General features: G+C 71.7%; 65 protein-coding genes (2 of these 65 cut by a window edge). 45 read left to right on the forward strand and 20 right to left on the reverse strand.

Features of this window, described 5'->3' with window-relative positions; translation table 11 throughout:
* The 12 genes from ACFVXH_RS28835 to ACFVXH_RS28890 form a co-directional block, all read left to right on the forward strand.
* Positions 1–1,556, forward strand: the 3' portion of a protein-coding gene (locus ACFVXH_RS28835) for an NACHT domain-containing NTPase (protein ID WP_074003046.1). Its footprint begins 1,141 nt before the window's first position; the window shows 1,556 of its 2,697 coding nt (coding positions 1,142–2,697); the start codon falls outside the window, past its left edge; its stop codon occupies positions 1,554–1,556.
* A 479-nt stretch (positions 1,557–2,035) separates the two neighbouring features.
* Entirely contained in the window at positions 2,036–3,244 is a 1,209-nt protein-coding gene (locus ACFVXH_RS28840) for an MFS transporter (RefSeq protein ID WP_380740957.1), read from the forward strand.
* A 28-nt stretch (positions 3,245–3,272) separates the two neighbouring features.
* A complete protein-coding gene (locus ACFVXH_RS28845; RefSeq protein ID WP_380740956.1) occupies positions 3,273–3,986 on the forward strand; it encodes an HAD family hydrolase in 714 nt (237 codons plus the stop codon).
* A gap of 138 nt (positions 3,987–4,124) precedes the next feature.
* On the forward strand, positions 4,125–4,715 hold the full coding sequence (locus tag ACFVXH_RS28850) for a DUF4913 domain-containing protein (RefSeq protein WP_387828597.1): 591 nt from the start codon (positions 4,125–4,127) through the stop codon (positions 4,713–4,715).
* Positions 4,712–5,464 carry a glycosyl hydrolase gene (locus ACFVXH_RS28855; RefSeq protein WP_387828600.1) on the forward strand — a complete coding sequence of 251 codons (753 nt, stop codon included), beginning with the start codon at positions 4,712–4,714 and terminating at the stop codon, positions 5,462–5,464. Before ACFVXH_RS28850 ends, ACFVXH_RS28855 begins: the two co-directional genes overlap by 4 nt.
* On the forward strand, positions 5,461–5,952 hold the full coding sequence (locus tag ACFVXH_RS28860; protein WP_387828603.1) for a hypothetical protein: 492 nt from the start codon (positions 5,461–5,463) through the stop codon (positions 5,950–5,952). Before ACFVXH_RS28855 ends, ACFVXH_RS28860 begins: the two co-directional genes overlap by 4 nt.
* A complete protein-coding gene (locus ACFVXH_RS28865; protein ID WP_387828606.1) occupies positions 5,952–6,602 on the forward strand; it encodes a hypothetical protein in 651 nt (216 codons plus the stop codon). Before ACFVXH_RS28860 ends, ACFVXH_RS28865 begins: the two co-directional genes overlap by 1 nt.
* Entirely contained in the window at positions 6,599–7,219 is a 621-nt protein-coding gene (locus ACFVXH_RS28870; RefSeq protein ID WP_380740951.1) for a hypothetical protein, read from the forward strand. The genes ACFVXH_RS28865 and ACFVXH_RS28870 overlap by 4 nt, the downstream gene beginning before the upstream one ends.
* Before the next feature lie 18 nt (positions 7,220–7,237).
* Complete coding sequence (locus ACFVXH_RS28875) at positions 7,238–8,050, forward strand: winged helix-turn-helix transcriptional regulator (protein WP_380740950.1); 813 nt, start codon at positions 7,238–7,240, stop codon at positions 8,048–8,050.
* 120 nt (positions 8,051–8,170) lie between these two features.
* On the forward strand, positions 8,171–8,968 hold the full coding sequence (locus tag ACFVXH_RS28880; RefSeq protein WP_380740949.1) for a DUF317 domain-containing protein: 798 nt from the start codon (positions 8,171–8,173) through the stop codon (positions 8,966–8,968).
* A gap of 14 nt (positions 8,969–8,982) precedes the next feature.
* The gene (locus tag ACFVXH_RS28885; RefSeq protein WP_387828610.1) at positions 8,983–9,831 is read left to right on the forward strand and encodes a DUF317 domain-containing protein; all 849 of its coding nucleotides are present in this window, start codon (positions 8,983–8,985) and stop codon (positions 9,829–9,831) included.
* A gap of 24 nt (positions 9,832–9,855) precedes the next feature.
* Positions 9,856–10,341 carry a hypothetical protein gene (locus tag ACFVXH_RS28890; RefSeq protein ID WP_387828613.1) on the forward strand — a complete coding sequence of 162 codons (486 nt, stop codon included), beginning with the start codon at positions 9,856–9,858 and terminating at the stop codon, positions 10,339–10,341.
* A gap of 7 nt (positions 10,342–10,348) precedes the next feature.
* Here the strand turns inward: ACFVXH_RS28890 and ACFVXH_RS28895 are convergent, their stop codons facing one another.
* Positions 10,349–10,612 carry a hypothetical protein gene (locus tag ACFVXH_RS28895; protein WP_387828616.1) on the reverse strand — a complete coding sequence of 88 codons (264 nt, stop codon included), beginning with the start codon at positions 10,610–10,612 and terminating at the stop codon, positions 10,349–10,351.
* A 156-nt stretch (positions 10,613–10,768) separates the two neighbouring features.
* Here ACFVXH_RS28895 and ACFVXH_RS28900 point away from each other — a divergent pair, with 156 nt between their 5' ends.
* The 9 genes from ACFVXH_RS28900 to ACFVXH_RS28940 all read left to right on the forward strand — a co-directional run bounded on the left by ACFVXH_RS28900 (position 10,769) and on the right by ACFVXH_RS28940 (position 15,380).
* Positions 10,769–11,164, forward strand: coding sequence for a DUF317 domain-containing protein (locus ACFVXH_RS28900; RefSeq protein ID WP_198959374.1), 396 nt, complete (start codon positions 10,769–10,771; stop codon positions 11,162–11,164).
* Positions 11,165–11,190: 26 nt separating this feature from the next.
* Positions 11,191–11,535, forward strand: coding sequence for a hypothetical protein (locus ACFVXH_RS28905; protein WP_074003058.1), 345 nt, complete (start codon positions 11,191–11,193; stop codon positions 11,533–11,535).
* Between the two features lie 139 nt (positions 11,536–11,674).
* The gene (locus tag ACFVXH_RS28910; RefSeq protein WP_380786804.1) at positions 11,675–11,938 is read left to right on the forward strand and encodes a MarR family transcriptional regulator; all 264 of its coding nucleotides are present in this window, start codon (positions 11,675–11,677) and stop codon (positions 11,936–11,938) included.
* 55 nt (positions 11,939–11,993) lie between these two features.
* Positions 11,994–12,341: a hypothetical protein gene (locus ACFVXH_RS28915; RefSeq protein ID WP_074003060.1), complete on the forward strand. Its 348-nt coding sequence runs from the start codon at positions 11,994–11,996 to the stop codon at positions 12,339–12,341.
* A 56-nt stretch (positions 12,342–12,397) separates the two neighbouring features.
* Positions 12,398–12,610, forward strand: a complete 213-nt coding sequence (locus ACFVXH_RS28920; RefSeq protein WP_074003061.1) for a hypothetical protein — start codon at positions 12,398–12,400, stop codon at positions 12,608–12,610.
* Positions 12,549–13,028, forward strand: coding sequence for a hypothetical protein (locus tag ACFVXH_RS28925; RefSeq protein WP_241852922.1), 480 nt, complete (start codon positions 12,549–12,551; stop codon positions 13,026–13,028). Before ACFVXH_RS28920 ends, ACFVXH_RS28925 begins: the two co-directional genes overlap by 62 nt.
* 350 nt (positions 13,029–13,378) lie before the next feature.
* Positions 13,379–13,564, forward strand: coding sequence for a hypothetical protein (locus tag ACFVXH_RS28930; RefSeq protein WP_387828621.1), 186 nt, complete (start codon positions 13,379–13,381; stop codon positions 13,562–13,564).
* 37 nt (positions 13,565–13,601) lie between these two features.
* On the forward strand, positions 13,602–13,955 hold the full coding sequence (locus ACFVXH_RS28935; RefSeq protein ID WP_143204563.1) for a hypothetical protein: 354 nt from the start codon (positions 13,602–13,604) through the stop codon (positions 13,953–13,955).
* 252 nt (positions 13,956–14,207) lie between these two features.
* Positions 14,208–15,380: a hypothetical protein gene (locus tag ACFVXH_RS28940; RefSeq protein WP_387828624.1), complete on the forward strand. Its 1,173-nt coding sequence runs from the start codon at positions 14,208–14,210 to the stop codon at positions 15,378–15,380.
* 449 nt (positions 15,381–15,829) lie between these two features.
* Here the strand turns inward: ACFVXH_RS28940 and ACFVXH_RS28945 are convergent, their stop codons facing one another.
* Complete coding sequence (locus ACFVXH_RS28945; protein WP_387828627.1) at positions 15,830–16,711, reverse strand: helix-turn-helix transcriptional regulator; 882 nt, start codon at positions 16,709–16,711, stop codon at positions 15,830–15,832.
* A 107-nt stretch (positions 16,712–16,818) separates the two neighbouring features.
* On the opposite strand from ACFVXH_RS28945, the gene ACFVXH_RS28950 reads away from it, so the two are divergent.
* From ACFVXH_RS28950 to ACFVXH_RS28960, 3 genes are all read left to right on the forward strand, one after another.
* The gene (locus tag ACFVXH_RS28950; protein WP_387828630.1) at positions 16,819–18,246 is read left to right on the forward strand and encodes an MFS transporter; all 1,428 of its coding nucleotides are present in this window, start codon (positions 16,819–16,821) and stop codon (positions 18,244–18,246) included.
* Positions 18,247–18,308: 62 nt separating this feature from the next.
* On the forward strand, positions 18,309–19,343 hold the full coding sequence (locus ACFVXH_RS28955) for an alcohol dehydrogenase catalytic domain-containing protein (protein WP_387828632.1): 1,035 nt from the start codon (positions 18,309–18,311) through the stop codon (positions 19,341–19,343).
* Between the two features lie 68 nt (positions 19,344–19,411).
* On the forward strand, positions 19,412–20,263 hold the full coding sequence (locus ACFVXH_RS28960) for an aldo/keto reductase (RefSeq protein WP_387828634.1): 852 nt from the start codon (positions 19,412–19,414) through the stop codon (positions 20,261–20,263).
* A gap of 75 nt (positions 20,264–20,338) precedes the next feature.
* On the opposite strand, the gene ACFVXH_RS28965 is transcribed toward ACFVXH_RS28960, so the two are convergent.
* The 5 genes from ACFVXH_RS28965 to ACFVXH_RS28985 form a co-directional block, all read right to left on the reverse strand.
* Entirely contained in the window at positions 20,339–20,752 is a 414-nt protein-coding gene (locus tag ACFVXH_RS28965) for a cupin domain-containing protein (protein ID WP_074003068.1), read from the reverse strand.
* A gap of 40 nt (positions 20,753–20,792) precedes the next feature.
* A complete protein-coding gene (locus ACFVXH_RS28970) occupies positions 20,793–21,560 on the reverse strand; it encodes a glucose 1-dehydrogenase (protein ID WP_074003069.1) in 768 nt (255 codons plus the stop codon).
* Positions 21,561–21,588: 28 nt separating this feature from the next.
* Complete coding sequence (locus ACFVXH_RS28975; RefSeq protein ID WP_079272243.1) at positions 21,589–22,854, reverse strand: MFS transporter; 1,266 nt, start codon at positions 22,852–22,854, stop codon at positions 21,589–21,591.
* Positions 22,855–22,883: 29 nt separating this feature from the next.
* The gene (locus ACFVXH_RS28980; RefSeq protein ID WP_158077717.1) at positions 22,884–23,021 is read right to left on the reverse strand and encodes a hypothetical protein; all 138 of its coding nucleotides are present in this window, start codon (positions 23,019–23,021) and stop codon (positions 22,884–22,886) included.
* A 92-nt stretch (positions 23,022–23,113) separates the two neighbouring features.
* Positions 23,114–24,130 (reverse strand): zinc-dependent alcohol dehydrogenase family protein, encoded by a 1,017-nt coding sequence (locus ACFVXH_RS28985; RefSeq protein WP_387828637.1) that lies wholly within the window; start codon positions 24,128–24,130, stop codon positions 23,114–23,116.
* A gap of 209 nt (positions 24,131–24,339) precedes the next feature.
* On the opposite strand from ACFVXH_RS28985, the gene ACFVXH_RS28990 reads away from it, so the two are divergent.
* On the forward strand, positions 24,340–25,230 hold the full coding sequence (locus ACFVXH_RS28990; RefSeq protein WP_387828639.1) for a helix-turn-helix transcriptional regulator: 891 nt from the start codon (positions 24,340–24,342) through the stop codon (positions 25,228–25,230).
* Positions 25,231–25,385: 155 nt separating this feature from the next.
* On the opposite strand, the gene ACFVXH_RS28995 is transcribed toward ACFVXH_RS28990, so the two are convergent.
* The 10 genes from ACFVXH_RS28995 to ACFVXH_RS29040 form a co-directional block, all read right to left on the reverse strand.
* Positions 25,386–25,865: a hypothetical protein gene (locus ACFVXH_RS28995; protein ID WP_387828641.1), complete on the reverse strand. Its 480-nt coding sequence runs from the start codon at positions 25,863–25,865 to the stop codon at positions 25,386–25,388.
* A gap of 152 nt (positions 25,866–26,017) precedes the next feature.
* The gene (locus ACFVXH_RS29000; RefSeq protein ID WP_387828643.1) at positions 26,018–26,413 is read right to left on the reverse strand and encodes a hypothetical protein; all 396 of its coding nucleotides are present in this window, start codon (positions 26,411–26,413) and stop codon (positions 26,018–26,020) included.
* 85 nt (positions 26,414–26,498) lie between these two features.
* Positions 26,499–28,244, reverse strand: a complete 1,746-nt coding sequence (locus tag ACFVXH_RS29005) for a relaxase/mobilization nuclease domain-containing protein (RefSeq protein WP_387828645.1) — start codon at positions 28,242–28,244, stop codon at positions 26,499–26,501.
* Entirely contained in the window at positions 28,241–28,666 is a 426-nt protein-coding gene (locus ACFVXH_RS29010; protein WP_387828647.1) for a MobC family plasmid mobilization relaxosome protein, read from the reverse strand. Before ACFVXH_RS29010 ends, ACFVXH_RS29005 begins: the two co-directional genes overlap by 4 nt.
* A 179-nt stretch (positions 28,667–28,845) precedes the next feature.
* Positions 28,846–29,070, reverse strand: coding sequence for a hypothetical protein (locus ACFVXH_RS29015; RefSeq protein ID WP_387828649.1), 225 nt, complete (start codon positions 29,068–29,070; stop codon positions 28,846–28,848).
* 84 nt (positions 29,071–29,154) lie between these two features.
* On the reverse strand, positions 29,155–30,138 hold the full coding sequence (locus ACFVXH_RS29020; protein ID WP_387828651.1) for a DUF2637 domain-containing protein: 984 nt from the start codon (positions 30,136–30,138) through the stop codon (positions 29,155–29,157).
* A complete protein-coding gene (locus ACFVXH_RS29025) occupies positions 30,135–30,707 on the reverse strand; it encodes a WhiB family transcriptional regulator (protein WP_387828653.1) in 573 nt (190 codons plus the stop codon). The genes ACFVXH_RS29020 and ACFVXH_RS29025 overlap by 4 nt, the downstream gene beginning before the upstream one ends.
* Before the next feature lie 112 nt (positions 30,708–30,819).
* Positions 30,820–31,527, reverse strand: coding sequence for an ATP-binding protein (locus ACFVXH_RS29030; protein ID WP_387828655.1), 708 nt, complete (start codon positions 31,525–31,527; stop codon positions 30,820–30,822).
* Complete coding sequence (locus ACFVXH_RS29035) at positions 31,527–32,576, reverse strand: hypothetical protein (protein ID WP_387828657.1); 1,050 nt, start codon at positions 32,574–32,576, stop codon at positions 31,527–31,529. Before ACFVXH_RS29035 ends, ACFVXH_RS29030 begins: the two co-directional genes overlap by 1 nt.
* 1 nt (position 32,577) lies before the next feature.
* Positions 32,578–32,901 carry a transcriptional regulator gene (locus ACFVXH_RS29040; RefSeq protein WP_387828659.1) on the reverse strand — a complete coding sequence of 108 codons (324 nt, stop codon included), beginning with the start codon at positions 32,899–32,901 and terminating at the stop codon, positions 32,578–32,580.
* Positions 32,902–33,800: 899 nt separating this feature from the next.
* On the opposite strand from ACFVXH_RS29040, the gene ACFVXH_RS29045 reads away from it, so the two are divergent.
* The 3 genes from ACFVXH_RS29045 to ACFVXH_RS29055 all read left to right on the forward strand — a co-directional run bounded on the left by ACFVXH_RS29045 (position 33,801) and on the right by ACFVXH_RS29055 (position 37,667).
* On the forward strand, positions 33,801–34,748 hold the full coding sequence (locus ACFVXH_RS29045; protein WP_387828661.1) for a zinc-binding alcohol dehydrogenase family protein: 948 nt from the start codon (positions 33,801–33,803) through the stop codon (positions 34,746–34,748).
* Positions 34,749–34,845: 97 nt separating this feature from the next.
* Positions 34,846–35,700, forward strand: coding sequence for an IclR family transcriptional regulator C-terminal domain-containing protein (locus tag ACFVXH_RS29050; RefSeq protein WP_387828663.1), 855 nt, complete (start codon positions 34,846–34,848; stop codon positions 35,698–35,700).
* A gap of 176 nt (positions 35,701–35,876) precedes the next feature.
* Positions 35,877–37,667 carry a prolyl oligopeptidase family serine peptidase gene (locus ACFVXH_RS29055; RefSeq protein ID WP_387828665.1) on the forward strand — a complete coding sequence of 597 codons (1,791 nt, stop codon included), beginning with the start codon at positions 35,877–35,879 and terminating at the stop codon, positions 37,665–37,667.
* On the opposite strand, the gene ACFVXH_RS29060 is transcribed toward ACFVXH_RS29055, so the two are convergent.
* Entirely contained in the window at positions 37,645–38,955 is a 1,311-nt protein-coding gene (locus ACFVXH_RS29060) for a helix-turn-helix transcriptional regulator (protein ID WP_387828667.1), read from the reverse strand. The two genes, ACFVXH_RS29055 and ACFVXH_RS29060, sit on opposite strands and share 23 nt — an antisense overlap.
* Positions 38,956–39,243: 288 nt before the next feature.
* Between ACFVXH_RS29060 and ACFVXH_RS29065 the strand changes: the two genes are divergently transcribed.
* From ACFVXH_RS29065 to folE, 14 genes are all read left to right on the forward strand, one after another.
* Positions 39,244–39,621, forward strand: coding sequence for a hypothetical protein (locus ACFVXH_RS29065; protein ID WP_074003085.1), 378 nt, complete (start codon positions 39,244–39,246; stop codon positions 39,619–39,621).
* 247 nt (positions 39,622–39,868) lie between these two features.
* Complete coding sequence (gene queC, locus ACFVXH_RS29070) at positions 39,869–40,585, forward strand: 7-cyano-7-deazaguanine synthase QueC (RefSeq protein WP_387828669.1); 717 nt, start codon at positions 39,869–39,871, stop codon at positions 40,583–40,585.
* On the forward strand, positions 40,582–40,983 hold the full coding sequence (locus ACFVXH_RS29075; protein ID WP_387828671.1) for a 6-pyruvoyl tetrahydropterin synthase family protein: 402 nt from the start codon (positions 40,582–40,584) through the stop codon (positions 40,981–40,983). The genes queC and ACFVXH_RS29075 overlap by 4 nt, the downstream gene beginning before the upstream one ends.
* Before the next feature lie 2 nt (positions 40,984–40,985).
* A complete protein-coding gene (locus ACFVXH_RS29080) occupies positions 40,986–41,693 on the forward strand; it encodes a 7-carboxy-7-deazaguanine synthase QueE (protein ID WP_387828673.1) in 708 nt (235 codons plus the stop codon).
* Between the two features lie 160 nt (positions 41,694–41,853).
* Positions 41,854–42,636, forward strand: coding sequence for an RNA-directed DNA polymerase (locus tag ACFVXH_RS29085; RefSeq protein ID WP_387828675.1), 783 nt, complete (start codon positions 41,854–41,856; stop codon positions 42,634–42,636).
* 10 nt (positions 42,637–42,646) lie between these two features.
* A complete protein-coding gene (locus ACFVXH_RS29090; RefSeq protein WP_387828677.1) occupies positions 42,647–43,210 on the forward strand; it encodes a formylglycine-generating enzyme family protein in 564 nt (187 codons plus the stop codon).
* Entirely contained in the window at positions 43,207–43,650 is a 444-nt protein-coding gene (locus ACFVXH_RS29095) for a hypothetical protein (protein ID WP_387828679.1), read from the forward strand. Before ACFVXH_RS29090 ends, ACFVXH_RS29095 begins: the two co-directional genes overlap by 4 nt.
* Entirely contained in the window at positions 43,650–44,687 is a 1,038-nt protein-coding gene (locus ACFVXH_RS29100) for a glycosyltransferase family 2 protein (RefSeq protein ID WP_387828681.1), read from the forward strand. Before ACFVXH_RS29095 ends, ACFVXH_RS29100 begins: the two co-directional genes overlap by 1 nt.
* On the forward strand, positions 44,684–45,631 hold the full coding sequence (locus tag ACFVXH_RS29105; protein WP_387828683.1) for a radical SAM protein: 948 nt from the start codon (positions 44,684–44,686) through the stop codon (positions 45,629–45,631). Before ACFVXH_RS29100 ends, ACFVXH_RS29105 begins: the two co-directional genes overlap by 4 nt.
* The gene (locus ACFVXH_RS29110; RefSeq protein WP_387828685.1) at positions 45,628–46,185 is read left to right on the forward strand and encodes a phosphoribosyltransferase; all 558 of its coding nucleotides are present in this window, start codon (positions 45,628–45,630) and stop codon (positions 46,183–46,185) included. The genes ACFVXH_RS29105 and ACFVXH_RS29110 overlap by 4 nt, the downstream gene beginning before the upstream one ends.
* Positions 46,167–47,315, forward strand: a complete 1,149-nt coding sequence (locus ACFVXH_RS29115; RefSeq protein ID WP_387828687.1) for a glycosyltransferase family 4 protein — start codon at positions 46,167–46,169, stop codon at positions 47,313–47,315. Before ACFVXH_RS29110 ends, ACFVXH_RS29115 begins: the two co-directional genes overlap by 19 nt.
* Complete coding sequence (locus ACFVXH_RS29120; RefSeq protein WP_387828688.1) at positions 47,315–48,178, forward strand: 5'-3' exonuclease H3TH domain-containing protein; 864 nt, start codon at positions 47,315–47,317, stop codon at positions 48,176–48,178. Before ACFVXH_RS29115 ends, ACFVXH_RS29120 begins: the two co-directional genes overlap by 1 nt.
* The gene (locus tag ACFVXH_RS29125) at positions 48,175–48,792 is read left to right on the forward strand and encodes a PIG-L deacetylase family protein (protein ID WP_387828690.1); all 618 of its coding nucleotides are present in this window, start codon (positions 48,175–48,177) and stop codon (positions 48,790–48,792) included. Before ACFVXH_RS29120 ends, ACFVXH_RS29125 begins: the two co-directional genes overlap by 4 nt.
* Positions 48,793–48,843: 51 nt before the next feature.
* Positions 48,844–49,440 (forward strand): GTP cyclohydrolase I, encoded by a 597-nt coding sequence (folE, locus tag ACFVXH_RS29130; RefSeq protein WP_074003092.1) that lies wholly within the window; start codon positions 48,844–48,846, stop codon positions 49,438–49,440.
* A 241-nt stretch (positions 49,441–49,681) separates the two neighbouring features.
* Here the strand turns inward: folE and ACFVXH_RS29135 are convergent, their stop codons facing one another.
* Positions 49,682–51,067: a rhodanese-like domain-containing protein gene (locus ACFVXH_RS29135; RefSeq protein ID WP_387828692.1), complete on the reverse strand. Its 1,386-nt coding sequence runs from the start codon at positions 51,065–51,067 to the stop codon at positions 49,682–49,684.
* Positions 51,068–51,305: 238 nt separating this feature from the next.
* Between ACFVXH_RS29135 and ACFVXH_RS29140 the strand changes: the two genes are divergently transcribed.
* A complete protein-coding gene (locus tag ACFVXH_RS29140) occupies positions 51,306–51,497 on the forward strand; it encodes an AlpA family transcriptional regulator (protein ID WP_074003094.1) in 192 nt (63 codons plus the stop codon).
* 50 nt (positions 51,498–51,547) lie between these two features.
* Here ACFVXH_RS29140 and ACFVXH_RS29145 read toward each other — a convergent pair whose 3' ends face one another.
* Positions 51,548–52,702, reverse strand: a complete 1,155-nt coding sequence (locus tag ACFVXH_RS29145) for a tyrosine-type recombinase/integrase (protein WP_387828694.1) — start codon at positions 52,700–52,702, stop codon at positions 51,548–51,550.
* 516 nt (positions 52,703–53,218) lie between these two features.
* On the opposite strand from ACFVXH_RS29145, the gene ACFVXH_RS29150 reads away from it, so the two are divergent.
* Positions 53,219–53,623 carry a rhodanese-like domain-containing protein gene (locus ACFVXH_RS29150; RefSeq protein WP_387828696.1) on the forward strand — a complete coding sequence of 135 codons (405 nt, stop codon included), beginning with the start codon at positions 53,219–53,221 and terminating at the stop codon, positions 53,621–53,623.
* Positions 53,620–53,903, forward strand: the 5' end (the start) of a protein-coding gene (locus tag ACFVXH_RS29155; RefSeq protein ID WP_387828698.1) for a sulfite exporter TauE/SafE family protein. Its footprint extends 466 nt past the window's final position; only the first 284 of its 750 coding nucleotides appear in the window; the start codon lies at positions 53,620–53,622; the stop codon falls past the right edge of the window. The genes ACFVXH_RS29150 and ACFVXH_RS29155 overlap by 4 nt, the downstream gene beginning before the upstream one ends.

The following is a 53,903-nucleotide window of genomic DNA, read 5'->3' on the forward strand; positions in this document are numbered from 1 at the left end:
GCCGTCTCACCCTGGACGCCGGAGGATCCATCGCGGCCAGCGAGGCTGGCAACAGGGAGGATCTGCAGAGCCTTGTTCGGACCCGTTTGGTCGTCCACCGAAACCGCACGCTCTCCTTCGCTCTCCCAGTACTGGGACAGTATTTCGGTGGCCAGTACATCCTGGACAACGGTCTACCGGAACTCTCGGGATTCACGCCACAGCGCCGGGACCGGTGGAGAGACGCTCTTACGTTCGCCGTCTCCAACGGATCGTGGGACCGGGTGACGGCCCTACTCCGCGACCTCACGGCAGTCGACCCCGGTCTGGCCTCGTGGATCATCGACAAGGCCGTTCCAAAGAACCCCCTCGCGTCGACGGCGGCCCTTCCCGAGGATCTCGAATGCGCCCGGCGCCTGTCCACGACGCTTGACAACTGGCTCAGCGGACTCGGTCACGCAGCATCTCTGCTCAGCTGTTCAGACGAAGCCGGACGTGGCCTGCCTATCGGGGTCGGATCAGACGCCGGTAGTTCCAATATCGGCGTCATGTTCGCCGCTCCCGTAGTACCTGCAGACCGGCAGCGCTTCTTCGCAGTCACCGCACGGCCAGACCTAGAACGTGGCGAGATAGCGGGCTACAGAATCCTCTCGCTCCGACCAGCGACCGTCCCTTCTGATGTCCCCGCCTGGCCGTGGCAATTGTCTCTGTCCTGGGTGAAGGCGAGCATGGCGCAAGTGCTCACGCACCGAGCCTTTCCCTTGCCCGAGAACGTGACTGCTGTCCAGGAACGAACTTGGAACATCGCCAGGCTACTGACCGGGAAGGTCGGCTTCGGGTCACGCCTCCCCATCCCGCTCACCGATGTCATCTCGGCGGTCGACGAGATCTTCCGGGAGACGCCGAACATCGCCCTGGTCCGATTTCGAGGTGGCGCTGTCGTACTGCGGTCGGAGCTGGCGAGGCTCCGCGACCAGTGCGTCGGCCAGCGTCTCCTGATCACTCGTGACGGAATGATCCATTGTCCATACCCCGTGCCGGACGTCCCAGGGCCTGACAGGACCTCATGTGATGTCTCTGCTGCCTACAGCCCTGATGTACTGATCGACATGGTCAGACAGGTCTACTCCGGCGCGCTGTCCATCTACGAGAGCATCGTCACGGAGTACCTGTCGCCTATTCGACGGACCCTGCAACTCGGCGGCGCGCTGCCGGTGCGGTTCGCCTGCAAGATCAGCTGGCCTCCTATCGGGACCGACCGGGTAGATATGGGGCCCCTTCTCTTGCGTACCGTCCTCCCGCTGACACCTGGTTCCACGTCCCAGGTCGATGTAACGGAGGTGGAAGACGTCAGCGCCGAGACCGACTATTGGCCCGACTGGTTCGGATCCATCGATAGCCACGCCGAGTTTCGCCGCCTTCGCCCCGAAGCGGCTGCCTGGTCCGGGCGAAGCACCGTCCACGAGGTCCTGTGGATATTTGGGGAGAGCCCGGCTACGACTCTTGCCTACAACTGGCTCTCAGCAGACCTCAGAGCGATCGGGCTCTCCGATTCGGTCAACATGTCTTTCGGCTAAATCTCTTGTTGCAAAAGGCCCAGGCTGGATAGGTAGGGGTGTGGCCCGACCTGCTGGCCATACGTTTCGGATTCGATTGCACAAGTAGGCGGCGTCCTGCACCGCGTGGTGCAGGACGCCGTCTTTCTCTTGGCAGTCATGGAGGACCTTTCAGGTCTTCATGCCGATGAACATGGGATCAATACGGACTCGGGTTGGGTAGCCGCCGTTGCGGAAGTCGGCCGACCCAACTCGCCGCTCTGGACAACGGAGTTGGGTTCCAGCAGGCCGTCCACTCCCCAGAGCAACGGGCTCCGCCTTCTCCCAGAGCGCCGTGTCCGACTACGAGGCTTCTATCTCATTCTTGCGGCCGTACCAAATCCCGGAATCCGCGGACTCTTCTCTCCGCAGCCGCACCGAACCGAGGGCTGTCATGCCTGCGCATGCCCCGGTCCGGCGCGCCCGCGCGCCGCCGGCCGTACGACCGAAGGACCTTCTCCTTGAGCACCACCACCGCCTGCGGCCCTGCCCAGGACAGCGGCTACCGCGCTGTCCTGGGCTCGCCGCACGTCACCCGACTGCTCAGCGGCACCCTGATCGGCCGCCTGCCCACCGGCATGGCACCGATCGCGATCCTGCTGCTGGTGCGCGCCGAGCACGGCCCGCTCGCCCTGGCCGGAGCCCTCGGCGCCCTGTACGGCCTCGCCTCCACGCTCGGGCAGCCGCTGCTCGGACGCCTGGTCGACCGCCACGGCCAGACCCAGGTCCTCGTCGCCGCCACGGCCACGGCGAGCACGGCGTTCCTGCTGCTGCCGTGCACCGGCCCGACGCGCCACCCGGTACTCGCCGCGCTCACCATGGTGGCGGCGGGGCTGGCGACGCCGCCGCTGGAGGCAGGCCTCCGGGCACTGTGGCCGGTGCTGCTGCCCGACGCCGGGCACCAGCGCACCGCGCTCTCGCTGGACAGCAGCACCCAGGGCCTGGTGTTCGTCGCGGGTCCGCTGCTGGCCACCGGCTTCGCGGCCGGTGCCGGAGCGACCACCGCGCTGGTGGCGACCGCGGCGCTCGGCCTGCTCGGCACCGGCCTGGTCGTCACCGCCCGCCCCTCCCACGCCTGGACGCCGGCCGAGTTCACCGAGGCGGTTCACTGGACGGGTCCGCTGCGCGTGCCGGGTCTTCGGGTGCTGTTCGCCGCGCTGATCGGCACCGGTGTCGCGCTCGGCGCGGTCAATGTCCTGGCGCTGTCCGCCGCCGAGCGCCACCACGCCGGGTGGCTGGTCGGGGTGATGCCGGCCGCGCTGTCCATCGGCAGCATGCTCGGCGGCCTCGCCTACGGCCGCCACGCCTGGCCCGGCGCACCCGCCAAGCACCTGGTCGCCGCCTCCATCGGCTTCGCCGCCGGATGGCTGCCGCTGCTGCCCGCCCCCGCGCCCGCCGTCGCCGTCCTGGGCGCCGTACTGCCCGGAACCTTCCTCGCGCCGCTGCTGACCGCCGCGTTCCTCACCGTCGACCACCTCGCCCCCGAAGGCGAAGCGACCGAAGCGTTCGCCTCGCTGATCGCCTGCATCGGCGTCGGCCAGGCCGTCGGCACCGCCCTCGCCTCCCTCGCCGCCACCGTCGGCCCACAGTTGCTCGCCCTCGTCCCGCTCGCCGGGGCCGGCGCCGCGCTGTGGCTGCTGCACCGCTTCAACGACCGCCTCTCCGCCTGACCACCAAGCTCATCCCGAAGGACTCGCCGTGAACACCTCCCTCTTCGCCGCCGCAACTCCCGCCACCCGCATACACGTTGTCTGGGACTGGAACGGAACAGTCAAAGACGACCTCGACGACCACGTCGCCGCGCTGAACGCGACCCTGCCCGCCCTCGGTGGCGCCCCGGTCGACCGGGAGACCTACCGGGCCAAGCACACCGTCCCGATCCCCAACTTCTACGCCCGCCTACTCGGCCGCACGATCACCGAGCAGGAGTGGATCTCCAGCGACAACGCCTTCCTCGCCCACCTGCGCGCCCAGCCGGTGCGCGTGCGCGACGGCGCACCCGAGCTGATGACCGCCCTGCGCGAGGCCGGCCACACCCAGTCACTCCTGTCCCTGTGCCCGCACGACACCCTGGTCCGCGAAGTAGAGCAGGCCGGCATCGGGCACTTCTTCACCCGGTACGAGGGCCGCACCGGACCCTCCGGCGGCACCAAGGCCGCCCCGCTCACCGCCCACCTGCACGCCCTCGGCCTCACCGACCGGGCGCACCGGGTGCTGCTGGTCGGCGACGCCGTCGACGACGCCACCGCCGCCCACGCCAACGGCGCGCACGCCGTGCTGCACACCGGCGGACTGCACCACCCCGCCAAGCTCGCCGCCTCCGGCCACCCGCTCACCGGCGCCCTCGCCGACGCCGTCGCCCTCGGCCTGCGCCTCGTCCAGGACAACAGCACCCAACTGGCCTGCGCCTAGCACCAATCGGCGGCCGGATCAAGCCGCCTTTCCCGCGTTCCATCTCCCTCAACGACTGCTTCACCGGAGCCCTGCCGTGACCCGAAGAAGACCTTCCGACCCCGACCTCCCCGTCCGTCCGAACCTCCTGGATGTGCCATGTCCGAGTCCGATCCGCTGCCGGGCGCCTCCGAGCCCGAGCCAATCCGCATCCCCGACGAGGACCTCGACGACCTCGTCAGCGCCCTGAACCGCACCATGGCCGAGGTCCGCCAGCACGGCGTGATCCTCGACCGTCTCGGCTCCGAACCCGACGACGAGACAGGGTCCGGCTCCATCGAGCCGGGCACCGGCGGCGAGGACGCGCCCGAGGCCGCTCCGCCGCTGTTCATCCTCGCGATGGGCGGCGCCCAGTACGCCGCCGAGCTGGCCGAGCTCTCGTTCTGGGTCACCCACATCCTGCTGCCCGTCTACGGCCGCGAGATCGGTTCCACCCGCCCGTGGTGCGCGAGGTGGCCCGAGCACCCCGAAGCCGTCGCCCGCCTCCACGCGCTGTGGCTGGCCTGGCAGCAGCTGACCGCCGCCGAGGCCGGCCAGGGCGGCCCTTCGATGTGGCATCGCGACCACCTCGACCACGCCATCGCCCAACTCCGCTCTCCGGACGGTCCGTTCGCCGCGTGCACTACGAGCCCCTCCCGGCCGGCCCACCGCGTCCTGTCGACCCCCGACCAGCTGGGACTCGCCGCATGAAGGACACCGACTTCCGACTCGACGACCTCGAACCCTCCGACGAGCACACCGCCGAACTGTACGACTCCACTTGGGTCAGCGACTTCAAGACGATCTCCCAGCACGATGTGGGCGACCGCAGTTTCATCATCGCCTTCGATGCCTCGGCCACCTGGGGTTACCCCAACATGCCCAACATCGCCTCCTTCGATCTCGTGCGCGACAGCAGCCAGGCGACCTTCAGCATGCACAGGTCCAAGCACGCCACCTTCTCGTTCGCGCAGAACTGGCTCGTCAACCGCGGCTGCCCTCCGGACGCGCTCGCGCCGACCATCGACGTCCCCAAGCCCGCCGACGAGCTGACCGTCCAGGTCGAGGACCGCATCCGGCGCTCGGGCGAGGGCCTTGCGGTCGTCGACTACCAGGTCATCGACGGGTCCGACGTCGAGGGCTGGAGCATCGCCGTCGACCGCCAGGACAAGGAGCTGCCCGTCCGGCTGTTCCTGGAAACGCTCCAGCCCGACCAGTACACCTACACGGTGCGCGAGGGGGCGTTCGCCAACCACGCCGCCGCCGAGAACTGGCTGGAGCAGCGCTCCACTCCGCTGCCCGACGCGCCGGAGTACCGCCTCGATGCAGCGGCCCTGCGTACCCGCGCCGCCCTCGCCCGCAGCACCACCGCCCCGGCCGCCGTCACCGCCGCCGACGTTCTCGCCGCCGCGCCCGCAGCCGCATCCGTCGCACAGCCCGATCGGGGGCGGTCGCTGTGAGTCGCGCGAAGTTCGGATTCTCCGCCCACCCCGACGCCATTGCCGACCTGCGCCAACTCCCCGACGCCGTCCGCGACCAGGCGCTGCTGCACCTGCAGGACCTCGTGCACGGCGAGCGCGTTGCCAAGCGCCTCGACGGCCGGCTGGAGGGCTGCCACAAGATCTACCTCGGCGTCGGCGACCAGTGGGCAAGCCACCGCCTGGTCGTGCAGTTCCGCGACGCCCCGCCGGCCTCGAAGCACGCACGCGAGGTCCACCTCGTCGCCGCTGGCCCGCGGCTGGACTACGCGGTTTACCGCTCCGCCCAGAACCGCCTGGACCGCACCGGCCTCAACCTCCCCGCCGGCCTCAGCCCCGCCGAGGACGCCCGGGTGCGCGCCGCCCGCGCCCGCTCCACACGCCTGGCACCCGCAGCTGCCCCCGGCCCCGCCTACACCACCACCTCCCCCGGTTACGCCACCACCCCCGCTTCCCGAAAGGCCCGATGATGGCCACCGTCCCCGCCCACGCCGAACTCGCCACCTGGCTCGTCGAGGCCGCCGAAGCCGTCTCCGGCATCGTCACCACCCAGCACTCCACGCCGCTCTCCCGCTCCTACCTCCACCCCGTCCTCGGCCCGCTCGCCGCCGGGCCCGAGGTGCTCACGGCCCTCGCGGACCGCATGGAGGACCTGCTCGACGAGGAGCTGCCGACCGCCCCGGCCACCCTGTTCACCCTGGCCTCCTACGCCTCCGCCCTGGGCTGGCTCACCGAGTCGCTCTCCGAACTGACGCAGACCGTCGACGTCCTGGCCACCATGGCCGGTCTTCCACCGCGCCCCGGTGCCGCGCCCACCGTCCCCGGGGAGCTGGAGGGCTTCGACCTCTCCGGCTACACCCCGCGCGACCAGGAGACGGTCACCACCCTGGCGGCAGAAGCCGCGCTCCCGCCCGGCCTCTACCTCCAGGTCCTGGGCCGGGCAGAGGGCGCCGCCTCGGACTTCACCGAAGCGTGCATGGAGATCGTCGGCGCCCTGACCGAGGACGCCCACGAGCTCCTCAAGGAGTCGGTCAGCTTCGTGCGCCTGGGCGGCAACGGCCCCGACAGCCTGCCCACCCTGGTCCGCTCCCTCATCGCCCGGATGGAGACGACCGAGTGAACCCGCACGACCAGCTGGCGAAGCCCGCCGCGCACCGCGTCTACGAGCGGCTCGGTGTGGACGACGTCTGGACCCTGCTGCGGCGCGAACCCGAGGAGAGTCCCGAGGCCAGCCTCGCTTGGTACCTCGCCGCGTCCGTCACCGCCATCGACGGCGTCCACCGCGAGCTGACCGCCGCCGCGAAGACGGCCGTCGAGACGCTGTCGCCCGTCGAGCGCGGCGAGTACGCCGGGCAGCCCACGGACGAACAGGGCACCCCACGCAGGGCGTTGCGCGAGGTGCAGCTCGGGGATCTGTGGATGCGCGAGAACGTGCTCTGCGGCAAGGAGGTCATCCACGGCAACGGCCGCGGAGCGCCGGTCAAGGCCGAGACCGTCGAGCCGCTGGTCGCCGCCGGCCTGATCGCGGCCGACACCGCAACGGACGCCGCCCGGGTGGGGCGCATGGTCTCGCTCACCCCGGTGGGCCGGAAGGCGTTGGAAGCCTCCCCAGCCGCCCGCCTGCGCGAGGCCGCCGCCCTCTACCGCAGCGTGGCCCCCGCCGCTGCCCCTCCAGCCGCCTCCGCACCGCTTGCCGCATCCCCGGCGTGGACCTCGTCCTCCGCCCGCACGCGCTGACCAGGAGTTCCCCGGATCATGCCCGCCCAGCCGACCACCACCATGACCACCGCCGACGCGGCACGCGTGGAGAGCGTCCTGCGCCAGCTGGCCCCGAAGTGGTCCACGCACTTCGTCCACACGATCGCCAAGTACGGCCCGGAGATGCGCGTGCGCGACATCGCCCACCACCATCCGGCGGTCAACCAGCCGTACGTCAGCAGGCGCCTCTCCGCCATGGCGGACGCCGGGCTGGTGGACCGCGACGCCACGTTCGACCGCTGGGCGCCGTACAGGCTCAGCGTCGGCGCGCGGACGCTCGGCCCGCTCTACCGCGCGGTCACCCAGTGGTCCTCCGAACACCTCGACCACGCACCGCAGGGCCGGTCCGACCGGATCGAGGACGCCCTGCGCCGTCTGCACCTGGTGGACACCACCGAGGTGGTCCGGCTGCTCTCGGAACACGGGAGCACGCGGGTGAGCCACCTCGGGGAGCGCGTCGGCGTCTCCGAGCGACTCATCGCCACCCGGCTCAACCGCATGCAGGCCGACGGCCTGGTCGCCCGCGCCGGCTCCCGGCACGGCGACCCCTACATCCTGACCGACGCCGGTCGCGCCCTCGCCCCCGTGTACACCGCCGTGCAGCAGTGGGACAACCGGCACTCGGCCGCCCCGGCCGTTCGGATGCCGGCCGCCACCCGGACCCTCGTCACCGGAGTGGACACCGTACGAACCGCGGCGGCACTCCGGCGAAGCCCCGCCCCCACCAATCTCTTCAGCCACGCCCCCGCCCCACAGCCCCGCGTCCCCGCAGCAGTGACAGCGGCTTCCCGTCCCTCCCGCGGGCGGTGACCGCCGTGAACACCCGCCCCAGACCCCCTCCCCCATCTCCGACTCCCCGCTCCGCACACCGCCGCACCCGTCCTCGCCGCCGACGGCATGCGGGCCCGCTCCCCGTTCAGGATCCTCCCGGTGCTCTCTACCTCCCTCTTGCTCGTCCACCCGCTTCGTCTCGCCGGCCCCGGTGACCAACGGCTCATCACTGACGCGCTCGACACCTCCCCCGGCTGGGACCGAGACCGCTCGTCCGACGGAGCACTCCGCTTCACCAGCCCCTGCCGAACCGCCATCATCACCGGCGGACCTGCGCCCGGCCGCCCTGGCGCCTGGACCGTCCACGGCTACCGCTCGCCCGGCTCCGCCCCGCTGTGGCGTGCGGCGTTCGCACCCGGCACTCCCGCTGAGATCACCGCCGCCTTCATGACCACCCTCGTCCACGGCCTGCGCAGCGGGCACCGCGACTACCTGCATGGCGGCCCCCACCACCTCCCGCGCACCCCCGCCTCCGTCCTCGCCGACCGCGGCTGGTGGCCTGACCAGAGCCCCCCGGGCTTCCACGACCAGGTCGCACCCGACCGGACCGCCGTCTACCGGCACCGCGTGGGCCACCAGCCGCCCGACGCCGAAGCCGCTGGCCAGACCCCGCCGGCCTGGAGCATGCTCGCGGGCAACCTGCGAAACCCCTCCTGGCGTGCAGACTTCACCACCGGCGTGCCCTTCTACCCCCTCGTTCGCGCCACTCTCCTCTTCAGCTCACCCGCACCCGCGGTGCGGCAACGCTGCGATATCCCCGCCCACCACCTGCCCCACCTCACCGCCCGGCCGCCCTCCGAAGCCGCCGGCGCCCACCCGGCACCCCGCAGTCGGTCGGCCGCGCCCGCCACCCCGTCCGCCGCCCGACCCGTACCCACCGCCGCACACCGCCGCTGACCCTGGACGATCCGATGCCGTACACCCCCGAGAAGCCCCGCGAGTACCGGATCACCCCCCGCTACCTCGCCAACGGGGACGCCAACGGCTCCCCGGCCATCCAGCGCCTTCTGGACGCCGGTTGGGCGCTCAGCAGGGACGAGCTGGCGAACACCTTCGTCACCGCGCCGGACCTGCGGGTCCGCCTGGCCTTCCTGCCCGAGGGCGAGGACTCGACGCTGTGGAAGATCAGCGCGGGGTCGGACGCCTTCGCCCCACCGCAGTGGCTGGTCACCTTCGACAACCGCACACCACCCGAGGTCGTCGAGGACTTCACCGCCGCGCTCGCCGCCGCCTACACGCAGGGCCCCGAGGCCTGTCTGGGCGACGGCGGCCGAACGTCCGGAGCCGACACCACCCTCCGGCTCCTGACCGACGGCTGGCGCCTGGACCCCGCCACCCCGTTCCTGAGCTACCAGTCGCCCGACCGCCTCATCCAGCTCCACCGGCGGGACAACCCACTGCGGCACGAAGCCGAGATGGCCGGCGACACCGAGCGCTGGCTGTTCGAGGTCGGCCCACCCCGAGGCGTCTGGTACGCCACCGCCTCCTCGCGTCTGCCCGAGCACCTGCTCCAGACCCTCACCACCGCCGTCACCGACCCGGTGCCGGTCCACCGGTACATGCGGCGCGTCGACCTGGAGCACCTGCCCGCCGTCGCCACCGCGACGCCGACGGCGCCCAGCCCCCTGGAGGTGGCGCGCGTCCGGGCGGCCACCTCCCGCTCGCTCTCCGTTCCCCGCACCGCGCCGTCCGCGCTCGCCTACAGCACCACCACCCGCCCTCCGACACTCCCGGCCGCCTCGGCCGGACGCTCCCGCTGACCACCCGCACCCCGGAGGAACCCCGTGCCCGACGCCGCCGCCCTGGAGCACGCCGACACGATGATCGAGAAGGCCTGGGGCCGACCGATCGCCGAGTTGGAGAAGGCCGCGATCCGCCGCCCCGTCGAGGGCCCCTTGCTGCGCGCGGCTATGCACATCAGGGGCTGCCTCACCGTGGTCTCCAACTCCGTTGCCGTGCACCAAGAACGGCTGCACGCCCTTACCCAGCCCGGTCACGTCCCCGCCTTCTACGACCTCGACCGGATCACGGAGTCGGCGAGTGCCCTGCGGACCGCCCACGCCGAGAGCAACACTGCCATGCAGGCAATCCGCCACCTCGTCGACACCCGCGAACTCGCCCTACAGGCCCAGCACGGTCCCGACGCCGAGCGCGTGAAGGCCACCAGCGCGCGCAGCACGCACGCTCCGCGCCCGCTGGCTCTTCCCGCAGAGCGGCCCGCCCCGCCGGCCGCAGCAGGCCCGGCTGCCTCGACCGCTAACCGGCGGTAGCGGCCGGTCAGTCTGCGGCCCGGTCGTGGTGGGCGCCCGGGTCGGCGGCGCCCACCACGCGCGCCAGTTCCTCCAGCGTCAGCTCCACGCGTCGGCCGTCCACCAGCCGGGCCTGCGCCGCCCCAGCCTGCGCCCGCTCGGCACGGCTCGTCGTGCTCACGGCCCACTGGCCGTCGGCGATCATGGCGATGTCGCCTCTCGTCCATGCCCGGCCCGCGCTGCGGATCTTGCGCTCCAGCGCCGCTATGTCGCGACCTCTGCTTGGCTCCAACGCCGTTTCCCCCTTCAGACCTGCGTACGGCCCCGCGCCGTAGCCCCGCTACAGCACCGAGCCCTGCCGATCCATTCCCGCGTCGGTTCGCCGACGGCAGACCGGTAGCCGCCGGAAACGACTACGAGCTTCGGCCGGTCGCATGTCAACGTACTCATGTCGCCGAAACCGCAGGTCAACGAAGGGATCCGGCCCTATGAGCACGTCCGGAAGCCTCCTACCCGCCCCGTCCGCCCCGTCCGCCCCGCCGTCCAGGAGCGCGGCTGGCTTTCCTCCGACCACAGCGCGGAGCCGGTCCTCGCCCTGCTCGACGGCCTCGGCTGGGCCATCGTGGACACCCCCGGGGCCAACCTTCACTGCACCAGCCCGGACGGGCGGGTCTACGTCGGCTGGCTGCCCGAGGACCCCGGTTCCTGGCACCGCGGCATCGTCTGGCGTGCGCAGGTCCGTCCCACCGACGCCGCCGCCTGGACCCAGGAGTTCGGCGTCCACACACCCTCCGAGGCCGTCGCCGGATTCCTCGCCGCGCTCGTCGCCAACCCGACCCGCTGACCCAACACCCCTGAACGGAGCACCAATTGGCCACACCCCGACTGGACCGCGCTATCGTCCACGGCACACCCCGCGACCCGCTCGGCCTCGCCGTACAGGACAGCCGAATCGTCTGTGCCGACAGCTTCTGCCTCTCGGTGATCGCCCCCGACCCCGTCGACGTCTTCCTGCTGCCCGCCCTGACCCTGGAGGTCGGCTTCCCCACCTTCCGTCCCGAACCGTGGGACACCTGGCGCACCTACCTCGACCCGGGGTCCGAGGAGGATGACCCCACCGAGGCCGTGTACCTGTACGTCCCCGGCGCCCTGGTCCGGGACCTGATCGAATCCCACGGCGGCGAAGCCCGGCTCCTTCCCAGCCAACGCAGCTGACCGGCGGCTCCCACCATCGACTTCGCCGAAGGGCACCACCCTGACGATCACCATCGATCTCACCCGCATCCCCGGCCCGGCCATCGCCGTGCTCGGCCTGGCCAACGCCTTCTCCGTCCCAACCGGGTCAGCCACGTTCGTGCTCAGCCTCGCCCTCAGCTTGAGCGGCCTGCTGCTGACCTTCGACGACGTCCACGAGGACGGCCTACGCCGGGACACGCTGGTCGTCGCCCACCTCGCCAAGAGACCCGGCGGCGCCCGCGTCGGCCAGATCGGCACCGCCCTCGGCCTGCGCAACCACGCGGTCGCCAGATCGCTCGACCGCCTGGTCACCGACGGCCTGGTGGCGCTCGAAGCCGAGGGCGAGCCGCTGGCCCTGCGCTCCTATCGCCTCGCCGACTGATCACCCGCGCCCCGAAGGAGGCACCACGAGTACCCACCACGTCGACTTCCACCCAGTGGTCGTCACCGCCACCACCGAGCACTGCGCGAGCCGCCGCATCCTCACAAGTCCCCACCTGCGGATCGTCCGCGCCGACCAGGTCCGGCCCGACGACCTGATCGTCTCCGCCTTCCAACCCTCCGTGCCCGGCCGCCTTGCCCGGGCCGACTACTTCGCCTCTGGCCCCTACCCGGCCCGTCCCGGGCCCTACCACCCGGGCTGCGGCTGCGGAGTGTGCGGCCTGCCGAAGGTCCAAGGCCCGAACGGCACCGTCGTCCTCACCACCGGCTACCCGTGGGACACCTGCGACCCGTGGCCCGCCGACGACCTCCTCCTCATCCGGCCCCGCCTCCACCTTTCGTGACCACCACCGCTGTCGCTTCACCCGCTCACCGCATCGTCCATTCCTGGAGAACCGCCATGCCCCAGTACCTCACCGTCGGCCACCTGGTCGCCAAGCTCCAGGCCCTCGACCCGAACCTTCGGGTCCGCCTCGCCGTGAACCCCGACTGGCCCTTCGCCCACTACGTCGGCACGGACGTCGTCGTCCAGAACGGCATCGCCTACATCAGTGAGGACGGCCAAGAGGACTACCTCCCGTCCGACGTCCGCGACCAGCTCGCCTGGGCCTGACCCTCGCCGCCGACCGAAGGAGAGCCCTATCCCCACCGGCTACCGCCCCCACCGCCCCCGCCCGCTCGACCGCTTCGCCCTCCACCCCGTACCACCGTGGGCAAGCGGAGCACTCGTCCACAGCGTCCCCGCCCATACCAGCCACCCGATCAAGGTCCTCTGGGTCCCGAACACCGCGCCCCGGCTCCCCTTCGGCCGCATCCTCCTGCGCTGGGAGCCCGCCCCCGAGGCCGGCTGGGACGTCACCGCCCGCCTCGGCCTCGCCACCACCGTGGTGCCCCTCGCCACCTGGCCCGCCGCCGGAGACGACTGGCCCCGCCTCGTCCGCCCCACCCTGCGCGAGGTCACCGGCCTGTGCTCCGCCCTCACCGTGGCGACCGCCGCACTCGAACTCGCCAACCGGCTCGCCGACTCCTGACTGCCACCGACGAAGGCCGCCCCTGCGCCGATCCGGCCGGGGCGGCCTTGCTGTACCCCCACCTACCCGCCGCTACATACACTCATCACCGGAGCAGCGAGGAAGGACAACTGCCATGGCCGCCGGCCAGCCACCCTGGGGCTACACCGAGGTCTCCGCGCACCTGGGCATCAGCGTCGGCGCCGCCCGCAAGCGCAAGAGCAGAGGTGCTCTGCCCGTCCCCGACGACGGCGTCCCGGACCGCCCGCGTTGGAGGCCCAGCACCTTCAGATCTGGAAGCCCCGTGGCCAGGGCTACCGCAGCGACCTCCACACCGACCGCACCGACGTGCCATCATGACCGGCACCCCGATGCCCTCGCCTCCGTTCCTCGCCCCGGATTCCGCCGTCCTCCAGCTGATCGTCGCCAACGCCGTGCACACCGGTGCAGCCACCGTCGAGCAGGCGATCCTGCACGCGGCCGTCGACTGCTGCTACGAGGGCCACGTTGAAGGCGAAGGCGCCTGCCCCGGCTGCGACTTCCGAGGCCGGTGGTAGCAGCGGGCCCCTGTCGGAACGAAAGGACGCCCCACCCATGACCGCTCACCCAACCCACCGTCCCGGACTACTGATCGGCCTCTGCACCGTCGCAGCGACCGGCGCTGTCACCGCCGTCCTCGGCGCCATCGACAGCCGGTACGGGGTGTGCGCTGTTGGCCTGCTCATACTGGCCGGCGGCGCACTGGCCGCGTACCGCACCGCGCTGGCGGCCGAACGCCGGACCGATGAAGCCGTCCGCGACCGTCTGCGCGCCGATCCCGGCGCCGGACCGGACGCCATCGCGGCGGACCTCGGCCTGCGCCCAGCCGCTGCACGACTCAGCCTCCACCGACTGGACGCCGCCGACCGACTTCCGTCAGCCCGCCACGGCGCTGACCCTGGAAGCTGACCGGAACGAGGCGAAGAACCGGCGTTTCTAGCGGCCCTTCGCCTCGTTCGGCTATACCGCAGAGACCGAGCCATGGTGCGCCACGCTTTTCTCACCGGTGTCAGCGCCCCGACAGCGCCCTGGCCGCTCCTGTATCCCGCCTGGCCGGGTTCCAAGAAGTCGCGCTCCGAAATGGGGCGCGATGGATCGCGGGCAGGGCGCGCGTCGGCGCTGAGCAACCGATCGGCGTAGCCGTGGAGGCGGGGAGTCTGGATGATAAGAGACATGCATACTTTCCGTAGTCGGATGACTTCTTTGAGTCGTGGCGCCGTCGGTGCTGTGGCGGTCATGTCCGTGCTGCCTTGCAGCCCGGCCGTGGCGGCCTCGCCCGTCGTTCCCGCCGCGGTGCCGCACGGCGAGCAGGCCTTCACCCCGGGGATCTACACCTTCGTGGTTCCGTCCGGGGTCACGCAGATGACCATCCGGGTCTGGGGCCGCGGCGGCGCCGGGGCGGGCGGAGGCGGCGGAGGCGGCGGCGGGGGCGGCGGTGGCGGCGGCTATTACGCGATCCTGGTCACCAGCCCGGTCATGGGCGGTGGCGGTGGCGGGGGCGCTGGTGGCAGCGGCGGCAGCGGGGGCGGTGGGGGCGGAAGCGGGGGCTACTCGGAGTGCACCGCCACCGTCGCAGCGGGCCAGACCTTCCGCGTCCTCGTCCCCGGATCCGGCCGCCGGAGTGTCGGTGGCGGCGGTGGAGCGGGCGGTGGCGGCGGCGCCGCAGGAACCGCCTTCGCCAGCGGCCAGACCGGTACCGCCGGCGCGGGCGGCGGCGGGGGCGGTGCCGACACCTTCATCACGCTCGCCCAGGTCTCCGGGCCCAGCGCCCGGGTCACCGCTCGCGCGGGTGGCAACGGGAGCGCCGGACGCCCGGGCCCCGGCGGCGGTGCCGGGCAAGGAGGGGAGAACGGCAAGTTCGGCGGTTCGGGCGGCGCGGGCGGTTCGGGCGGCGCTTCCGGCGGCCTCAGCGGAGTAGGCGGTGCCGGCGGCGGGGGCCGCAGCGACGCGGGGCGCTGTTCCGGCACGGGCTCGGCGTTGCCCGGCAGTTCCGGGACCACCGGCCCGGCAGGTGCCGCTGGTGCCGGCGGTGTCACCGGCGGTCAAGGCACGGCAGGTCGGCCCGGTTCGGGCGAGCTTGGCGGCGCGGGCGGCGCCGGCGGGGCGGGCGGCGCCGGGGGCGTGCCGCCGACGACGACTGTCACTCCGCCCGCCGGCACCGGTGCCGGAGGCAGCGGGGGCAACGGCGGCACCGGCGGCACGGGAGGCCAGGGAGGAAACGGCGGCGGCCCGAACCCCAACCCGAGCCCGCAGTCGGGCTTCACCGGCGCCAGCGGCACTGGCGCCCAGCAGGGCAGCCCGGGCGGCCCCGCCTACGCCCTGATCAGCTGGTAGGAGTTGCGGTTCGGGGCCGCAGCCTTGGGCCTCCGACGGCATCTCACCACGCTGGACAACCTGAAGACCCGGGACGCAGCCCTCATGGTCTGACTACCCGAGCCTCCAGGACGGGCCCGACTCCTTCAGGAACCGGGCCCGAACCGTGTGTCCTGGAACATCGGCTCCGATCGGCGCCCGACGTTTCGATCCGCACGAACGAACCTCAGCCGCCACGTTCGTCGACCTCAGCGAGGCAAGCGACCTGCGGCTCGCCACATCCACCGTCATCCCGCGGCCTTCGGCGAGACCGTCCGTACGGGCTTGGAGTCACAGGCTGGGCCGATGGAATCCCTGGTCACGGCCGTTCACGCACGGCACCGAATATTGCATCCGCTGCAATACCGCGCGTTATACCGGCAGAGAGTGCTTATTCCCGGAGTGTCGCATTCGTCCAGTGTTGGGCAATCTCACTGGGTTCTCTGCGTGGGCTGGGGGCTGTTCCAGCTGGCGAGGAGGTCGAGGGTTTCAGCGTCGCGGCTGCCGGGCGGGACGGTGCAGAGGATGAGGTAGAGGCCGTCGCCGGCAGTGAGTTGGGTGGTCTCGTAGGTGAAGGTGAGATCGCCGACGAGGGGGTGGTGGATGCGCTTGGCACCGGCGCGGTGGCGGCGGACGTCGTGGCGGGCCCATCGCTGGCGGAAGGCGTCGCCGCCGCGGATGGAGAGTTCGCCGATCAGGTCGGTGAGGGCCTTGTCGTGGGGGCTGCGTCCGGATTCGGCGCGCAGGGTGGCGACGTTCTGGTCGGCGACGGCGGCCCAGTCGGGGTAGAAGGCGGTGGCGGCGGGGTCGAGGAAGGTGAAGCGGGCTGCGTTGGCCGGGCGGGCGGGGCTGTCGAAGATGGGGGCGAACAGGGCGCGGGCGAGGGTGTTGGCGGCCAGGAGGTCGAGGCGGGCGTTGCGGATGTAGGCGGGAACGCCGCTGATCGTTTCGACGAGGTTGCGCAGGCCGGGGCGGACGGCCTGGCGGGCGGGGCGGGCCGCTCCCGCTGCGCCGGTCGCCGTGGCGTTGGCGGCGCGGACAAGGTCGAAGAGGTGGGCGCGCTCGGCGTCGTCCAGCAGGAGGGTGCGGGCGATGGCGTCGAGGACGGCGTCGGTGGCGCCGCGGGCGTCGCCTCGTTCGAGGCGGGTGTAGTAGGGGACGCTGACGCCGGCGAGCTGCGCGACTTCCTCGCGGCGCAGGCCGGGGACGCGGCGGGTACGGTCGAGCGGGGAGGGGGTGAGGCCGGCCAGCTCGGGGGTGACGCGGGCCCGGCGGGTGGTGAGGAAGTCGCGGATCTCGCTGCGTCGGTCCATGCCCTCGACACTACGGCCGCACCCCTCACGGGACACAGGCGTGGGGGTCCTTGTCAGGGTCTGCTTCACCGCCCCGCTGACGCCCGGGGCGCGGTTGTCTGGAGGGCATGACCGATCCGACCACCCGAACAGACGCCTCGATTCCCGCCACCGCTCCCGCCCACGCCCACGGCCGGCAGCCTGTCACCGGCCCGGCTCCGGTGCCGGGTGCGCGGTTCGCGCTCGGGGCGGCGCTGCTGGGGTTCTTCGTGATCACGCTGGACGCGCTGATCGTCAGCGTCGCGCTGCCCGCGATCGGCTCCGACCTGGGCGGCGGAATCAGCGGGCTGCAGTGGGTGGTGGACGGCTACACCCTGATGCTGGCCGCATTGCTGTTCTCTGCCGGGTCGGTCTCGGACCGGATCGGCGCGAAGCGGGCGTTCGGCCTCGGCCTGGTGCTGTTCCTACCGGCGTCGACCGTGTGCGGGCTGGCACCGACGCTGGGGGTGCTGGTGGCGGCCCGGCTCGTACAGGGCGCGGGGGCAGCGGTGATGATGCCGGCCACCCTGGCGCTGATCCGCGAGGCGTTCCCCGACGCCGAGCGGCGCACCCGGGCGCTGGCGCTGTGGGCGGTGGGCGGGTCGGTGGGCTCCGCCGCTGGCCCGCTGGTCGGCGGGGCGTTGGCCGGGTGGGACTGGCGGTGGATCTTCTTCATCAACCTACCCGTCGGCCTGCTGGCACTCGTGCTGCTGGGCCGCGCGCCCTCCTCCCCGCGGCGGTCGGTGCCGTTCGACGTGGTCGGCCAGGTCGCCGCAGTGGCGGCGCTGGGCGCGCTCACCTACGCGCTGATCGAGGGTGGCCAGGCCGGGTTCGCCAGTGCCCGGATCGTGGGGGCGCTGGTGCTCGCGGTGGCGGCGGCGGCCGTGTTCCTGGTCCGCCAAGCGCGGGGGCGGGCACCGATGATGCCGCTGGATCTGTTCCGCTCCCGCCCGGTGGTGGCCTCGCTGGTGGCCGGGTTCGCGCTGAACGTCGGCTTCTACGGGGTGACGTTCCTGTTCAGCCTGTACTTCCAGACCTTCCGGGGCATGTCGGCGGCCGTCACGGGCCTGCTGTTCCTGCCGATGACGCTGCAGAGCGTGGGCGTGTCCTTCGTCTCGGCGGCGGCCACCCGCCGCTTCGGCGCCAAGGCCACGATGGTCGCCGGGCAGGTGGCGATGGGTGCCGGGCTGGTGGTGCTGTGCCTGCTGCCGGCCACCGTGCCGGTGTGGGTGGTCGCGCTGGCGCTGATGCCGGTGTCGTTCGGCGGCACGCTGGCGGTCCCCGCGATGACCGGCCTGATGCTGGGCTCCGTCCCGGCCGAGCGGGCCGGGCTGGCCTCCGGCGTGCTGAACACCCTCCGCCAGGTCGGCGGGACCGTGGCCGTCGCCGTCTACGGCGCCCTCGTCACCGCTGGCCCCTTCACCGCCAGCATGCGCACCGGCTTGATCGCCGCCGCCGGCCTGCTCGCCGCCACCGCCGCCCTCGGCGCCCTGCGCGCCCGCACCCCCCGTACCTGACCCTGCCCCGCCCGGCGGCCGAGCGGATGCCGCCGCCGACCTGCTCAAGGAGATTTGGACCCATGCGAGCAACCGTGCTGTACGGAGCCGGAGACGTGCGTGTCGAGAACGTGCCCGACCCGGTGATCAAGAACCCCACCGACGCGATCGTGCGGGTGCTGCGAGCCGCGGTCTGCGGCAGCGACCTGCACCCCTACCGCTCCGCCCCCGCCAGCGGCACCGGCCGGCAGATGGGCCACGAGTTCCTCGGCACTGTCGAGGACGTCGGCCCCGAGGTGACCGGCCTCAAGCGCGGCGACCTGGTGCTGTCCCCGTTCACCTACGCGGACAACACCTGCTGGTGGTGCGAGCACGGCCTGCAGACCTCCTGCCCGCACGGCGGCCGGTACGGCTTCGACGGCGTCGACGGCGGCCAGGGCGAGGCCGTGCGCGTCCCGCAGGCCGACGGCACCCTCGTGAAGATCCCCGCCGCCGTAGACGAGGCGCTGCTGCCCTCCCTGCTGACGCTCACCGACGTGTTCTGCACCGGCCACCACGCCGCCGTCACCGCCCAGGTGAGCCCCGGCAGCAGCATCGCGGTCGTCGGGGACGGCGCGGTCGGCCTGTGCGCAGTCCTCACAGCCCGGCGCCTGGGCGCCGAGCAGGTGATCCTTATGGGCCGCCACACCGACCGCACCGACCTCGGTGTCGAGTTCGGCGCCACCGGCGTCGTCCTCGCCACCGGCGACGAGGGCGCCGAGCAGGTACGGCAGCTGACCGTCGGCCGCGGCGCGGACGCCGTCCTGGAGTGCGTCGGCTCGATGCAGACCCTCACCACCTCCTTCGCCGCTGTCCGCGACGGCGGCGTGATCAGCCGCGTCGGCGTCCCCTGCTACACCGACGGGCCGATCGGCATGGAAATGATCATGCGGAACATCACCCTGACCGGCGGCGTCGACCCCGCCCGCCACTACATCGACCAGGTTCTGCCCGACGTCCTGGACGGCACGATCCGGCCCGGCCGCGTCTTCGACCGCACCTTCCCGATCGAGCAGGCCCCGGACGCCTATCGCGCCATGGCCGACCGGCACGTCCTCAAGGCCCTCCTCACCCCCTGACCACGCGCTCCCGGACGCACTCTGTCCGGCGACCGGCGACACACCCCGCACAGCGAAGGAAGAACACCGTGCAGCACGTCACCCTGAACAACGGCCTCCAGATGCCGATCCTCGGCTTCGGCGTCTACCAGATCCCCGCCCACCAGACCGAACGCGCCGTCACCGACGCCCTCGCGGCCGGCTACCGGCTGCTGGACACCGCCGCCGCCTACGGCAACGAGGAAGCCGTCGGCCACGCGATCAAGAACAGCGGCATCCCCCGCGAGGACCTGTTCGTCACCACGAAGCTGTGGGTCCAGGACGCCCCCGCCCAGGACAACACCCGCCGCGCGCTGGAGACCTCGCTCGCCAAGCTCGGCCTGGACCACGTCGACCTGTACCTGATGCACCAGCCCTACGGCGACGTCTACGGTCAGTGGCGCGCCATGGAGGCCGCGAACCGCGAGGGCCTTGCGCGGGCGATCGGCGTCGCCAACTTCTACCCCGACCGGCTGCTGGACCTGATCCTCAACAACGAGACCGCCCCGGCCGTCAACCAGATCGAGACCCACCCCTTCTTTCAGCGGACCGCCGACCAGGCCCTGATGGGCGAGCACGGGGTGCAGCACCAGGCGTGGGGCGGCTTCGCCGAAGGCAAGAACGACCTGTTCACCCACCCCGTCCTCGCCGGCATCGGCGAGGCGCACGGCAAGTCGGTCGCCCAGGTCGTGCTGCGCTGGCTGGTCCAGCGCGACATCGTCACCATCCCCAAGTCCGTCAACCCCGACCGGATGGCGCAGAACATCGACGTCTTCGACTTCGCCCTCACCGACGAGGAGCTGGCGCAGATCGCGGCTCTCGACACCGGCAAGACCCTGTTCTTCGACCACCACGACCCTGAGATGGTCGCCTGGCTCAGCAAGCGCCGTCTGGAGAGCTGATACCGACTGGGGCACGGGCCTGGGCGAGGCGCCCCGTCGCCGGCCTGTCAGGACGGCCTGGCGGCGGGGTGCCCGCTACCGCTGGCGAGTGCGGGGGCCGTTGTACTGCTGGTCGGTGACGGGTTCGGCCCAGGTGGTCTCGGGGGTGCCGTCGGCGGTGGCCTCCCACATGGCGATGTGCTCCATGAAGCGGTCGGGGGCGGCGCCGTGCCAGTGCTCCTCGCCGGGCGGGCAGCTGACCGTCTCGCCGGGGCGGGCCTCGAAGAGGGTGCCGTCGCGGGTGCCGATCAGGGCGGTGCCGGAGACGACGTGCAAGGTCTGGCCGACGGCGTGAGCGTGCCAGTGGGTGCGGGCACCGGGGGCGAAGCGGACCAGGTTGGCGCGCATCCGGGAGGGTTCCTGCCCGGCGACGATGACGTCCCACCAGACGTCTCCGGTGAACCAGTCGGCGGGGGCCTTGCTGGTGGGCTGGGGCTGGACGAGTTCCATGGCGGTCGGCCTTTCTCAGGTGTTGGCAGTGCTCGGGGGTTCAGCGGGCGACGTAGCCGCCGTCGACGGGCAGGGCGACGCCGACGACGAAGCTCGCGCCGGGGCTGCACAGCCATAGGACGGCCTGGGCGATCTCCTCGGCGGTGCCGAGCCGGCCGATGGGCTGGTTCGCCTCGGCTTCGGCGCGGTCGAGCTCACCGTTGGCGATCATGTCCTGGACCATCGGGGTGTCGATGGTGCCGGGGCAGATCGCGTTGATGCGGATCCCGCGGGGGGCGTATTCGAGGGCGGCGCTGCCGGTCGGGCCGATCACGCCGTGCTTGGAGGAGTGGTAGGAGGCGCGGCCGGGGATGCCGACCAGGCCGCCGAGGGAGGAGCAGTTGACGATCGCGCCGCTGCCCTGGGCGCGCATGTGGCGCAGCTCGTGCTTCATGCTCGCCCAGATGCCGCGCAGGTTGACGGCGTGGACGCGGTCGAAGATCTCGGCGTCCTCGTCGGCGGCGTCGGCGGGCGGGATCTGGATGCCGGCGTTGTTGTAGGCCGCATCGAGGCGGCCGAAGGTGGCGACGGTGCGGTCGACGGCGGCGGCGACCTGCTGCTCGTCGGTGACGTCGCAGGGCAGGGCCAGGACCTGGTGGCCCTGGTCTGCCAGTTCGCGGGCGGCCTGGTGGAGGGCGGGCCGGTCGAGGTCGGCGAGGGCGACGGCCGCGCCGGCGGCGGCGAAGGCGCGGGCGGTGTCCAGGCCCATCCCGGAGGAGGCGCCGGTGACGAAGGCGACCTGGCCGGTGAAGTCGTAGACGGGGTTCATCGCGGTGTTCTCCCAACAGGTTCGGGGTTCACCGGCCGACGGGGATCTGTGTGCCGGCGGCGTGCGGGGCGGCCGGTGGCGGCACGGAGCCGGTCCGTGGGGCGGGGCCCGGTGCGGGCCGGGCGGCTCCGCGAAGGGCGAGGGCGGCCAGCGGCAGGAGGGTGAGGGCAGCGAGGATGCCGCCGACGAGGGCGGGTCCGGTCAGGCCAAGGCCGGTGCCGAGGGCGTGGCCGGCGAGTGCGGAGCCGGCGGCGATGCCGGTGTTGTAGGCGGAGGTGGTCAGGGCGGAGGTGAGGATGGGGGCGTCGCCGGCGAAGCGGACGGCCAGCGAGGTGACGACGGGGTTGACGGCGAAGCCGGTCAGGGCCATGAGGAAGACCAGGGCGACGGCCGTCGCCGGGTTGGTGGACAACGGGACGAGCAGCAGCAGGACGGCCGCGGTGGCCGCGGCGGCGGTGATCGTGGTGGCCATGGGGCGGCGGTCGCCGAGCCGCCCGCCGATGGTGTTGCCGCCGAGCGCGCCGGCGCCGAAGGCGACCAGCACCAGCGGCACGGCGTTCTCCGGGATGCCGGCGCGGCCGGTCAGCAGCGGCGTGATGTACGTGTAGGTGGCCAGGACGCCGCCCATGATCAGGACGGCGGCGGCCAGTGCCAACCACAGCCTGCCCTGCCGCAGTGCCCGGACCTCGGCACGCGCCGACACCTCGGCCCGGTGCCCGGTGTCGGGGACGAGGCGGCCCACGGTCGAGGCGGCGAGGGCGGCGAGGACGGCCAGGGCCCAGAAGGGACCGCGCCAGCCGGTGGCCTGCCCGACGACGGACCCGAGGGGAACGCCGACGACGTTGGCCAGGGTCAGGCCGCCCATCATGGCGCCCACCGCGCGGATGGAGCGGCCGGGGCCCGCCGCTTCGGTGGCGATGACGAAGCCGACGGCCCAGAACGCGCCGGTGGCCAGCGCGGTGACGAGGCGGGCGGCGAGAACGACGGTGAAGTCGGTGCTGAGGGCAGCGACGACGTGGCCGAGCGCAAAGACGGCCAGGGCGAGGACCAGGGTCCGCCGCCGGGGCAGGCGCAGGGTGGCCAGGGCCATGGTCGGGCCGCCGGCGATCATGCCGACGGCGAAGGCGGTGATCAGCAGTCCGGCATGGGAGACACCGACGCCGAGGTCACCGGCGATCTCCGGGAGGAGCCCGGCGACGACGAACTCGGTGGTGCCCATCAGGAAGGTGCCGGCGGCGAGCACCCACACGACGAAGGGGAGCTTGCCGGTGGCGGGGCCGACGGGGCGGGGCATACGGGCTTCTTTCCGTGGGCGGGGGCGGGTCAGGGGGTGGCTTCGAGAGTGATCTTCTCGGCGCGGGCCAGGCGGCCGGGGTCGGCGTCGAGGTGGCCGAGGACCAGCGACAGCAGTGCGGCCGGCGGGGCGAGGCGGAGCAGGGCGTGGCGCAGCGGGGCGGGCATGGGTGTCGTCCTGGGGCTCGGGTGGCCGGGGCCTGCGGGCCCGGTGCGGGCGGTGGCCCGCCGCCGGGCCCCGGCCGGTTCGACCGTCGCGGTCAGGGCTTGAGGAGGGCCTTGATGGCGCGGCGCTCGTCCATCGCGCGGTAGCCCTCGGCAACCTGGTCCAGCGGCACGGTGAGGTCGAAGACCTTGCCCGGGTCGATGCTGCCGGCCAGGACGCGCTCGATCAGGTCAGGCAGGTAGCGGCGCACCGGGGCGGGGCCACCGCGCAGGCCCACATGGGAGAAGAACAGCTCCTGGCCGTCGACGGCGACCCCGTGCGGGACACCCACGAAGCCGACGCTGCCGCCGGGTCGGGCCGAGTGCAGGGCCTGTCGCATGGACTGGGCGGTGCCCACGCACTCCAGGACGCTGTCGGCGCCGATGCCGCCGGTCAGTTCCTTGATCCGGGCCACGCCCTCGTCGCCGCGCTCGGTGACGATGTCGGTGGCGCCGAACTGCAGGGCGAGGTTCTGCCGGGAGGCGTGGCGGGACATGGCGATGATCCGTTCGGCGCCCATCTCCTTCGCGGCGATCACGGCGCACAGGCCGACCGCGCCGTCACCGACCACCACCGCGGTCGAGCCGGGCTTGACCTCGGCCGCGTCGGCGGCCCACCAGCCGGTGCCCAGCACGTCCGAGACCGCCAGCAGACCCGGCCAGAACTCCTCGCCCGGGGTGCCGTCGATGGCGACCAGGGTGCCCTGGGCATTGGGGATACGGACGTACTCGGCCTGGCAGGTGGACATGAACTCGCGGTGCACGCAGTTCGACTGGAAGCCGCGCAGGCAGTTCGGGCAGGTGTTGTCGGAGGTCGCGAACGAGCCGACCACGAACTGGCCCGGCCGCAGCGAGGTGACGGCGGAGCCGACCTCCTCCACGAAGCCGACATACTCGTGCCCCATCGGGTGCGGGTCGCCGACCGGCTCCGCCCCGCGGTAGGGCCACAGGTCCGAACCGCACACGCAGGTCACGGCCGTTCGGATGATCGCGTCGGTGGGGTGGAGGATCTTCGGGTCGTCCAGTGTCTCGAAGCGGACGTCCCGGGGGGCGTGGATGACTGCGCCGCGCATGAGAGGGATTCCTTCGTGTTCCGGGGCGGACAGCCGGGCGTGCCGGCCACTGCCGAATGCGTGTCGGGCGCGGGCCCGAGGCCGGCGGGGCTGGCCGGGGAGCGCCACGTCTCCAGGAAAGGCGCTTCCGGTGCGCGCAGCGAGTCACCATCAAGGGGTGTACCGGCAGTACATCCCTCCCGGGCCCGGCGGCCCGTACCGTCGAAGGCGTGAACAACAGCCAGGAGGTCCGCGAGTTCCTCACCTCGCGGCGCGCGAAGATCAGCCCCGAGCAGGCCGGCATGCCGACGGGCAGCCGCCGCCGGGTGCCCGGCCTGCGCCGCAGCGAGGTCGCCGCCCTCGCGGACATGAGCGTCGAGTACTACGCCAAACTGGAGCGCGGCAACCTCGCCGGCGTCTCACCTGCGGTCCTGGAGGCCGTAGCCCGCGCGCTCCAGCTCGACGACGCCGAGCGTGCCCACCTGCTGCACCTCGCCCAGGCAGCCGACGGCTCCGACACCCTCGCCCGGCCCCGCCGGCGCACCAGCCGCCAGTGGAAGGCGCACCGGAGCCTGCAGTGGATGCTCGACGCCGTCACTGCAGGCCCCGCGTTCGTCCGCAACGGTCGGATGGATCTGCTCGCCGCCAACCAGCTCGCCCGCGCCTTCTACGCCGAGGTGTACGACGTCCCCGGCAACCAGAAGAACCTCGCCCGGTTCCAATTCCTCGACCCGGCCTCCCGCCGCTTCTACCCCGACTGGGACCAGGCCGCCGACATTGCGGTGGCCATCCTGCGCACCGAGGCCGGGCGCGACCCCCACGACAAGGACCTGCACGACCTCGTCGGTGAGCTCTCCACCCGCAGCGACGAGTTCCGCACCCGCTGGGGCACCCACAACGTCCGCCACCACGGCACCGGCACCAAACGCTTCCACCACCACGCGGTCGGCGACCTCACTCTCGCCTACGAAGGACTCAACATGGCCGCCGAACCTGGCCTCACCCTCACGATCTACACCGCCGAACCTGGCTCACCCAGCGAACAGGGCCTACGCCTGCTCGCTACCTGGGCCGCTACGCAGGAAGCTGGTGCCCCTCCTCGCCAGACAGCGGAGCACTGACCAACGCCACGCCCCCGCTGGGCAACCTCCAGACACCACTGAACCCGAGCTCCGACAGCCCACTAAGCCAACGCTCGAGTTCCTATTGCCGGGAGACCGGGAATCGGCGAACCCGCGCGTTCTCCGGCGCCGCAGACCGAAGGCGTACACCGTCTTCAATGCGACCGCGTCCCGCAGCGCGGCCAGAGCGCCCTTGCGTCGGCGGGCCCGGGTCTCCTCCACCCGTCCGTCCGCCGCATTGAACAGCACCGGCACCGTACGAAGAGGTCCAGATACCGAGCCAGCCACCCGTACCGGCCATCGGTGGCATAGCCGCATAACAGCCGCAGCGCGTCCTGGTATCTCCGCCCCGTCGACACAGCCAGACCCTGCCGGCGCGATCGGAGGCTGTCGATGAACGGCTCCGTCTCCAACGGCGTCCACTGCCACGGGTACTCGTTGGTGTACTCCGCGAAACACCGAACCAGCCGCAGCCGCGGCGCGATCGTCCGCTCAACATCCAGAAACCGGGCCCGCTGCTGCAGCGCCGAGCCCTCTAGCGTCGCCTCGACGGCAGCCGGTTCCGAATCGAGATAGGCGACCCCGGAGGCCAGCACCGGATGGGCTGCTCCCGGCAGGTCCAGCACTCTGTTCACGTTGCATCCAACGCAACATCGTTGCATCGGTTGCGCCCGCCCCGCCAGGAACGCCAACCGGGGGACCGGCCCCAGCCGATCCCCCGGTAAAGTCGCAGCTCACCACCATGCGCAGCACATGCCGGATGTTGCATCCGATGCAATACCGCTCGTTACTCCAGGTAGAGCCCGGCGAAGAGTCCGTCGAACCCCAGCACGCTGCGGGCCTCATCGAGGGTGCGGTAGTGCGTCCAGGTCGGGTCGGCGATCATCGCGTCGAAATCCCGGCGGGTGATCTCCGGCTCCAGCCACTCCGTGCCACAGCGGCAGCCGATCCAGACGTGGCGGCGGTGGTTGATCAGCAGCCAGTCCCGGCGCGCTCGGCAGGTGGGGCAGATGACGGGCACTCCGCGGAGCGCCAGTTCGGTGGGGCACTTCACGAGGCGCACCGCGTCCGGGCCGCTCGGGGGTCGGCTGTCGTACTCCAGCTGCAGAAGGGGGTCGGAGGCGGCCGAGGTGGTGGTGGTCGGGTTCGTGGTGGTGGTGGTGCGCTCGTCGGTTCTGGTCACGGGCTCTCCATTCGGTGCTCAGGTTCTTGCGTAACACCTGGTGGGACCGGGTGTCGAGGGGTTTGTGCCCGCCGGGCCGGTGGGGTTAGCGGCGCGGGGTCGGACGGTGCAGGTCAGGCGCGGGCTGGGCCGGTTGCAGTGCGATGCGCTGTGCGGTCCGGCCCGGCTTCGCGCCGTTCCTGGTGGTTGCCGGGGCCTGGTGCGGGGGCTCGGGGCTCGCGGGGAGGTCAGCGATGCGGCGGATGCGCCAGACCAGGACGTCGTCGCGGTTGCGGGCGGTGTCGAGTTCGCGCCAGGAGGCGGCTTCCTCCAGCAGAGCCTTCGGGTCGTGGCCGGCCTTCTCGGCTTCGGCGAGGACCGCGGCCAGGGCGTCGTGGTCGCTGCCCCGTGCCGACGGCCGCCGGTCGCTGTCGAGGACGGTGTGGATGGTGATTTCGTGGCGGCGGCGGTCGGCCTCTGGCAGAGCTCGGCCTGCTTCGCGCATCGTGCGCATCGGGGTAGCTGCGGCCTGCTGGTAGGCGGTACGCAGGTGGTCGGCGGCCTGGCGGGAGGCGGCGGCCTGCTGGGCATGGCCGCGGGCGGAGTGCCAGCGGGCGGCGGCCAGGGTGACCAGGACGAAGGTCGACAGGGCCATGGCGGTGGCGCCGCCGTCCTCGCCCCGGCCGAGCGCGCTGCCGGCCTGGACGATGCCGCGGGCGGCGGAGCGCAGGGCGCGGATGTCGGCGTTCTCGGCGCGGACGTGGCTGCGGGTGGCGCGTTCGAAGGCTCGGGCTGCGTCTCGGAGTTCGGTCCGGGTGGCGGCCGGGGAGGTCTGGGCGAGGGCGTCGAGGAGTTCGCCCGCTCCGACGAGTTGAGCGGCGGCTTCGTCGTCGTCCTGGTCGAGGACGGCGAGAGTGCTCTCGGCGATGCCGACGGCGTCCCGGCGGCGGCGGGCGGGAGCGGAACGGTCGGCGCGGGCCGGGCGGTCGTCCGGCTCCGGGGTTCCGGTGGTGGGTGCGGCGTCGAGGCGGCGGCGGATTCGGGGCAGGGAGAGGTCGGGGGCAAGCTTGGACCCGGGGAACCAGATGGGCTCGCCGGTGCGGTTGCGGTCGCCGGGCAAGGCGACGTTGTAGCCGAGGACGTCGCCGGAGGGGGCGTGGCGCAGCTTCACTCGCAGGCCGGCTTCGCGTAGGCGGGTGAAGAACTCCTGCTCGTTGTCGGCTCCGGCGAGGGCTTGGCGGACAGCTTCGCGCAGGGTTTCGCGTGGGGGCTCGGTGCGGCCGGTGCGTTCGGCCTTGAAGTGCTCCTGGCTGGTGGGGTTCTTGGCGGCGGTGCCGTCGCCGGGGTTGAGTCGGCGCAGGCCGTACTCCTTCTCGATAAGGCGGGCCTCCGTCTGGGCCTTGCGCTTGTCGAAGCTGAGGCCGGCGAGGCGGCCGTCCTGGCGGACGAGGGTGGCGGCGATGTGGATGTGGTCGTCGGCGTGGCGGACGGCGACCCAGCGGCAGGCGGCGGTGTCGCCTTCGGGGGCGATGCCGGTGGCGTGGACGATGCGCCGGGCGATGGTGGCCCACTCCGTGTCGTCGAGGTGCCGGTCGCCGGGGGCGGTGCGCAGTGAGCAGTGCCAGATCCTGGTGGCCGGTGCCTGCTTGCCGAGAACCCTGACCGGCTGGTCGAGCTGGTTGGCGAGTTTGGCGACCTGGTGGCGCTCCGGGTTGGGGCCCGGGTCGGGGGCGAAGCCGTTCCAGGAGGCGACGAGGTGCTGGTCAATGTGCTCCTCGTGCTTGCCGGGGCCGAAGAGGTAGTCGATGAGGGGGAAGGCGCGGTCGGTGCCGGTGCGGATCTTGGGGATCACCGGCGGATGAGCCAGTCGACGGCGTCATCGACCGCGTCGATGGAGGCTTCGACGCGGGTCAGGAGCTGGCGGAGCTCGGCGCCCGGCTGGCCGCCGGCGTTCACGTAGTGGGCGAGCTGGTTGAGGTTGTTGCCCACGGCGCCGAGCTGGCGGTTGGACTCCATGAGTTCCTGGATGCCGCGCCGGTAGTCAGCGACGGCAGCGCTGGGGTCGGTGCTGGCGGCGGCAGCCACCGCGGCGGCAGCGGTGTAGCCGCCGGGGGCGAGGTCGGCTCGGGCGGCGGCGTGCTGGAGGAGGGACCACTCGGGGTCGCTGAAGCGGGGACAGACGCGGTTGGCGCGCGGCACGCTCTGGCGAAGGCGTCGGCGCGGCGTGGCGCGGTCGGCGGTCGGCTGTTGCTCCTCCTCCTCTGTGGTCGGCACCCCTGGGCCGACTTCCCGGTCGGCGGCAGGCCCCCCTGGGTCTGCCGCCGACCGGGGTGCCTGCGCTCCGTTCGGGGCGCAGGCGGGGTAAGGACTCCTTACCCCACAACTTGCTCCGCCAGGAGCCCTGTTGCGGTCACGCTCAGGTCCAGGGGTGGTGCTGTCCTGGGCGTAGGTGGTCATCGGCTGGCCTCGGTGTCGTGCTGGCGGATGTCGAGGAGGAGTTCCTCGATGAAGTCGAGGGCGAGGACGGGGTGGTGGAGGGTCCAGGGGCGGGAGTGCCGGCCACGCTGGACGCTGCGGGCGCCGTCCGGGCCGGTTTCGACGCGGTGGAGGTGGCCGCGCCGGGTGAGGACGGCAAGCCAGGCGTCCGCCTCGGCCCAGGTCGCGGGGGTGGTGCGCATGGTGGGGTACTCCCGTTCGACGGTGGCGCGGGTGGGTGACCGCCCGGGGTGACCTGCTCGGCCACCCCGGCGGTTGGCTGTCGGTCAGTTCCGGTCGGCGGTGACCGGCTGACCGTGCTGTTCGCGCAGCTGGGCCATCAGGTGGGTCAGGGTCGCGCTGGACAGCGGTATCTGCTGACCCCGGATCGCCTCGGCGACCACCCGGCGGGTCAGCTTGTCCTCCTCCCTGACCGCCTGCCGGGCGATCTTCAGCAGGTCCTCGGTGTCCAGGTCAGGGCGGCGGTCACCGTCCCGGTCGGTGACCGGAGAGGCGGTGACCGGCGGCTTGACCTGCGGTCGGTCAGTGACCGCCCGGACGGTGTCCGGGTGACCGCCCAGGTCAGAGCGCTTGGTCAGGCTGACCGCGCTCACCGGGGTCGGCTGCGGCTTCGGCGTCGGGGCGGTGACCGGGCGGCTGACCGGCTGACCGGGGGCGGGGCGACCGGCACCGTCCTGACCGGCGGTCAGCACCGCCAGCCGCTCGGTCAGTGCGACCTCCTCGGTGGTGACCTGTCCGGGGTCAGGGGTGACCTGACCGGCGTCGGCCTCGGCCGGCCGGTCGCCGTGACCCTCCCGGTCAGCGAGGCCGACCGGTCCGCGGGCGATGAGAATGTAGAGGTGGACGGCTCCGGCCAGGGCGAGCGGGGCGATGGTGGACAGCACCGCGACCACCGTGTCGCCCAGCCGAAGGCCCGAGGTGGCCTTCTGCTCGTTCAGCCGGACGGCATGCAGGGCATTGGCCCACAGGCTCGTCCCGGTGGCCGCGCCGAAGAGCGTCCACACGTAGGCGCGGGCCCTCAGCGGTGCGGCGCGCAGGACGAGTAGGGCGCGCACCCCGTAGGCGATGAAGCCGTCGACGATGATCGGGAAGAGGTAGGTGAGGAGGCCCCTCACGTGGATGGCGATGGCCATCTGCTGCAGCGCGTCGTAGGAGAGCGCGCAGCCGGCGGCGCCGAGGGCGATGACGACGGCTCGGTCCCAGCTGGTGACGTGGACGGCGGTGGGGCTGGTCGCGGTGGTGGTGGTCATGCGGCCGTCCCGAAGGCGTCGCGGACCAGCTGCTCGGTGCTGGCGGCGCCGCAGTCGGCCGAGGCGGTGCGGGAGGCCTTTTCGGCGATCTGTCGGTGGCGGATCGCGCGGCGGGTTTCGCGGTAGAGCTTGAGGGCGTGCTCCGGGCTGATCTTGAGGAGCCAGGCGAGGCGTTCGACGGGGACGTCCTGGCGGTATCCGGCGAGGACGACGGCGCGACGCTCCGCCTTGGTGAGGTGGATGTCGCGTCCGACGAGGGTCGCGTTGACGCGACTGTAGTCGAGGCGGTCGTTGATCTTGGCGTGCAGGGGTTCGCGTTCCTCCTCGGTGAGGCCGCCCCGGATTCCGTGGGTGTCGCCGGTTTCGAGGGCGGCGTCCAGGCAGGCCCGGACGACCGGGCACTGGGCGCACAGGGCCTTGGCGGTGGCGATCTTGTCGGCGTCCTCCGGCCCGGGGAAGAAAGTCTCCGGGTCGACGGCGTTGTACTCGGTCGGGGTGCAGACAGCCTGGTCCTGCCAGGTGTGGTCGCCGAGGGCACGGTGGCGGGCAGGGCGGGTCGTGGTGGTCATGCGGGGTTGCTCCGATCGCTCTCCGCGCGCGGGGTCGGCGTCGGCGAAGATGTGCGCTGGGTCGGTGAAGGTCGGGTGGCTAGCCCGTCGGGCTGCCGGACGCGGCGGCGGCTCAGGCGGCGCGCTGGAGGCGTCTGTGGTCGACCGACTCGAAGGCGACCCGGGTGGTCATCTGGGCGAGCCGGGAGGTGACGCGGTCACCGAGACAGGTGCGGAGGTCCTTGATCGGCAGGTTGCTGGTGATCAGGGTTGGAAGCATGTGGTTGTAGCGGCGGTTGATCAGCCGGTAGGTCTGCTCCTCGACGAACTCCGAGCTCTTGGCGGCACCCAGGTCGTCGAGGATCAGCAGCGGCACCCGGCTGTAGGCCGCGAGCGTCCGCTCGGAGTCGGTTCCGGTGCTGGGGCGGAGTTCGGCGTAGAGGTCAGCGGCGGTGGTGGCGCGCCAGCGCACACCGATGCCGGCCTCGACCAAGCGGCGTACGGCGCCGTACGCCTCGTGGGTCTTGCCCGCGCCGACGACTCCGGCCATCAGCAGGCTGGGGCCGGTGGTGACCTGGCGGCGGGCACCGAGGCTGGGGGCGGCGGCCTGGGCAGCGACCTGCCGCACCCAGGCCAGGACCTGCGGGTTGGTGGCAACCGCGTCGCGGTAGCGCGGCGGCAGCCCTGCGGACAAGGCCTCCTCCGGCGAGTACGGCTCCGGCTCGTCCGGGAGGGCGGCGACCGCGTGCTGGTCGATGCCCCGGGCCGCGAGGATCCGGGCCATCCGGTCGAGCACCGAGGGGGCGGCGGCGAGAGTCTGCGGGTCGCGGCGGGTGCGCATCACAGCTCCTCGGCGTAGGCGGCGACGGCGTCGACCGGGTTGGTCCACGCCTGGTGAGCGGGCACGTTAGGCCGGATTCCCGGCCGCGCCAAACCGGCGCCTCGTGCGTTCATGGCGTCGTTGACCAGGCTCGGTAGCCGGGAGGGGTGGCCCTGGATCTCGGCGAAGCGCCGCAGCCCGGCGCGGACGTGGTCGGCGGCGATGCCCTCGTCCAGCAGGGTCTTGACGACCTTGCCGAGGTGGCCGATCACGCTGCCCGGCGGACGCTCCGCACAGGCGGCGACGTACTCGCCGATCAGCTGGCCGCCCGAGACCGTGTCCGCGTCGGGCGCCTGGCGCCCCGTAGGGAAAGAAGATCCAGGATCCAAGATCCTAGATCCAGGCGCCGAGGGCTCCGGGAGGCTTCGGCGAACCTTCGGGGAGGTTTCGCCGAATGCCGTCTGACCTGCGGTTTTCTGGAGGGCTGGAACCGGCTCGCCGTTGGTGTCGACTGCCGGGTCCGCTGCTTCCGCGGCGGCGGGAGCCGTCTGCGTGGCGGGCGCCGGGAGGGGCTCGTTCAGCCGCTGGAGGGCTGCGGGAGGGTTCGCCGAGGTTTCGGCGAACCCTCGGGGAGTGCTCGCAGTTCCCTCGACTGCGGTTCCCGGGGTGCTGACGAGGGCGGCCTGCTGGATGCACGGGCCCTTGCAGACGCCGCACCGCTCCGGTTCGCAGTGCGGGCACGCGGGCAGCCGGGACAGACTCGGCTTGTCGATCTTCTGGTGCTTGCGCCAGGTCGGGTAGTGGAAGTACTTGCGGCCGTCGCAGCCGGTGTAGCGGCAAATCGCACCGACCGAGGCGAGTTGCCGGAGGTGGTCCTCGACCTCTGAGCGGTTGATCTCGTCGCGCATCGGCCAGATGAGGCCGTAGACGATCGCCGCACTGTCACGGTGGCGGCCGTGGTCGTCGGCGTGGTTGGTCATACCGAGGAAGGTGACCATCGCCGGGATGGAGACCTCGGCCAGCGTTTCGGAGACCCAGGTCTCCGGCTTGACGGACCGTATTCGTGCCACGTCAGCGCCCCCGGACCGAGATGTCCGCGCAGACGGCGAGCTGCCCGTCAGCGAGGTCGAGGATGTACGGGCGCGTCCAGTCGGCGTCCGGATGGGCCCGGACGATCCACCACGCGACGACCCTTCTGGCGACGGGGCTCAGCCGGATCGGGCGCCCGGCGGCGTCGGTGGCACGGGCGTAGGCGTGGGGCCACTGGGTCACCGGGTCAGTGAAGCCGACGGTGACCGCGGCAGCGCCCGGGATCATGTCCGCGAGCTTGGCGGCGAGGCGTGGACGTGCGTCCGTGTTCGGGCAGGCCAGGGTTCCGCTGGGTGCGGCGGGCATGCAATACTCCCTGCTTCGTAGGAGCACGCGCGGCGGTCCTCGTGCGAAGAAGTCCCGCTGCGCGCGTGGGTAGTGAATCGACACCCTCCGGGGCGTCGGGTCCGGCGTCCAGGAGTTGGTAGCTCCGGGACGCCGGTCTCATGTGGGGCCCACCGGGCCGGCGCTCAGCCGCCCGTCCTCCCCTGGCCGCCGGCTGACCGTGCGGCGGGAGCAGCACCATAGGGGCAACGCGGCCGACAGATCCATCCCGTTCTTCCGTACGCGGTCGAGGCTCCGGCAGAGCCCGCAGGCAGGTGGCCTCCGCCCGTGACGGTCAGTGCCCGAAGCCGGTCGCCGTCCCCAGGCCTTCGACAGCCGGGGTCACCGTACGCAGGGAATGAATGGGCGCCCGATCTCACTCGCGGTGACTCTGCCCTTGGCTGCGAGGCCCGGAAGCACCGGTCGGCCCGGCCCCGAATCACAGCCGGACGAAGCTGAAGCTCCATTACCTAATTCCCCATCAAGCAGGCGGCCCGCGATTGCGGCGACAGGGAGACATTAAGTAGCGACCCGGATACAGGTCAACAAATCAAGGGTATCTACGCGGGAAGAACGGAGGCTTTTTCGGAGACTGAGAAATGATCTTCCCGCAAAGCGTGAGGTAACGCTCCGCAAGCAGAGCAGTCAGTCGCGCGTAGCAAAATTCCCCCGAATCCTCACAGTGAGCAAGCACCCCGGCATCGATACTCAGCGTCACGTGACGAATACCACTCGCCAAGAATCTCCATCCCAGCAATGGACTTGGCCCCTATATGCGCAAACAGAATCCGGCGTTCCGTGGCGGGTATATTCGCTGTCCGAGCGACCCGCCAGCGGGAACTCGCCGACAATCCAACATGCAATACTTGGGGCTGATAAAGATGCGCGCAATAGCCGTCCGGGAGTTCGGTGGCCCGGAGGTCCTGGAGCCGACCGAACTGCCCGAACCGGAGAGCCGTCCCGGCCACATTCGACTCCGTACTCGGCTGGCCGGCGTCAACTACGCCGACGTCCACCTGCGCGAAGGCTCGTACCCCGCGCCCATGCCCGCCCCGTTCGTCCCGGGCAACGAGGTGCTCGGCATCGCCGAGGACGGGCGCCGCTACATCGCGCTCAGCCGTGGCGGCGGCTACGCCGAGACCGCGGTTGTTCACCGGAAGCTCGCCTTCGAGGTTCCGGACGGCATCGCCGACCACGACGCCGTCGCCCTCACACTCCAGGGCAACACCGCCTGGCACCTGCTCTTCACCGACCTGCGAGTCACCACCGGGGACACCGTCCTCGTTCCGGCCGCAGCGGGTGGGGTCGGTTCGCTCGCCGTCCAGCTCGCCAAGCACGCCGGAGCCAAGGTCGTCGCCATGGCCTCCAGCGAGGAGAAGCGCCGGATCGCCGCAGAGTTGGGGGCGGATGCCGTCGTCGACTCCTCCACCGCCGAGCACCTCACCGAGCGGATCCTCGACGCCGCCGGCGGCCACGTCACCGCCGCGATGGAGATGACCGGCGGCGACGTCGTCCACGCCACCCTCGCCGCCCTCACCCCCCGCGGACGCCTCGCGGTCTTCGGCTCGGTGACCGGTGCGAACGGCCTCGTCCCCATCACCAGCCTGCTCGCCGGGTCAAAGGCGGTCAGCGGCTTCTGGCTGCCGAACCTCTACGCTTCCCGCACCCACATCAACGACTCGATGTCCGCGCTGTTCACGGCGGTCACCGAAGGCTGGCTCAAGCCGCTCAACGGCCCGGTGTACAAGCTCGGCCAGGCCCGTCAGGCCCACCACGACCTCGCCGCCCGCCTCACCACCGGCAAGATCGTCCTTGACATCGACCGCTGACCGGCTGCCCTCCCGTACGCCTGCCCCAGGCGGGTTACCGCGGAACGTCCCCCTCGCGCCGTCGCCGGACGACGCGACGATCCCCCGGAAGCCGAACATGACGAGCACTACCACGCCCGCGCCCGACGCAGTGCCCGAGCAGCACCAGGACGAGGCACCAAGCAAGCCGCCGTCCTCACTCGCGGCCCGCGCTTTCGCCGTCCAGCGGGCCTTCACCCAGCTCTCCGGCGAGGTGCACTCGTTGCGCGCCATCGCCGCCACCGCCGGGCTGGACGACGCCACCACCCACCGGATCCTCAAGACCGGTGTCACCGGCGGCGTCTTCGAACAGATCGGCCGCGGCCGCTACCGCCTCGGGACCGGCACCGCCCGCGCCGGTGTCCAGGCCATGGCCCACTCCCCCAGCGCCGCGTCCACCCACACCATCCTCGAACGCCTCCACGCCGCCACCAGCGGCCTCGCCCTGCTCTACGTCCTCTCCCCCTTCGGCGGCGCGAAGCGCCTGTGCACCGACTACGTCATCGGCGACATCGATCCCGCCGAAGTCGGCATGTCCGCCGAGGACGTCGTCTCCGTCTCCCGCTCTCTGCGCACCGGCGCCTCCGGACGAGTCATCCTCGCTTACCTGCCCCAGACCATCCAGGACCTGGTGCTCGCCGAGGAGGTCCCGCCGACCGCCGGCCCCGGCGTGATCCGCGACAACGACGCCCTCAACGCATCCCTCGACGAGATCCGCCACCTCGGCTTCGGAGTCGGCCGTCAGGAGTGCATGCCCGGCTGGGACTCCGTCTCCGCCCCGGTCCTGTGGCACGACTCCATCATGGGCTCTGTCCTCCTGCTTCGGCGCTCCGCCGATATGCCCACCGACCTGCGCCCGTTGATCTACCACACCCGCGAGGCGGCCGAGAGCATCAGCGAGCTGACCACGAGCCCGATCGCGGCTGCCATGTAGCCCACAGCCGCCGAGCCTGCCCAGCGCTGCCACCCGTGAACGGAACCGGGTGGCAGCGCTGAGGATTCCGGAACCCTCCCAGCCTCTCTCCGAACTCGGACCGGGCGTCCCAACGTCGTGTACCGGTCACTTTATGGCGGTGGCACTTACCGGCGTGATTCGGCAGGATCCCTCCCATGAGGTCTCAGGACACAGGGCTGTCACCCGCGTGGGTCGCGCGGAAGGTCGTCGCGTACGACGAACTCCAGGCCGTGGCAGGATCGCTGTGGTGGTTGCAGTCCGACCCCGATCACGGCGGGGTCCGGCGCGTGATGTGTTTGGAGCGATCCGGCAATGCCTCCGCGGTGACGCCGTCCGACTTCTCCGTCGGGGGCGAGCTCCACGCCTACGGCGGCGGCAGCTTCGCCGTGGTGGAGGGCGCGGTGTGGTTCATCGGGGACCGCGGTTCCCTCTTCCGCCAACCACTCGGCCGCGCGCCGGACAGGATCGTTCCCGTCCGTGGCTCCGAGCACTACGGCGACCTCACTCCGGGCCCCGAGGGCAGCGTGTTCGCGGTCCGTGGTGACGGCGCTGCGGACGAGATCGTCGCGGTGACTCCGGCCGGAGACGTTCAGATCCTGGTTCGCTCCTCCAAATTCCTCTCCTGTCCCCGCCTTGCAGGGGACGCCCTGGCGTACCTGGAGTGGGGCCGGGACCAGATGCCTTGGGACAGCTGCCGCCTCCTGCTGGCCGACATCCGATCCGGCCGCCCCGGAGCGGGTCGGGTCGTCGCAGGCGGCTCCTCGGAGTCCGTGGTCCAGCCGTCTTGGGGGCCCGACGGACTGCTGTACTTCATGTCCGACCGAACGGGTTGGTGGAACCTCTACCGGCTTCGCGACGACACGGTGACGGCGGTCCTGCCCACCGATGCGGACTGTGCGCCGGCACCCTGGGAGGCGGGCTACCAGTCGTACGGATTCGCCCCCGACGGCACCGTCGTGCTGACCATACTGAACGGGTTCTCCACCGAACTCGTCGCTGTCGATCCCACAGGCAGTCGGCGCCGGCTCGGCCCGAACCTCACCTCGGTGAAGCCGTACATCGCGGTCGACGACGGCCGGCTCGCCGTGATCGGCTCCACCCCGTCGTCCGCCCCGGGCTTGTGGTCGCTCGACCTCACGGCACAAGCCGACGCCCCGGCTGTCCCGATAAGCACTGGGTGCGTGCCCGCCCCGCCCTGGTCGCCCGTCCCGCCGTCGATGGACACCGCCCGGGGTGGCGACGGCCGTGTGAGCTTCCTGCTCCACCGACCGGCAGAGACGGCAGCACCCGTGCCGCTTCTGGTGCGAGCACACCCCGGCCCGACGGACGATGTGCCCCTGCGGCTGGACTGGACGACCCAGTTCTTCGTCAGTCACGGATTCGCCGTCGCCGACGTCCTCTACCGGGGCAGCACCGGCCGGGGTCGTGCGTTCCGGCAGGCGTTGCACGGCCACTGGGGCGAGTACGACGTCGAGGACTGTGCCGCGGTGGCCGAGCACCTGCGCTCGACCGGCGCGGCACTGCCCGAGGCGATGTTCATCAGCGGCGCGAGCGCCGGCGGGTACACGGCGCTCCAGGCAGCGAGTCGTCCCGGGCCGTTCGCCGGCGCGACGGCCACCTCGGCAATCATCGACCCCGCACGGTGGGAGCTGTCCGTCCCGGAGTTCCAGCGTCCCCACTCGGCCGTGCTGCGGGGGCCTGCCGGAGCAGTGACGCCGGAACGGATCCGTTGTCCCGTGCTAGTGATCCACGGAACCGCTGACACGATCACGTCCGCCAAGGAGGCCATGCAGTTCGCCCAGGACCTGGCCGCCCTCGGCGGTGGCCACGACAGCCTGATGCTGGACGGCGGCGACCACTACCTGTCAGCGCCCGCCGCCCGGGAACAGGCCCTCCGCGCCGAACTCGACTTCTACCGCCGCCTCATGAGCCGCCCGAGAGCGTGACGGCCATGCCGTCGGCTTCGGGCAGCACGACCCGGGCGAACTCGCGAAGCTCCCGGGCCGGGGCGTAGTCGTCGTGGGCCCGCAGGTCGGCCAGGACGCCGGCCACCCGCTCGATGCACCGGCCTGACCCTGTCCTGGCGGCATAGGCGACGGCGTCCCGGCCGGCCGCGCACGCCCGGTCGAGGTGCCCGGTACGCAGCCAGGTGGCGGCGAGCAGGGCGGCATCGATCGCTCGCCGGCGGACCCGGTCCTCGCCGACACCGCTGAGGGCCTCGGCGAGTTGGCTCCTCGCGGCCGGGGCGCGACCGAGGTCGTGGAGACAGTGGGCGACCTCGTCCGCGAGGTAGGCGTGGTTGAAGTAGCGGATCCAGGTGGGCTCGTCCTGGTGGTCAGCAGTGTCGAGCAGCTTCTCGGCCTGGATGATCAGCTTGGTCGCCTCGGTCTCCCTGCGCATCCTGGCGTTCGCGCGAGCCACGACCGCGGTGATGGCAGCCCGGGTTGCCGGGCTCGCGGCAGTCCCGGCCGCTGCCTGGGCCGAGGCCGCCCAACGCAGGGCGGTCTCCGGCTCGCCGCAGTGCAGCGCGAGGTGCCCGAGGTTCACCGCCACGAGGTAGGCGCTGTACGCCTGGTCATTGGTCACAGCCGTCAGGGTGAGCGCGCGCCGGTAGTACGCCTGGGCCTGGTCGGGGCTTCCGGTGTCGACCGCCTGGTATCCGGCGAGCTCGCAGAATCCGGCCGTGAGCCTTGCACGCCGGCGAGCGACCGATTCGTCTGCGGCCTGGCGGCGAAGAAGCGCTTCGAGTTCGTTGTCGATGTAGGAGCTGACCTGTCGCTGGTACTGCCGAGCCCCGTGCGTGTGGTCGAGCTGACGGAACAGATCGAGCATTCCCTCGGCGGCACCGATATCGGCTTCGGTCACCGGCAGCGACGTTGCAGTTCCCTCGATCAGGGAGCTGACGGACAGCCAGTCGGCGACCAGACCGTCCGCCTGTGCCAAAGGAGACGCGACGGGCGCCGTCGTCTGCTCACCCTGACTGTGCCGGTGGACCACTTCCGTTCGACCGTCGTCCTCCCTCGGGGTGACTGCCGGCTCGTCGACAGTATCCGAGCTTCCGGGGAGCAGGGAGCGCAACTGGGTCGCGGAGACCTTCAGCAGTCTCGCGAGCTTCGGCATCTGCCACGGTTGCGGCGTCGCCGTGCCCTTCTCCCAGCGATGGACTGTTGTGCGGTCGACGTCCATCAGTCTCGCCAACTGCTCCTGGGTGTAGCCGGCCGCCCTGCGCTGCACGGCGAGCCGTCCCCATCGTGTCATCGCATTCCCCCAAGAGTTCCCGGTCCGCCAACTGCCCAGGTCATCGGCACCTTTTCAACATCACTGCTACACGTTGCCACAAGTCTGCACTGTTGCACTGGGCTTGGCAGGTGCTTCCGTATGAGCCCCAAGGATTTCCCACCTTGGATCGGGGCTGACCCTCCGCACTGCCGCAGCCGGACGCACCTCGGCGTCTCGCGCATTCCGGCTGTGCCCGGGGCACCACCACCACCCGGCTCAGCAGCTCTCCAGACAAGGAAGCCGATGACCACGATCCTCTCTCCCCCGACCGGTCCCGTGCCCGCTCCCCAGCCGGCCGCACCGCGACGGGCCCCGGCGGATCCGTCCGTCGACGTCTCCGACGTCAGGCTCGTTCCCGACCTCAAGGGCGGGCCCGTCTCGCACCTCGCCACGGATGCGCCGACCACGAAATCGCCTCGGCGTCCGCCCGGTCCGGCCACCAGGGCACGGGGCGCAGAGCCCGGCGACCCTGTGGAGACGTTCATGTGGACGCTGTGGCTGTTGGGCAACGTCCTCGTGATCGCCCTCGTGGGGATGCTCGTCGACCACGAGGTGGAGCACCAAGGCGTCGCGCATGGGCAGGCCCCCACCCGCTCCGCGCCCGACGTCGGAGAGACCTAGCCAAGCGGCTTCGGGACATCACCGCGGAATTCACGTGGTGGGCGGGCTGCTTCGCTTTCGCAGTCGCGCGCCTGCTCTGCCCACCATCTGACAACGGCTCCGCCCTGGATCGTCAGGGGCGAGGTCCTCGCGTCCAAACCGGCTACGGCCCGTCCGTGCATCGCCGGCCCATCGGCTGGCCCATCACGGGCGTGCAACAGCCGGACTCACTCCGACCTCCGGCAGCGGAGGACTACGAGGAAGACGTATGGAGATGACTGAACACGCTCCCCCGCAGCACACGGTGGTGATCGCCTCCGGTGGGCTGGACAGCACCACCGTCGCGTACTGGCTCGCCGACAGCGGAAGCCGGCTCACGCTGCTCTCCTTCGACTACGGGCAGCGCCACCGGAAAGAGCTCGGCTTCGCCCGGCAGGCAGCCGACCGTCTGCACGCCCGCCACGAGGTGGTGGACCTGAGCGGCCTCGGCCGCCTGCTGTCGGGATCGGCGCTGACGGACCCGTGCGTCGAGGTGCCCGACGGCCACTACACCGCCGAGAGCATGCGCAGCACCGTGGTGCCGAACCGGAACGCGATCATGCTCTCGGTCGCGGTGGGTGCGGCAGTCACCGCGGGGGCGGACGCGGTGGCGTTCGGTGCCCACGCCGGCGACCACACCGTCTACCCGGACTGCCGCACCGAGTTCTTCGACGTGTTCGGCGAGGTGGCTCGGGTCGGCAACGAGGGGTTCATCGCCGAGGGCTTCCGGCTGCTGGCGCCGTTCATCGACCAGACGAAGGCGGACATCGTGAGGGTCGCCGACCAGATCGGTGTGCCGTTCGCGGACACCTGGTCGTGCTACCGCGGCGGCGAGCTGCACTGCGGGACGTGCGGAACGTGCATCGAGCGGATCGAGGCGTTCGTGCTCGCCGAGGTCGAGGACCCGACCCAGTACGCCGTCGCGCCCACCGGGGCGGACCGATGAACGGGATCGCCGCGACCGGTCGGCACCGGATCGGGAAGACCTTCCGATTCGAGGCAGCCCACTCCCTGCCCGATCTGCCGGAGGGACACCAGTGCGCGCGTATGCACGGCCACTCCTACGCGGTGGAGTTCGTTCTCACCGCCGACCGGCTGGTGCCGCCCGGGTTCGTCACCGACTTCGGCGAGCTCGCCCCGGTGAAGAAGCTGATCGACAGCACACTCGACCACCGGGTGCTGAACGACGTCCTGTCGGTCGCCCCGACATCGGAGAACCTCGCCGCCTGGCTGGCCGGCTGGTTCGTGGAGCACGTGGAACCCTCGCTGCCGGGCCGGCTGGTGTCGGTGCGGGTGTCGGAAACGGCGAGCAGCTGGGCCGAGTTCGTGCTGGAGGAGCGGTGAGCGTGTCCGGGGGTGAGGTCGTCGGCGGCAGGGGTCTGCTGGTGGCGGAGTGCTTCGGGCCGACATTCCAGGGCGAGGGTCCGAGCGTCGGGCAGCAGTCGCTGTTCGTCCGGTTGTCGCGGTGCAACCTCCACTGTCCGGGGTGCGACACCCCGGAGACGTGGGACTGGTCCCGGTTCGACCCGCGGGAGGTGTCCACGCGGCACGGCGTCGAGGATCTGGCGGCGTGGGTGATGGCCCGCTCGCCCCGGCTGGTGGTGGTCACCGGAGGTGAGCCGCTGCTCCAGCAGCCCCAGCTCATCGACCTGATGCAGTTGCTGTCGGGCCGCCGGGTGGAGGTGGAGACGAACGGCACCATCGTCCCGCGGCCGGAGCTGGTCGAGTCGGTCGCGGCGTTCAACGTGTCGCCGAAGCTGGAGGCCTTCGCCGCGCCTGGAGACCGGCGGATCGTCCCGGAGGCGCTGGAGGCATTGGCCGCCTGCGGGAAGGCCCGGTTCAAGTTCGTCGTGCACGAGGCCGGCCAGCTCGACGAAGTCGCCTCCTTGGTGGAGGAGTTCTCGCTTCCCGACGTGTGGGTCATGCCGGAGGGGGCGAACAGCGCGGTGGTCCTGCGCACGATGCGGGAGCTGGCGGACGAGGTTCTGGGGCGGGGCTGGAACCTGACGCCGCGGCTGCACACGCTGCTCTGGGAGGCCGAACGTGGCCGGTGAGAGCAGCGAAGCACCTGGACGGCGCGGTCGTTCCGGCTCCCCGAGGCCGCGCGTGTTGGGTAGCGGCCAAGTATGCGGTGCAGTGGGGAGCGGGATCCTGCATGCCGTCCAGGCACGACCTACTATAGCCAACTCCCGTCCCGCGCGCGCACATTCGCTGATGTCCTTCCTCATCGAACCCCGACACCTGAAGGCCGCCGCACGGGCCTGCATGCGCCGCGCGGGGTCGCCGGGCGCCGACGGGATGAGCTGGGCGCAGTTCCGGCAGGGCATGGACGGCCGGTTGGAAGCCCTGGCCGAGGAACTTCGGACGGGTTCCTGGCGGCCCGGTCCGCTGCGCGAGGTGGCGATCACCACCTACACCGGCAAGGCGATGCCCTCGGTGATCCCGACGGTGGCGGACCGGATCGTCCAGCGGGCGATGCGGTCCGCAATCGAGCCGGTGTTGGAGCAGCGGGCGTTCGCCGACTGGGTCTCGGGCTACCGGGCCGGGCGGAACCGGGTCACCGCTCTGCGCGACTCCGACCGGCACCTACGGGAGGGCTTCCGGTGGGTGGCGGACGTGGACGTGCGGCGGGTGTCGGAGGGGTCGTGCGCGGCCGAGGTCACCGACTGGCTGGCCGAGCACGTGGCGGACGGCTCGTTCCTGCGCCTGTTCGAGCGGGTGCTGGAGCCGTTGCCGTGGCCGCTCGTCCCGGGCACGGCGCTCGCGCCGCTGCTGATCAACCTGCGGCTGTCGCGGGCGGACGCGAGGCTCGCGGGGCTGCGCACGGTGCGGTTCGCCGACAACTACTGCGTCTTCTGCGGCGGCGCCGAGCAGGCCGGAGAGGCCCTCGAAGCCCTCACCGGCGCGCTGGCGCGCTGTGGGCTGCGGCCCAACCTCGCCAAGTCCAAGGTCTGGGCCGGCGTGAACGCCGAAGACCTGTTCCTGATCGCCGGATGAAGGGGCAGCGATGACGACGAACCTCATCGACCACAGGCTCGCCTGGGTGCCGGTGCCGGGCGGTGTCTGCCTGTTCGGCGACCGGAAGAAGCCGGTGAAGGTGGTCGACCTGGAGTGGACGGCGACCCCGGTCACCCCGGCCCAGCTCGGCCTCGCTCCGGACCACCGGCCGCTGGTCGGGGTGGCCCACGCGCAGGCGGCCCGGATCGCGGCAGACCTGGGCGGCCGGCTGCCGCTGTCGAAGGAGTGGGAGTGGGCGGCCTCCGGGCCCGAGCGCCGACGGTACCCGTGGGGAGTCGAGGAGCCGGCCGAGGGACGAGCGAACCTGCGCGACCTCTGCGGACGGCTCACCCCGGTCAACTCCCACCCCGGGGGCCGGACCCCGACCGGGCTGTGGGACATGGCGGGCAACTGCTGGGAGTGGACTGCTTCGAAGACGATCGGCGGCGGCTTTGTGATCCGCGGCGGTTCCTACAACTCCCTGCCGCTGTACGCCCGGTGCACGTTCCTGAACGCCGCTCCGGCCGAGCTCAGCTCGCCGGGCATCGGCTTCCGGGTGGTGAGGGCGGCGTGATCGGCGACCTGGTGATCGCGGGCTGTTCGCGCCGCAAGGCGCCGGACGTCGGCCTCCTGCCCGCCCTGGAGCGGTACGCCGGAGGCATCGCGCCGCAGTTGCACAGCCGCTTCGCCGATCACCCGCACGCGCGCAGCCGGATCCGCTTCCTGTCCGCGGCCTTCGGCCTGGTGCGTGCGGACGACCTGATCGCCTCGTACGACCAGCGCCTCGACTCCGACCGGGTCAAGGGGCTGCGCATGATCGTGAACGGGCAGCTGCGGCGCGACTTCGCCGCCCACGGCATCCCCCAACGGGTGCTGCTGGTCCTCGAACCCGACTACCTGGTCCTGCTCGCCGACCTCCTGGCCCTGCCGGAGCGCCCGGTCCTGCACTGGATCTCCGACCCCCGCGGCTGGCCCCAGGCCGCCGCCGTGCTCGACGAATGGAGGTGGCCGTGATGAACATCAGCCTCACGGACGCGCTCAAGACCCAGGCCAACGCCCACCGGTACTTCACCACCGGGTTCACCGAGCGCACCGGTCTGAACTGGCACCAGCCCACCCCTGCGCAGGCCGCCGCCGGCCGGACGATGTCGGTAGTGATCCCGGCCCGCAACACCGCCTACGCCCTGCCGACGGTGCTGAACGCGCTCGGCGCGCAGCAGCACGCGGCCGACGTGGAGGTGATCCTCGTGGACGATGCCTCCACGGACGCGACGTTCGAGATCGCCCGCCGGCACCCGGTGGTCACCACCGCGGTGCGCCTGGCCGAGCGACGCGGCTCGGCGGCGGCGCGCAACGCCGGTGTCCGCCTCACCCAGGCACCGACCGTCCTGTTCGTCGACGCGGACATGGTGCTGCCGCCGCACGTGTTCGCCGATGTCGCCGTGCGCGCCGCGGCCGACACCGTGCTGACCGGGTTCCGGCACAACGTCGCCTATCGTGCGTCGCCCTGCGGTGAGCCGTTGCTGCCCAAGGCACCCCCGCTCCTCGGTGCCGACCACCGCGTCACCTGGAAACCCCCGGTGGGCAAGGTCCTGCCGTACTCCGGCCTCACGCTCACCGACGCGCTGGATGGGCGCCCGCTGGATGCCACCAACGACTTCCAGACCCTCGGGTACGGCCGGTCCTACTACGACTGGGATCTGCCGCGGATGGTCGTCACCGCGCTGCTGGCCGTTCCGCGCGAGCAGTTGGTCGGCGTCGGCGGCTTCGACGAGGAGTTCGGGGCGCTGGGCTGGGGCATGGAGGACACCCACCTCGGCGCGGCCCTGATCGCCGCCGGCTGCCTCGTGGTCCCGCTGCGTCAGGCCGTGGGCTTCCACCTCGATCCGCCGGACGCCGCCGCCCAGTGGCAGGCCAAGCTCGCCTCCTGGCCCGCGACGCTCGCCCACTACCGCCACCTGCTGTCCCTCCCCGCCCCCGTCGACCGCGGCGACGCCTTCGTCACCGCCGCTGACAAGCACCTGACCGACGCCGAGGTGATCACCCGATGATCCGCGCCTTCGCCGCCGCCACGTTCGGCGGCACCACCGTCGTACACGACCCCGCGGTCGGCACCAACCACCTGCCACCCCGGCCGTTGCCCGCCGGCTGCGTCTCCTTGGACGACCGGCAGGTGGCCGCCTGGCCCGAGGCCGACCCCTCCGTCCTGCCGCTCGACTTCCCGCTGAGCATGTGCTGGTCCCCGATCGTGCGCTGCAACCTCGCCTGCCCGCAGTGCCTCGACGACAAGAGCGTGCGCGAGTCCACCGCGGCCGAGCGGCGCGTCCTCGCCGGCCACATCGCCGCCTCGGGGGTGCTGGGCGTGGACATCTCCGGCGGCGAGCCGCTGCTGCTGCGCGACCTGCCCGAGCTCGCCCGCGCCATTCGCCACCAGGGCACCAACGTGGTCAGCTGCACCACCAACGGGTGGCACCTCGCCCGCCGTGCCGAGGGACTCGCCGACTCCCTCGACGCGATCCGGGTCTCCCTCGACGGCGCCACCGAGGCCACCCACGACCGCTGGCGCGGCCAGGACAGCTACCGGCGCGCCGTCGCGGGCATCCGCGCCGCCGTCGACGAAGGCCTGTTCGTGCAGCTCCAGATGGTCCTCATGCGGTCCAACCAGCACGAGGCCCAGGAACTACTGGACCGCGCCGCCCAACTCGGTGCCGGCGGGGTGACCTTCCTCCAGATGCTCCCCATCGGCGAAGGCACCGCACTCGCCGCCGAGCAGATGCTCACCGACGAGCAGGCCCGGGAGATCGTCAGCCCGCTCGCCGTCCCCGACGGCGTCCGGGTCCGGCTGCGCACCCGCACCAGTGCGGGCGGCTTCACCGTCCTGCGCGCCGACGGCTACGCCTGGCGCAACACCCGGGGTGCCACCGGCATCTCCGCGTTCGTCCCCGTCACCGGCCCGGCCGACCTGCGCTTGCCCACGTCCGGGGGTTCCTCGTGACCAGTTCCTCGCGCACCGGCAGGCGGGTCTTCGCCCAGCGCGTCCCGTTCGCGCCGACGCACTACCAGTGCTTCGACGCGGCCCGCCTGATCGCCGAGTCCGTCGTCGGGATCGACCCGGACGTGACCTGCGTGATCGGCATCGCCTCCGGCGGGATCAAACCGGCCCGCCTCATGGCCGACTACCTCAAAGTGCCCTTCCACACCGTCGCTGCCAGGCACAACAAGAGCGACGCCCCGTTCCAGCAGGCCACGGGCGACGTCGAGGTCCAGCTCGCCAACTCCCTGCCCGGACGCCTGTCCGGGACAGTGCTCCTCGTGGACGACATCGCCGGCACCGGAGCGACGTTCACCGCCGTCAGCAATGCGCTGAACGACCGGCTCGACTACTCCGCCGAGATCATGACGGCGGCACTCTTCCGCAACCGCGGGTGCACGCAGATCCCCGACCGGTGGGCCTGGACCGTCGACGACTGGGTCGTCTTCCCCTGGGAGACACCGCACAGCGGCCAGACCCAACCCGTATCCGCCCTGAAGTGGGTGAGCGCCCGGTGATCACCCAGCCCTCCTCCCGCGGCGTCCTGCTGGTCCTCGTCTCCTGGACCCCTGACGCCCCGGCCGGCATCGAACGCGCGACGGCCGCGCTGGCCCTCGGCCTCGCCCGGAATGGCCACCGGCCCGTCATCGCCACCGCCGCACCCCAGCCCGAAGGCCCCGGCCTTCCCGGCGTCACCATCGCCCGATTGCGCCTCGACGACGTGCAGTTCCCGTGCGACGACGACGTGCTGCGCCGCGCCGTCACCTACCAGGACACCAGGCTGACCCGCCAGATCCGGGACCTGATCACCGAACACCGCATCGACACCGTCCTGTTCACCGACGCGCTGTGGGGCCTCGGCCGCCTGCGCGGCGACATCCCCGGCCACGTTCGCCGGGCCCTCGCCGCCCACGTCAAGCCGCACACCCTCGACGCCGGGCCCGCACTCGCCCGCGCCACCCGCGTCCTCGTGCCCTCCGCCGTCATGCGCGACGAGCTGGCCGGCTGGGGCCCGCGCAACCTCCGCGTCGTCCCCAACGCACTCATGCCCAACCCCATCGTGGCACCACCAGCGCCGGAGCTCCGCGAGCAGCTGCGCCGCAGCGGCCCGGTACGCGTCCTCGCACGGCTCGGGCCGGAGAAGGGCGCACTCGACCTGCTGGAGGCCGCCTCCGACTGGGACCGGCCCCTCGAAGTAGCCCTCGCCGAAGCGGGGTTCGAGGACAGTACGGGATCCCAGTCCGAACTCCTCGACGCCTGCAGGAAAGCAGCCGCCCGGACCCCGAACGTCCGTCTGCGCGGGGCGCTGGCCTGGGACGAGGTGCTTCCCTGGCTCTCCGGCGCGGCGGTGGTGATCGTGCCCAGCCACCAGGAGACCTTCGGCCTGGTCGCGCTGGAGGCGATGAGCGTCGGCACCCCGGTCGTCGCCTACCGGGTCGGCAACCTGCCCGCCCTGATCAGCCCGACCGGCGACGGCGACCACCTCCTCGTCGACCACGACGACGGCCCGACCGCTCTCCACAAGGCGGCCCAAACCCTGCTGGAAGATGACATACTGTACGCCGCGACTACACAGACCGTGTATCGGCAGGCGGCCCAGTTCGAGCCGCGCCGAATCGCTGACTTCTTCCTGGAGGCGGTGTCGTGATGCCCGAAACCCCAGCAACCCCTGCTCCGTTGCTGCTCGTCGACGGATTCAACCTTCTGTGGGCCGGCACCTTCGGCTTCCCTGCCCCGATCTTCTCCCGCGACAAGACCCGCGAACTGACCGGCCTGTTCGCCTTCTTCGCCCTGCTGCGCGCCACGGTCCGCGACGACCTCGACGTCGCACAGCCCGAGGTCCTGGTCGTCTTCGACGGCGAGCACGGCACGGCCGAGCGCGTCGCCGCCGACCAGGAGTACAAGGCGAACCGGGAGGCGACACCGGAGGCGCTCAAGCCGCTGCAGTTCCTCGCCCCGGTGAAGGACGGCCTGGACGCGTACGGGATCCGGTGGGTCGAGATCGAGAACGCCGAAGCCGACGACGTGATCGCCACCCTCGCCACCCGGGCCGCCGCCTCCCGGCCGGTCCTGGTGATGTCGCGGGACATGGACTTCTACCAGGTCCTAGACGACCGCGTTCGGGTCCTCAACCGCTCCCGGAAGTCCTCCCAGCGAATCATCACGACCGAAGAGGTCCTCGCCCGCTACGGCGTCACTCCCGCCCAGTGGCCGGCCTTCCGCGCCCTGACAGGCGACAAGTCCGACAACATCCCCGGCGTCCGCGGCGTCGGGCCGAAGGTCGCCGCCACCCTGCTGCGCGACGGCATGCGGCTGCATGACCTGTCCAGCTCCGGCCGGCTGACCGGCGCCAAGGGCGCGGCGATCACCACCGCCTGGGCCGACGTGCTGCGCTGGGAGGCGATGATCACGGTGCGCCGCGACCTGGACGTGCCCGTCGCCCTCCGCGGCGAGGCCAGCCCCCAGCTGCCGAAGCCCGCCGATGTCGTCGAGAAGCTGGGGCTGTGGTGAGCGATGCCGTGCCCGGCTCGGTCCTGGCCGCCTTCGCACACCCCGACGACGCCGAACTGTGGGCCGGCGCCACCCTCGCCCTCCACTCCCGGTGCGCCGCCGTCACCATCGTCGTCCCGTACCGCGACGAACTCCGCGACGCCGAGGCCCGCAAGGGCGCCGCCGTCCTCGGGGCCGAACTACGCCAAGTGCCCCGGCTCGACCACGCCACCATGCAGCAAGTGCTGCTGGAGGCAGAGCCGGACGTCGTCATCACCCACCCGCTCAACGACGTTCACCCTGAGCACCGGGCCGTCGCCGCCGCCGTGCTCGCGGCCGTGCCCGAGCCTCGGATCGCCACCGGCCGGCCGAGCCGCTTCTACACCTGCGACACCTACAACTCGCTCACTCTCGACGGCCCGGTGCGCGCCGACGTCATCGTGGACACCACCGCGACCTTCGACACCAAGATGGCCGCGCTGCGCGAGCACGTGAGCCAGCCGATCGAGCAGCACTTCGGGCCCATGGCCGAGAACCTCGGCCGGCTCTGGGGCGCCCGCATCGGAACCCGGTACGCCGAGGCGTTCACCGCTGTACCGATCCTCGGCTGTCTGCCGAGCGCCGCCCACCTCTGACACGCCGCACTTCGCGGCCCACCTACCGTCAACTCACCCCAAGGGATGACCATGACGTCCATACCCGTGCAAGCCCAGCGCCGCCGCCCGGTCGACCGCCCGCGCGTCGAAGAGCTGACCCGCGAGTTGCTGCTCGCCCTCGGCGAAGACCCCGACCGTGACGGTCTCAAGGACACGCCCCGCCGGTTCGCCGACTGGTGGGGCGAGTTCCTCGACCACGATCCCGGCAGGCTCGACACCAGCTTCGCCCAGGAGGGCCGGTTCGGCGACTTCGTCCTGCTGACCGGCATCGAGGCGTGGAGCGTCTGCGAGCACCATCTGCTCCCCTTCCGCCTCGACGTCTCCATCGCCTACGTGCCGGCCACCGCCGTCCTCGGCCTGTCCAAACTGGTGCGGCACCTGGAGGCCCACACCCACGCCCTCCAGCTCCAGGAACGCATCACCCGCGACGTCGCCCACGATCTCGCCAAGGCCGCCGCCACCGACGACGTCGCCGTCTTCACCACCGGCGAGCACCTGTGCATGAGCATGCGCGGCGTCAAGGCCACCTCGGTACGCACCACCACCATATGCCGGCTCGGCCGCACCGAAAGCGACCCCAACCTCGCTGCCCGCATCGAACGCCTCGCGCTGCCCGTCCGCCTGTAGCCGCCTCCCCCCTCGACGCATCAGGAACCCCGAACGTCGCGGGCTGCCCGAGGCTGCCGCCAGCTGGTACTCCGCCAGCAAGGACCAGTACCGGAACATCGCCAGCAGCCGGGATGTACAACGCCTGCACGCCCGACTGCTCGCGCTGCCGCAGCAGTGACCGACACTCACCTTTCCGAGCCCCACCACGGCCACGTCCCGCTTCCGTGGCCCGGACAAAGGTGAAGCGGGACGGCTGGGGTCAGGCCCGGGCGGGGTGGGTGAGGATGTGCCAGGCGGTGTAGCCGCCGAGGAGGTCGGAGACGTCGGGGTGGCCGTGGTGGCGCAGGAGGCTGGCGGCGATGGAGGAGCGGTGGCCGCTGGCGCAGTGCACGACCAGGGGGTGGTCGGTGGGGATCTCGTCGAGGCGGGCGGGGAGTTCGGTCAGGGGGATGTGGAGGGATCCTTCGATGGATCCCGTTTCGCGTTCGCCGCAGGTGCGGACGTCCAGGACGGTGGGGGGCTGTTCGGCGGTGAGGGTGGTGCGGAGTTGGTCGGCGGTGAGGCGGCTGGCGGGGGTGAGGTCGTCGGCGAGGGCGGGCAGGGCGTTGTCGGGGTTGCGCAGGTAGCCGGCGATGTGGTCGAAGCCGATGCGGGCGAGGCGGGTGACGACCTCGTCCTCGCGGTCCTGCGGGGCGATGATCGCGATGGTGCTGTCGGGGGTGAGGACGGTGCCGGCCTGTTCGGCGAAGCGGCCGTCGACGGGGACGCTGACGGCGCCGCGCAGGTGTCCCGCGCCGAAGTCCTGGGGGCTGCGGGCGTCAAGGACGACGGCACCCGCGGTACGGGCCTCCCTGAAGCCCTCGGGGCACAGGGGGCGGGTGGCGTTCGTGCGGTCGAGCAGCGGGCGGTCCTGCCGGTTGAGGGCGGCGTCGTGGCCGAAGTAGGCGGGGGCGGCGGACTGGCCGGCGGTGACGATGCGGACGAAGGTGTCCTGGTCCATCGGCTGGCAGGCGTAGTTGGTCAGTCGCTGCGCGCCGATGGTGGACTGGCGGTCGGTGGAGAGGTTCTTGCCGCAGGCCGAGCCGGCCCCGTGGGCGGGGAAGACGAGGGTCTCGTCGGGCAGGCCCATCAGCTTGCGGTGCACGCTGTCGTAGAGCATCGCGCCGAGCTCCTCGGCCGTGACGCCGACCGAGGCGAGCAGGTCGGGGCGGCCGACGTCGCCGATGAACAGCGCGTCGCCGGTGAGCACGCCGTACGGGACGGTGTCGTCGGGCTGCTCGAAGACCAGGATGCTGATCGACTCGGGCGTGTGCCCGGGGGTCTCCAGGATCTGCAGGGTGACGTCGCCGAGTTCGATCCGCTCGCCGTCGGCGAGCTTGCGGATTGGGTACTCGGTCTCGGCCCGGTGCCCGTACCCGATCCAGGCGCCGGTACGGTCGGCCAGTTCGAGGTGGCCGGCGAGGAAGTCGGCGTGGAAGTGGGTGTTGATGACGCCGACGACGGTCAGGCCGCGTGCCGTGGCGTCGGCGAGGTACTCGTCGACATCCCGGCGGGGGTCGACGATCACGGCCTGGCCGGTGCGCTCGTCGGCGATCAGGTACGAGGCCTGGGAGAGGCAGTCGAGGTAGTACTGGCTGAAGATCACGGGATTTCTCCTCGTCGGGTCTGACAGGCTGGCTCTATGTCGAGTGTACCCCCGGGGGTATTTTATCGACGCAATCGAGGCGCTCGCGATCTGCCGCGTGAACTCCGACGCCACTGCCCCAGGCCACTGGAAGCGGCCCTCCTTCGGGCGCTATCACGCGGCGACGGCGCGGCCAAACTGCTTTTCTCCATGGATAGTTCAGGCTCCGCGAGTTCGACCGATCACCCAGGAGGAGCCCGTGCCCGAGCACTTCATGAGCGTCAAGCAGACTGCCGAGTACCTGAACATGTCCGTAGCGTGGGTATACCGGGACGCTCCTCGGGTGGGACTCGTTCCCTACCGATTCGGTGGTGGGCGGAACGCGAAGCTGCAGTTCAAGGTGTCGGAGGTGCATGCCTGGGTGAGGCAGCAGCGGTTGTCCGGCGCCTGAGCCGGCGGTGCAAGTGCGGGCCTGCCCATGACGGGCAGACCCGCACTCGTTCACGCGGCCAGACCGAGGTCCAGGACCTGCGCCGCGCGGCTGATGGAGCCGGGCATGAGGTGGCGGTAGATCTTGAAGGTGATCTCGATGTTGCGGTGGCCCATCCACTCCGCGACGTCGGTGATCGGGATGTTGTTGCTGAGGCAGTTCGACGCGAAGAAGTGGCGCAGGCCGTAGAGGACCATGCCCTCGGGGATGTCGGCCTGCCCGGAGGCCCTGATCCTCTGCCACTGGTTGTGGATGACGTGGTGCGGCATGGCCAGACCGATGTCCTTGGGATTGCGCAGAAGGTAGCCGTCCACGGTCCCGTACGTGTCCGCGTACCGCTCGATGGCCTGCTTGGTGCGTGTCGGCAGCGGCACGTCGCGGTACTCGCCGACCTTGCGGTGCTTCAGGCGCGCGTAGGTCTTGGTCGCCTGGTTGACCTGCTCGGTGACGCGGTAGACGTCATCGGCGACGATGTTGTTGATGTTGACGGCGAATGCCTCGCCGTTGCGCAAGCCGCAGCCGCTCATGAGTTCCGCGACCAGGCGGAAGGCGTCGTCACCGGTGCTTCGAATCTCCTGTAGTTGAGCGAGGGAGGGGATCACCACCCGCTCCGGGTCGTACTGGGGAGGCTGGACACCGTTCATCGGGCTGTCCTCGTAGAGGCCCAGCCTGTGCGCGTCCAGCAGGATGGTCTTCAGCCTGACGAAGGCATTGGTCTGGGCGGCCAGGCCGACACCGTTCCGCTCCATGGTCTCGACGAACGCTTCCACGACCTTGTGGTCGAACGTGCCCATGCGGCGACTGCCGAATGCCGGGAGAAGGTGGTTCTTCAGGATGGAGTCGATGTTCCGCAGCGAGGTCGGGCTCTGGTGACGCTGACCCTTCAGCCACTCAGCGGTGTAGGCCGAGAAGTGCATCCCGCCGTACTTCTTGATGCGCTCCGCCTTGCGCTGGCTCTGCGGGGAGTTCTTCCGCGCGTGGTAGACCTCGGCAAGGCGGGCCTTCGCCTTCTCCTGGTTGACGAAGCCAGACTCCTCCGTCTGCCGCCCGGCCGCGTTGCGGTACCTGATCTTGTACTCGTGCGGGCACTTGCTCCAGCGGGACTCCGGATGCTCGCACTCCTTGAAGAAGCTGCCCATGCCGCGGGTGAGGCCTGTGGTCGCCATCTGCTGGTACCTCCGGGAATCCTGCTGACCTTTTGCTGACCCCGGATGGTCGATCATGCCCCTGAGCTGGGCGGAAACGTCAGACTCGTGATAACTGGGCGAAGTACACGGGGGGCCTTCCTGGGCGGCATAGGACTGGGCGGCTCGGGGCCGGGCGGTGCGGGGGTGGGCGGCTCGTAGGCCTGGACGGTGTCGGGCGCCGTAGCGCCGTTCTGATACCCCCCTCGGTATATTTGCGAGCATACGGCTGCCCGAGCCGATACGGGACGGGGTATCGCCGAGCGATTTCGATAATACCCCCGGGGGTACTATGGTGAGGCACCGAGGGGCCGGCCACCGCCTCCGAGCCAGGTACGAGCCAGGTACGGGCCAGGCACCGGCGGGGCCGAGGACGCACCGGTCATGCCACGCACCCGGCACACCACCCGCACCGGGCCACCGGGCCCGTACGGACGCCCGCGCCGCCCCCGACCCAACGGACCACTGCGGTCCGGTCTGCACCACTGGAGACACCTCATGCCCTTGCTGCCGCACGCCCACGGGCCCTATGCCCGCCGGCCCGACGCCCACGGACCGGGCACCCCCGGGCGGGCCACCCCCGCCGAGGCCCACGAGCTCGCCCGCACCGGCGCCGCCGTGCTGCTGGACGTCCGGGAGGCCGCCGAGTTCGCCGCCGGACACGCCCCCGGCGCGCTGCACCAGCCGCTGATCGGGCTGGCCGCCGGTGTCCCGCTGCCGACCGGGGCGGCCGGGCGGACCGTGCTGGCGATCTGCCGCTCCGGCAACCGATCCGGGCGCGCGGCGGAACTGCTCGCGCGGCGCGGCGTCGAGGCGCTGAACGTGGTCGGCGGCATGGGCGCCTGGGCGCTGGCCGGGCTGCCGGTCACCACGTCCGACGGCGGCGCCGGGCACGTGATATGACCACGCTGATCCTGGCGCTCGCCGCCGGTGCGGTGGTCGGGCTGGCCCTGGGCGGGCTGGGCGGCGGCGGCAGCATGCTCGCCGTCCCCGCCCTGGTCTACCTGCTGGGCTTCAGCCCGGCGCTGGCCACCACCGCCAGCCTGGTGATCGTCGCCGCGACCTCGCTGACCGGGCTGCTCGCCCACGCCCGGGCGGGCCGGGTCCGCTGGCGGACCGGCGCGCTGTTCGCCGCCGCCGGACTGCCCGCCGCCATGGCCGCCGGGGCGCTGTCCGCCCATCT

The organism is Kitasatospora sp. NPDC058184 (assembly GCF_042883725.1).
In the GTDB taxonomy this organism is placed as follows: Bacteria; Actinomycetota; Actinomycetes; order Streptomycetales; family Streptomycetaceae; genus Kitasatospora.

What these genes read in the sequence shown, in the direction of transcription:
- ACFVXH_RS29065 (WP_074003085.1), top strand. Translation starts at nt 39,244, where the DNA reads ATGACCACGATCCTCTCTCCCCCGACCGGTCCCGTGCCCGCTCCCCAG.
- ACFVXH_RS28965 (WP_074003068.1), bottom strand. Translation starts at nt 20,752, where the DNA reads ATGGAACTCGTCCAGCCCCAGCCCACCAGCAAGGCCCCCGCCGACTGG.
- ACFVXH_RS29055 (WP_387828665.1), top strand. Translation starts at nt 35,877, where the DNA reads ATGAGGTCTCAGGACACAGGGCTGTCACCCGCGTGGGTCGCGCGGAAG.
- ACFVXH_RS29105 (WP_387828683.1), top strand. Translation starts at nt 44,684, where the DNA reads ATGATCCGCGCCTTCGCCGCCGCCACGTTCGGCGGCACCACCGTCGTA.
- ACFVXH_RS29090 (WP_387828677.1), top strand. Translation starts at nt 42,647, where the DNA reads ATGACGACGAACCTCATCGACCACAGGCTCGCCTGGGTGCCGGTGCCG.
- ACFVXH_RS29145 (WP_387828694.1), bottom strand. Translation starts at nt 52,702, where the DNA reads ATGGCGACCACAGGCCTCACCCGCGGCATGGGCAGCTTCTTCAAGGAG.
- ACFVXH_RS29120 (WP_387828688.1), top strand. Translation starts at nt 47,315, where the DNA reads ATGCCCGAAACCCCAGCAACCCCTGCTCCGTTGCTGCTCGTCGACGGA.
- ACFVXH_RS28900 (WP_198959374.1), top strand. Translation starts at nt 10,769, where the DNA reads ATGTCGCCGAAACCGCAGGTCAACGAAGGGATCCGGCCCTATGAGCAC.
- ACFVXH_RS29150 (WP_387828696.1), top strand. Translation starts at nt 53,219, where the DNA reads ATGCCCTTGCTGCCGCACGCCCACGGGCCCTATGCCCGCCGGCCCGAC.
- ACFVXH_RS29040 (WP_387828659.1), bottom strand. Translation starts at nt 32,901, where the DNA reads ATGCCCGCCGCACCCAGCGGAACCCTGGCCTGCCCGAACACGGACGCA.
- ACFVXH_RS29045 (WP_387828661.1), top strand. Translation starts at nt 33,801, where the DNA reads ATGCGCGCAATAGCCGTCCGGGAGTTCGGTGGCCCGGAGGTCCTGGAG.
- ACFVXH_RS28980 (WP_158077717.1), bottom strand. Translation starts at nt 23,021, where the DNA reads ATGCCCGCCCCGCTGCGCCACGCCCTGCTCCGCCTCGCCCCGCCGGCC.
- ACFVXH_RS29030 (WP_387828655.1), bottom strand. Translation starts at nt 31,527, where the DNA reads ATGCGCACCCGCCGCGACCCGCAGACTCTCGCCGCCGCCCCCTCGGTG.
- ACFVXH_RS28850 (WP_387828597.1), top strand. Translation starts at nt 4,125, where the DNA reads ATGTCCGAGTCCGATCCGCTGCCGGGCGCCTCCGAGCCCGAGCCAATC.
- ACFVXH_RS29100 (WP_387828681.1), top strand. Translation starts at nt 43,650, where the DNA reads ATGAACATCAGCCTCACGGACGCGCTCAAGACCCAGGCCAACGCCCAC.
- ACFVXH_RS29025 (WP_387828653.1), bottom strand. Translation starts at nt 30,707, where the DNA reads ATGACCACCACGACCCGCCCTGCCCGCCACCGTGCCCTCGGCGACCAC.
- ACFVXH_RS28970 (WP_074003069.1), bottom strand. Translation starts at nt 21,560, where the DNA reads ATGAACCCCGTCTACGACTTCACCGGCCAGGTCGCCTTCGTCACCGGC.
- ACFVXH_RS28920 (WP_074003061.1), top strand. Translation starts at nt 12,398, where the DNA reads ATGCCCCAGTACCTCACCGTCGGCCACCTGGTCGCCAAGCTCCAGGCC.
- folE (WP_074003092.1), top strand. Translation starts at nt 48,844, where the DNA reads ATGACGTCCATACCCGTGCAAGCCCAGCGCCGCCGCCCGGTCGACCGC.
- ACFVXH_RS28950 (WP_387828630.1), top strand. Translation starts at nt 16,819, where the DNA reads ATGACCGATCCGACCACCCGAACAGACGCCTCGATTCCCGCCACCGCT.
- ACFVXH_RS28985 (WP_387828637.1), bottom strand. Translation starts at nt 24,130, where the DNA reads ATGCGCGGCGCAGTCATCCACGCCCCCCGGGACGTCCGCTTCGAGACA.
- ACFVXH_RS28945 (WP_387828627.1), bottom strand. Translation starts at nt 16,711, where the DNA reads ATGGACCGACGCAGCGAGATCCGCGACTTCCTCACCACCCGCCGGGCC.
- ACFVXH_RS28955 (WP_387828632.1), top strand. Translation starts at nt 18,309, where the DNA reads ATGCGAGCAACCGTGCTGTACGGAGCCGGAGACGTGCGTGTCGAGAAC.
- ACFVXH_RS29050 (WP_387828663.1), top strand. Translation starts at nt 34,846, where the DNA reads ATGACGAGCACTACCACGCCCGCGCCCGACGCAGTGCCCGAGCAGCAC.
- queC (WP_387828669.1), top strand. Translation starts at nt 39,869, where the DNA reads ATGGAGATGACTGAACACGCTCCCCCGCAGCACACGGTGGTGATCGCC.
- ACFVXH_RS28875 (WP_380740950.1), top strand. Translation starts at nt 7,238, where the DNA reads ATGCCCGCCCAGCCGACCACCACCATGACCACCGCCGACGCGGCACGC.
- ACFVXH_RS29015 (WP_387828649.1), bottom strand. Translation starts at nt 29,070, where the DNA reads ATGCGCACCACCCCCGCGACCTGGGCCGAGGCGGACGCCTGGCTTGCC.
- ACFVXH_RS28885 (WP_387828610.1), top strand. Translation starts at nt 8,983, where the DNA reads ATGCCGTACACCCCCGAGAAGCCCCGCGAGTACCGGATCACCCCCCGC.
- ACFVXH_RS28935 (WP_143204563.1), top strand. Translation starts at nt 13,602, where the DNA reads ATGACCGCTCACCCAACCCACCGTCCCGGACTACTGATCGGCCTCTGC.
- ACFVXH_RS29085 (WP_387828675.1), top strand. Translation starts at nt 41,854, where the DNA reads ATGTCCTTCCTCATCGAACCCCGACACCTGAAGGCCGCCGCACGGGCC.
- ACFVXH_RS28865 (WP_387828606.1), top strand. Translation starts at nt 5,952, where the DNA reads ATGGCCACCGTCCCCGCCCACGCCGAACTCGCCACCTGGCTCGTCGAG.
- ACFVXH_RS29075 (WP_387828671.1), top strand. Translation starts at nt 40,582, where the DNA reads ATGAACGGGATCGCCGCGACCGGTCGGCACCGGATCGGGAAGACCTTC.
- ACFVXH_RS28855 (WP_387828600.1), top strand. Translation starts at nt 4,712, where the DNA reads ATGAAGGACACCGACTTCCGACTCGACGACCTCGAACCCTCCGACGAG.
- ACFVXH_RS29020 (WP_387828651.1), bottom strand. Translation starts at nt 30,138, where the DNA reads ATGACCACCACCACCGCGACCAGCCCCACCGCCGTCCACGTCACCAGC.
- ACFVXH_RS28975 (WP_079272243.1), bottom strand. Translation starts at nt 22,854, where the DNA reads ATGCCCCGCCCCGTCGGCCCCGCCACCGGCAAGCTCCCCTTCGTCGTG.
- ACFVXH_RS28930 (WP_387828621.1), top strand. Translation starts at nt 13,379, where the DNA reads ATGCCCTCGCCTCCGTTCCTCGCCCCGGATTCCGCCGTCCTCCAGCTG.
- ACFVXH_RS28940 (WP_387828624.1), top strand. Translation starts at nt 14,208, where the DNA reads ATGATAAGAGACATGCATACTTTCCGTAGTCGGATGACTTCTTTGAGT.